Below are 57,671 nucleotides of genomic sequence, written 5' to 3'. Positions count from 1 at the left end.
TATGTTGCATATTATCGAGCCTTTAATGAGCTGTCTATTATTCGTGAACCAGAAGAGTGGATTTATCCAGAGGAAAAAGAATAAGGCAACTACTATCGAGGGCAGCGAATGGAACATGAGAGGATAATCAGAAAAAGCAGGCAAGGAGCACAAACTCCTTCCTGCTTTTTTCTATATAACGATTACGTCTTGAGCTGTTGTTCGGACTGTATCAAACGGCTTTCTTAAAAGCGAAAGGATAGATCAAAATAGCGCTAAAGAAAAGTCCTATCCCAAGTAAAAGGGTTTCTAAATCGGCAATCCCTGTTTTAATCACCCACATGGAATAGAGCGTTGCTAAAATTCCAATGCAACCATCCAATAACCTAGTCCGTGCTTCACCGGCACGATAGGTTTCCCCCGTATACACCAGCTTCAGCTGAAAGAGGGCAGATACGATATACGGAATCAGATAAGCAAGAGTTGCTACCGTGATGACAAAGGTAAATGCTCCTGCGATTGTATTGGAAATGGTAGAAAAAACAAAGAGCTGTGTGCAAAAATTAGTAATCAATAAGGCTTGAGCCGGGCTTCCATGCTGATTCGTTTTTTCAAAGATTTTAGGGAACATCCCTGCTTGTGCCGCTTGATAGGATACCTCCGAACCTACTAAAATCCAGCCAATCGTTGTTCCAACCAGGGAAAAAATCGCTAGAAGTGCTAAGGCAATGCCCCCGGAAGGTCCCATAATAGCAACCAGTGCATCTGCTAACGGTTTATCTGAATGACGGAGTGCTTCGACAGGGAGCACTCCCATGGTCAGTAATGTAATTAATACATATATACAGACAACAATTACTAATCCAAGAATCGTAGCTATTTTTACATCTCGCTGGGAGCGAGCTCGAGATGATAAAATGGAGGCAGACTCGATTCCTACAAATGCCCATAGCGTTGAAATAGCGGCTAGATTGACTTGCTCAAGCAATCCATGCTCTACTGCAGAACCAGCTTCAGACATTGGATAATAGAACGAACCCATCATGGACCATTGAAAAATAGAAAGAGCAGCAACCATGAAAAAGACAAATCCGACCACTTTTGTAGCTGTTGCCATGAAGTTAAGTCTACCGGCTACCAGAGTGTTGCGGCATAAAATGAAATGTGTCCCCCATAGATAAATCGTACAAACTAAAAAGGTGATGAGTTTCCCCGTCTCAACCGGAAAAGAGCCAATTTGAAATAAAACATTAGTTTGTTTCATGATAGGGAAAAAGGTGGAAAGATATCCGGCAAATGTTGTGATGATCGCTACATTTCCTGACCAATTCGCCACCCAGTAACCCCAAGCAATTGTAAAACCGAATACTTTCCCCCGTCTTGGATTTCGAAATAAGGCAGAGGCATAACTTTGTGGACCGGCAGTCAGATCAGGCCGACGAATTGCTAAATTACCAAAGACGAGCCCAATTAATAAGACTCCAAACCCGGTAAGCAACCATGCTAAGGTGACTGCCAAGGGGCTAGCTATTCTTGCTAAGGCACCCGGTAGCATAAAGATTCCTGAGCCTACCATGTTACCTACCACAATGGCGGTTAGCATCCAAGCTCCCCATTTTTTTGTTGTCATTGATGTTCCCTCCATGTTGCAAAAAACACGAACAAATCATAGCAGATGATTAATATTTATGCAATCAAACAGGATATTTACATATTTGTCTCAGAAAAAGGAATTTTCAGAAAATAAATAGAATTTCTTATTAAATAACAGTTACATCTAAGGGAGGGATTTATCATGTCAACAGATAAGCTGAGAGAACATGGAATGGTTGAGATTCCGCCACTGTATAACTTTGCATCTGAAGTAGAGAGATATGCTCTTCTTCATCCGCAAAAAGCTGCACTTGTGATTGTCTCAGAAGATGAAAAGGAAGAAATCCTTACCTATGAGCAATTACGCATTTATATGAATAAGCTTGTCAACGCTTTCCTAGGCTGTGGAATTGCTTGCTGTGATAAAGTGCTTGTGTTAGTCCCGCGTGGGATAGAAGCGTATGGTATTTATTTAGCTTTGATAAAAATGGGCGCTGTCGTGATACCCGGCTCTGAAATGCTAAGGGGGAAGGATATTGCGTACCGTGTTAACCATGCAAAGGCGAAAGCAATTATTGCTACAAAGGAGCTGCTATCTGAAATTGATGGTATTCGAGATGAATGTGAGTCACTAACTTGTTTTATTTCCGTCGGAGAGCATAGGAAGGGATGGCAGGAGTTAACGGATATCCTAGTCGGTGCAGCAGAAGAAGCTGAGAGCGTAGCGACAGGATCGGATGAGCTTGCCTTCCTATCTTACACATCAGGTACGACTGGTGGGCCTAAAGGTGTTATGCATGTTCACGGTTGGCCGTTCGCTCATTTAGCTGTCGCAGCTACATATTGGCTTGACGTTCAAGAAAATGATCTGGTATGGGCCACAGCAAGCCCTGGATGGGCAAAATGGATATGGAGTCCTTTTGTATCAACTTTAGGCAAGGGTGCAACCGCGTTTGTCTATAAAGGGAAATTTAGACCTGAGACCTATTTATCCCTGCTACAAAAATATCCCATTTCAGTTATGTGTGCCACTCCGACGGAATACAGGCTGATAGCGAAAATGCCCGATTTGGCGAATTATAAAATGAACGCTTTGCGCTCCGCTTGTTCAGCCGGTGAGCCTTTAAATCGTGAAGTGATTGATACGTTTCGCAGGACTTTCAACCTGACTGTACGAGACGGATACGGGCAAACGGAAAATACTTTGCTGGTAGGTACATTTATTGGTATGGAACCGCGTCCAGGCTCAATGGGACGACCTTCTCCAGCGGTGGGAATCGCGATTATTGACGAGGAAGGTAATGAATTGGAAACAGGAAAAGTGGGAGATATTGCAGTCGATCGCAAAATGATTGCTTTATTTAAAGGGTATTTGAATGATTCTATACGGACGCAGCGAGCGTTTCGGGGCGACTGGTATGTAACGGGGGATCAAGGACGTCAGGACGAGGATGGCTATATTTGGTTTGAGGGGCGTTCTGATGACATCATTATTTCGTCTGGCTATACGATTGGACCGTTTGAGGTTGAGGATGCGTTAGTAAAGCATGAAGCAGTTGCAGAATGCGCAGCCGTAGCTAGTCCAGATCCTGATCGCGGACAGGTTGTAAAAGCCTTTATTGTATTAAAACAAGGGGTAGAAGCGTCTGATGAATTAATCACAAAATTACAGGAGCATGTAAAAAGCTTGACCGCCCCATATAAATATCCGCGTAAAATTCAGTTTGTCAGCGAGTTGCCCAAAACTACTTCCGGTAAAATCAGAAGGATAGAGCTGCGTCAAAATGAAAGGTTGTAAGAGAACAAATTAATTCAGTAAATATGTAAAAAGACGCCTTTATTGTGGCGTCTTTTTACGTCGCTGTAAATCACATATTGAGATGGTGATCTAACTCACCTAGGAAATGGAAAGATTCATAACTGTTTAGAATTAGTGATGGATATTAGTCCGCCGTGATATGCTAGCTTCTATAAGAGGTAGACCATTTCCTGTTCGGGTGTCTCAGTGCTTAGCAGCGAGAATTGCAACCATCGAAGCAGCAACTGATAATCACCAAAAGAATAAACAACACTAGGATACAAGAGAAATCGCCACAACCATTACCACCAAAGATACTTGACATGTTATATCACCCTCCTTTGTCTCTGCCCTATATCAATATGTCAAAAATGGGTGGATGGTTATTGAAGAGATGAAGTTTTTGCGCCCAAAAAGATGGAAGCTTGGGCGAAAACAGGTTAAGGTAAGGATAGGAAAATAAAAAGGAGGTAATGAAAATGGGGGAATGCAAGCTGGATCACAGTCAGGCGGATGTCCTACAAAAATGGGCGGATCAACAGGCTTATTTACCCAAAGCATTGGCAGAGCAGATCCATGTATTTTTACAAAAAGAACTGCCTCAATCGACTTTGAACGAACTGTTTCATGCGCTTAAAAAATACGACTTCGCAGAAGAAAGCGAACGTAAAGCTCGTAACAAGAAGCTGTTGGACTTGATTTCTTTGCCGTAAACGGGAAAAACCACTCTAATTCTATAATATGTAGGACATGTGGTAGTACATGAGGCTATTACATGTAAAAACTTGTCTACCATTTTGTGCATGATAGTAAAAAGTACACCGCTTATTTATGGAGTGGTGTACTTTTTTATTTGAAAAACCTACCTGAAGAGGGAGTAGAGCAGATTTGTGACAACTTTGTAAGACAGATAATCAGGTTGTGACAACATTGTAAGGAAGAAGGCCGAATTATGAAAGGAAGATCGATCGAAAGAGAGTTCCTTAAATGAGATACTCTTAAATGGTACAAGTAAATAGTCAACAAATAGGAGTGGCACAGATGAAGAGTAGACGGAGAGTAGCTTCGATTTTTAAAAGTATCGTATGTCTAGTTATTTTACTGGGGATCATAATTGAATTGATCTTTTCACAGGGTGCGATTGCAACATCAGGGAATCCGGCTCATATGGCTAAGTCATCCAGTAAGAGTGTGGAGAATTTCAAGCAAAAGCTGGATGAACAAGTGCCGAAATGGCAGGAGAGATATGGTGTACCAGGGGTTGCGATCGGCATCGTTCATCAGGGGCGTATCGCATATAAGCTCAACTATGGTTATGCAGATAAAAAGAAAAAGATACCGCTAAGCGATAACACCTTATTTCAGGCTGGTTCTATATCCAAGAGCCTAACATCGTGGGGAATCCTGCACCTTGCAGACAAAGGATTGTTATCACTCGATGATCCTGTTGGAAAGTATTTGACACGCTGGCAATTACCCGCTTCAAAATTTAATCATGATGAAGTTACGATAAGGCGATTGTTAAGCCATACCGCAGGATTATCCCCTCATCAGGGATATCTCGGCGTATCGCCAGAGAGTCGTCTTTATCCTATAGAGGAGTCTTTGTCAAAAAAAAGCTTATTCAATGAACCAGTGAAAATTACTGGGAAGCCGGGTGCAGCAGTGGTGTACTCTGGAGGTGGATATTCCATATTACAGCTCGTTATCGAAGAAGTGACAGGTATGCCTTTTGACCGTTATATGAAGGAACAAGTTATGGAGCCACTTGGAATGAAAGCTAGTTCGTTTCGGCAGGTTCCCATAGATTCCAAGCTGTCCAAACCCTACGGATATTTTGGACAAGAGCTCCCGAATTATCAGTTCCCCGAACAGGCTGCTGCGGGTCTCAAAACCAATACAACCGATATGATGACATTAATCGTAGCGAGTATGGAGGCAAACAACAGTAAAAGCAAAGGACATGATGTCATCAAAAGCGAACGGGTAGAGGAGATGCAAAAGCCAGTACTGTCTGAGAATGGTTTGGGTGTATTTGTGAAGAAGTTGTCTAATCAACGCACATTGATTTATCACTCTGGTGATAATCGGGGCTGGCATTCTTTTTATGGTTTGATTCCCGAGACACAGGATGGGTTGGTCATCCTTACAAATAGCGAGAATGGCATAGATCTAAGACAGGATATTTATCATGCTTGGATTGAATTCGAAACTGGAACGTTGCCCGCAGGATATTTCTTTTTTACCGAAAAGAGAAAAAACAACTCAGTGATATCTGTTGTCATTGGAGTAGCACTGGGGGGATACTTGCTGTTGTTTGCCGTCAGGTTGAAAAGCGGAAGGAGAGTCTTCATCATCAAACATGAGAAGAAGCCTTACGGTAGGATAGGGATCAGAACGTTCTTGCTCTTGCTTACCGGCACGATCTTGTTTTGTGCTTCCTATGAATGGAGCGTTCTAAAGTTAGATTTAGGCAACAAAATAAATTTTCTTCTGATAATGGCCTGGCTTGTTGTGTTATTATTCACTGGCTTTTTTCCGAAAAATAAAAAACTGTCTGAAGACATATCGCCCTCTCTATCATGATATTCGGAGTGATCAGGGTGTGGAGAAGTCTTTTGGGTTTTCCTCACTCGATTTTTTACATATCGAGAAACAAGATGTAAAAGTCGGAGATTTTCCTTGAGGAAGAGGAGAAAATGAATACCTGTCAACTAACTGCCTTTTTTCAAGAATAGATTTTGAAAACTTTTGGTTTTTCTCTACAATATAAAAATGAGTGCAAATAAATGGTTAGTTTCTCTACATTCTTAGTTTAGACTAGAAAAATTTTTAGGAGGAACATATGTATCGCATTTTTATTGTGGAAGACGATGAAAAAATAGGGGCTGTTTTGAAAAGATGTATGGAGAAATATGGATTTGAAGCCTCGTGTGCATTGCAGTTTCGTGAAATAATGGCAGAGCTAGAGGCGTATGCCCCCCATTTGGTACTGCTTGATATTAACTTGCCGTACTTTGACGGCTATTATTGGTGCAGGCAAATTCGTACGCGATCGAGTATGCCGATCCTGTTCATATCGGCACGAGAGGGTGAGATGGATCAGGTGATGGCAATAGAGAACGGCGGCGATGATTATATTACAAAGCCCATTCATTTGGATCTTCTGATAGCCAAGGTGAAAGGAGTACTAAGAAGAGTTTACGGGGAATACGCCACTGGGACAAGTCTTACCATTCCTGAGGCGGAGCTGAATGTGCAAGGCTTACGTTTGAATCTTAGCCGGAATGAGCTGATGTGGCAGAATCGAAAGGTTGAGCTTACGAAAAACGAACATTTATTGGCAAAATGCTTCATACAGCAACTTGGGCAAGTCGTTTCACGCGATCAGCTATTAGAGGCATTGTGGGACGATGTACAGTTTGTTGATAACAATACGTTAACTGTCAATGTGACGAGGCTCCGAAAAAAACTGGAGGAGATTGGGATGCCGAAAGCGATTGAGACGGTTCGTGGCCAAGGTTATAAGCTGATCCTCAATGATGAGCGGGAGGAGTCAAATTAATGGAAGGACTATCAGTTGCTGTATTTTTTCGTGATCGATTAGTTTATATGTTTTTATGTGTGCTTATTGTCGGACTTGGTGTTGGATTCATGCTGTTGGAAAAGAAAAGCTACCCTGATCTAATTGATATGGGAACCATTTATTATTTTGTGATGCTTGCTTTATTCTTTATTTTATTGTGGATGATTGTTGACTATATTCGCCAAAAAGGTTATTACAAGCAAATTGGGATCGCGATTGAACGAGCTGATGAGTTACAGGCCGTAGCTATTGTGCAGTCTATGGCAACGAGGGAGCAGAGGCTTGTCGCTCGCTTATTGGAGAAGCAGCATAACGCCTATCTGAATGAATTAGGCAAATATCGTCGTCAACAGGAGCTTCACAATCACTTTGTATTGCAATGGGTACATCAAATGAAGACACCTGTATCGATTATCGATTTACTCGCACAAGAAGCTTTGCAGGAAATGCCTTCTACGAAAGAAGGGCAGAAAAAGCTTGTTGTCAGCATGCAGGAGGAAGCGGAGCGGATGACAAGGGGATTGGAAATGATGTTGTACACAGCACGTCTCGATAAATTCGAAATCGACCTCCACATCAAAAAAATACCGCTCCATGAACTGATTCGGACCGTTATCAATGCACACAAACGTTTGTGCATACGTTATTCCATATTTCCACAGATCGATGGCGAGTTATGGGTGGAAACGGATGAGAAGTGGATGATGGTTGTGTTGAATCAATTCGTCAGTAATGCGATCAAATATAGTAAAAGTAAGCTGGGTGAGAAGCGGCTGGTTTTCCACTTAGAATCGAATATGGACAAAGGCAGCAAATTAAGCATAACAGATGAAGGGGCGGGAATTGCGCCGCATGATATGCCGAGGATATTTGACCCCTTTTTCACTGGAGAAAATGGACGTATTGCAGGTGAGTCGACAGGAATGGGATTATATATAGCGAAACAGGTTTGCAATCGGCTTGGACATGGTCTGCTTGTAGAATCGGAGCTGAGTGTCGGAACGACGTTTACAGTCACTTTTGAACCGCGCGGTATTCATATCCTCAGTGAAAGGTAGCAGAAGACAGGCGCTTCGTGACAACATTGTAAGGTTCCATCAGGATATTGAAAGGAAAATCGATCGTATGAGAGCATATACAGACTTACAATCAGGAGGAGCCGATGAACGTTCTTAAAGCACAAGGGCTTGGTAAACTATACAGTTCTAAAGGAAATGTTATTCATCAGGCCTTAAAGGATATTGACTTATGTGTAGAGGCTGGGGAATTTGTGGGGATTATGGGACCATCGGGAAGTGGAAAGACGACGCTACTTAATCTGCTTGCGACAATTGACCGCCCTACGTTCGGCCAAATCGAAATTAATGGTGTTACCCCCAGTAAATTGAGTGATAAGGAGCTAGCACTGTTCAGAAGGCGCGAGCTTGGCTTTGTTTTTCAGGATTTCAACTTGCTTGACACGCTGTCGATCAAGGACAACATTATTTTACCCCTCGTCTTGGAAGGCATGGCTGCTCATCTGATTGAGCAGAGATTAAATCCTCTTGCTGAATGGCTACAAATTACTAAACTATTGGATAAACGCACATATGAGGTGTCGGGTGGACAGAAACAGCGTGCGGCTATTGCGCGTGCCCTGATTCATGAGCCGTCATTAGTGCTCGCCGATGAACTGACCGGTAACCTTGATTCAAAAGCGGCAAAGGCCGTGATGGAAGCGCTAAAGGAGATGAACGAACGGTTGAAGGCGACTGTACTCATGGTAACACACGATCCCTTCTCAGCGAGCTATTGCCAGCGTATTGTGTTCATTAAAGATGGAAAGCTTTTCACAGAAATACGACGAGGTTCGAATCGACAAGCGTTTTTCCAGCAAATATTGGACTCGCTAAGCGTGCTAGGAGGGGGTTGCTATGACGTTCCGTTCACTCGCATTTAGCAATGTCCAAGGCAACTGGCGGTCATACAGCGCGTTTTTTATGAGCTGTGTATTTTCCGTGATGATCTTCTACATATATGCTGCATTTCTAGCTCATCCTGATGTGGTGAACGGCCATATTATAGAAGCGGAAAAAGTCAAAAAGGGCATGGCGTTTTGTGAATATGTTATCGTAATTTTTTCATTTTTATTTGTGCTTTATGCCAATTTGGCGTTTCTTAAGACGAGAAAGCAGGAATTCGGTTTGTTTTCGCTTTTTGGGATGACCCGAATGCAACTTCGCAAGCTCATTATTTATGAAAATACAATTCTTGCGGTATTAGCAATCGGGATAGGCATCGGATTAGGTATTTTGTTTAGCAAGCTGTTCTTTATGGCGCTTGCCGCTCTGCTTAATTTAAAAAATCCGATTGTGTTTACCGTTCCGCTTGGTGCGGTGTGGCTAACGCTAGGGGTCTTTTTTGTATTATTCACAACCATTTCTCTTTGGATAGCGCTACGGATGGGACGTACAGAAATTCTTGATTTACTTACGGCTTCACAAAAAACGAAGGGGCAGCTTATCTATTCCCCATGGCTGACCTTACTTGGGATCGTATGTTTAGGAGCCGCTTATAGTATGGCGCTTGTGCTAAACGAAGCCCGCTTTGACCTTTTCGTGCCACTTATCCTGCTTACAGTCATAATCGGTACATATCTTTTTTTTACACAGGTATGTGTAATGCTGCTGGATTTTATTCAGAAGCGTGTTGACATTTACTATAATCGTACGAATATGATCATACTCGCTCAAATCGGCCACAAGATGCAAGATAATGCGCGGATGTTGTTTATTGTATCAATTTTGAGTGCGGTTATTTTAACGGTTACAAGTGCAATTTACATATTAACGCTAGCCGTGCAATATCACGATATAAAAACACAATACGATAATGCAAGGGAAGTAATCTCATTGACGATGTTTATCGGCATTTTCATCAACTTGCTGTTTTTCATTGCATCCAGCAGCATCATTTATTTTAAACTGTTTACAGAACTACAGGAGGACCAGACACAATTTCAGGCTTTGTCCCGTATCGGCTTAACCCAGGATGAAATTCGGAAAATTGTCTTCACGCAGGTTGCCGTTATTTTTTTCATGCCATGCATAGTTGGGATTCTCCACGCATTGGTTGCGATGAAGGCATTGGATAACCTTCTTATGTTATCTAGTTGGTTTTATTCATTCACTGTTATCGGCATCTATGTCACTATGCAGATGGTATCCTTCCTTGTTGCTTGCAGAAGCTATATGAAAAGAATTTTGTATGACGTTTCCACGTAATGGCATGGAGGTAGCTCTCTAGAGGTATAGAAATGAGGATTGCAGTACAAAAAAGGATAGATAAGCAATATGTATCGTAGTACCGTTATCTACTGCTTGATAATTTATGCCATATCTGGTTCAGCATGTAAGATGCCCCGTTAATAGTGGATCCAGAACCATCTTGAATCCAACTTTGAAACGAAATGACTTTATCTATGCTGAGGTATTTCTTCTTGGGTAAGAGATGTTATATGTTTGGACTAGGGTATACTTGGAGATCAAGCAGCAGAACTTCATCCTGCCAAGGAGGGTAAGAGAGGTTACATGGAAGAGATCATAGATGCCCAAAAAGTAATTCAGGTAGATTTATTACAGACAAAATACTCGATATTCTATCTGTATACGCCGCTGTGTGGAACCTGTCAAATTGCTAGTCAGATGGTGACGATGCTAGAACAGCTCTTTCCTGCAGTAGTGTTTTACCGAGCTAATATTAATATTCATAAAAAGCTGGCGCAAGACTGGAAAATTACCAGTGTTCCATGTCTCATTATTTACCAGCGTGATAGAGAAGCAGAGCGGAAGTATGCCTTTGAATCCGTACCAGATCTATATTCTTGGCTAAAATCACTTTCTATATTTCAATAGGAATCGGGTACATGCCCGATAAAATAATTTTCTAACTCTTCAAAATATAATTGATTAATGGTAACATAGTTACGTATATCGTTACTTGTAGAAGGTAAAGGGGGATTCTGTGTGAAAGGTAAATTAAGTAAGGCAAGGTTCGTTTTGACCGTATTTTCAGCCCTAATGCTTTTGATTGCAACTGCCTGTAGCCAGACGAACACAGCTCCAGCTAACAACCAAAATGGAGCAAATTCTGGAACTCAATCGTCTGCAAACGAATCTAAAGTCATTAAAGTCGGAATTATTCAAATAATCGAACATCCGGCTTTAGACGCTGCGAGGGATGGATTTATAGCCAAAATGAAGGCAAATGGTTTTGAAGAAAATAAAACGGTGGCTTATGATCTTCAATCTGCACAGGGAAATATGGATACGGCGATACAGATTGCCAAAAAATTCACCGGTGACAAGGTTGATCTCATTCTCGCTATTGGCACCCCTGCTGTACAAGCAGTAGCACAAACAACCACAGATATCCCGATCCTGTTTACCGCAGTGACCGATCCGGTAAGTGCCGGATTAGTTAAATCAACGGATAAACCAGGTGGCAATGTATCAGGCACTACAGACATGAATCCCGTAGAAGAACAATTATCATTGATTAAAAAAGTAAAAGCCGATGCAAAAAATGTAGGTGTAATCTATAACTCCGGGGAAGTCAATTCAAAGGTGCAGGTAGATAAAGCGAAAGAAGCAGCTGAAAAGCTAGGGCTAACAATCATAGAAGCTGCTATCACAAACCCAACAGAGGTAAAGCAAGCGGCAGAGTCTATGGTAGGCAAGGTGGATTCCTTTTATGTGCCAACAGATAATATGGTAGTAGCCTCTATCTCAGCAGTTGTGAGTGTTGCGGAAGCGCAAAAAATTCCTGTGGTTGCCGGAGAAGAAAATTCGGTAAAGAGTGGGGCAATTACTACCTTTGGTATTGATTACAGCCTGCTCGGTGCTCAAACAGGAGATATGGCTACTAGAATTCTTAAGGGAGAAAGTAAAGTGGGTGATATGCCAGTGGAATCCCAAAAGGAAATGAAGCTGGTCATTAATAAAAAGGCAGCAGAAAAAATGGGCATATCATTGCCGCAGGATCTTATAAACAAAGCTGTACAAATCTTTGATCAATAAGCAATTGACAGAGGAGTTAAAGAGGGGGAAGCAATGAACATTGCCATCGTTGGAGCGTTTGAACAAGGACTACTCTTCGCAGTTATGGTGCTGGGCGTTTTTTTAACCTTCCGAATTCTGAATTTTCCTGATTTGACGGTGGATGGCAGTTTTGCCATGGGAGGAGCTATTGCAGCTACCCTTATTGTGGACGGAATGAATCCATTTTTAGCAACCGCACTTGCCATGGCAGGTGGGGCGATTGCTGGAATATTTACTGGGATTCTGACGACAAAGGGAAAAATAAATGGCCTTCTGGCAGGTATTTTAACCATGATTGCATTATATTCAATCAATCTACGTATCATGGGGAAAAAATCAAATATACCACTTTTGCGGGAGGAAACACTCTATACGAAAGCCCAAGCAGTCTCGACATTTGACTTTCAAATCTATGGTGTCTCATTAGCGAGTTCTATTGTATTTCTCATCATGGTGTTAGTTGTAAAGCTAATCATGGACTGGTTTTTGCATACAGATCTGGGACTAGATATTCGAGCAACAGGTGATAATGATCGGATGATCCGCAGCTTCGGGGCTAATACAGATACGACTACGATTATAGGTCTGGCGTTATCAAATGCCCTGGTAGCTGCTTCAGGAGCTTTAGTGGCGCAATATCAGGGATTTGCTGATGTAGGGATGGGAATTGGAATGATCGTCATCGGACTTGCTTCCGTCATTATCGGGGAGGTGCTGTTTGGGTCAAAAAGTATAATGCGACTTACGCTTGCAGTCATTCTTGGTTCCATTGTGTATCGACTGGTGATTGCGTTTGCTCTGCGGCAGGGTTTCCTTGCATCCGATATGAAGCTGATCACGGCAATTATTGTTATCATTGCCCTAATTTTGCCGAACATCATGAAGGGTGTTTGGAAAATAGGCAGAACGGTGAAAGGAGGGTAATGATCGTGTTAGAGATAACCAATGTAACCAAGGTGTTTAATCAAAATACCGTAAATGAAAAGATTGCCCTTAACAACATACATGTTAAACTCGAACAGGGTGACTTTGTGACAGTGATTGGTAGCAATGGTGCAGGAAAGTCTACTTTGATGAATACGATATCTGGTGGAATCATCCCTGACAGAGGAACTATCTTTATTGATCAGCAGAATGTAACGAAACAGGGTGAACATAAGCGAGCAGCTTTGATTGGACGAGTATTTCAAGACCCAATGGCCGGTACAGCTCCACAGATGACAATTGAGGAAAACTTGGCAATCGCTTATTCTCGCGGTCGTCACCGTACGCTTTCATGGGGTGTCACCAATAAAAAAAGAGCGTTTTTTCAAGAGAAGCTGAAAATATTAGATCAAGGATTAGAAAATCGTTTGAAAACCAAGGTTGGCTTTCTGTCTGGTGGACAACGTCAAGCGTTGAGCTTGCTGATGGCTACGTTTATCAATCCTAAATTATTACTGCTGGACGAACACACGGCTGCTTTGGATCCAAAACGTGCTCAGTTAATTGTTGATTTGACCAAAAAGATTGTGGAAGAAAACAAATTGACTACGCTCATGGTCACTCATAACATGGAACAGGCCCTGCATATGGGAAATCGATTATTAATGCTGCATGAGGGGAGAATTATTTTGGACTTTCCCCAAGAGACGAAAGCACAAATGACAACAAAGGATTTGCTACAGGCTTTTGAGGAGGCAAGAGGCGGAGAGGCTTTCTCAGAAGATCGATACATTTTGGCATAAGCCGTCTCTTATATTTTTAAATATTCAGAACATTCAACCAAGTAAATAGCGAAAGAGGGACAAGACATGAAAATAAATCAAAAATCACTTGCAATCGTATCTTCAATTTTATTGGCTGGAGCAGCTTTGTCAGGGTGTGCAGGAGAAAATAATGCGACATCAGGCACTTCACAGCAGAAGGGGAGTGAGGGCGGAAGCAGCTCAGCAGGTGGAGACAAGATTGTGATTGCGTTAGTTGGTCCACTCTCAGGCTCTGCTTCCGATTATGGTGACTCCGCCAAAGCGGGTGCCGAATATGCACTAAAATTAAAGCAGAAGGAGCTGCAAGACTTAGGTCTTACCGTTGAATTAAAACCTTTAGACGACCAAGCAGAACCTAAGCAAGGTGTTGTTAACGCACAGATGGCGATTAACGACAATGACGTAGTAGCGGTTGTAGGTCACGTGACTACGGGTTCATCCTTGTCTGCTGTAACAGCTTATGAAAAAGCTGGTTTGGTCATGGTATCGCCTTCTACAACAGGGCCGGAATTTACTGAGGGTGGTAAAAAAGTAGCGCATCGTATTTGTGCGCGCGACGACGAACAAGGAAGAAAAGCTGCTATTTATGCAAAGAATACCTTGCATGTAAAAAATGCGATGGTTATACATGATAAACAAGCGTACGGTCAAGGCTTAGCAAATGAAGTAAAGAAGCAATTTGAGAAGGATGGTGTTAACGTTCTAGGGTTTGAAGGCTTGACTGCTGGTGAGAAGGACTATAGTGCAGTGGTGAACCAAGTATTAGCGAAAAAGCCGGAAATGGTCTACTTTGGCGGTTATTATGCTGAAGCGGGAATTTTAATTAAGCAGTTGCGGGAAAAAGGATTTACCGGTGTGTTTATGGGCGCTGATGGTCTTGATTCTGCTGAAATGTTTACGATTGCGGGACCTGCCGCAGAGGGTGTCGTGTTTACCTCCACTGTTGGTGACGTAAGAGCAACAGAAGAAGGGAAGAAATGGATTCGGGAATTTGAAGGCTCAACAGGCAAAAAGCTGGGGATATTTACATCGTTTGGCTATGATGCAATGGCTGTAGCTATCAATGGGATTGAGGAGGCGGCTAAAGCGAACGGCAATAAAAAGCCAACTCGTGCTCAAGTATTCGAAGCCATTCACAAAACACAAGATTTTAAAGGACAGTTTGTAAATGTTTCTTTCGATGATAAAGGTGACAATAAGAATGCCCAGGTGTTTATTTATAACTATGCAGGTGGTTCAAAGAAATTTGAAGGTGAAGCAAAATAATCTATTGACATGGATAAGGACCCAGGTGTAATATCTGTTGTAAGAAAAAACGTTACAAAATTTAAAATACTCTCTTATCAAGAGTTGGCTGAGGGACTGGCCCGATGACGCCCGGCAACCTAATGTCTGTTTGACAAGACATCAAGGTGCTACCTCCTGCAGGGAAACCTGAGAGATAAGAGGCATAGTGGTTTTCCATATACACAAGCCTCTTTTCTTAGGAAAAGGGGCTTTTTTATATCGAGTAGTACCCAGCTTTGAATGAACCAATATGCATTGTACATTTTTTCACAAAAAGAGATAAAGGAAAAAGGAGAGAGACATGATGAAAGGTCTAATTAACAAAGGATTTGTCTATCTATTCCCAATATTCTTGCTTATCGGGAGTATGCTAAGCGGTTGTGGTGTAGCCTCTACAACCTCTACATCAAAAGCCGATAACGTGTCAGCATCAAGTAGTGAAGCTCCTGGGGGTCAACTTGCGACAGATAAGAAAAAGCGGATTGCGCTGGTGGTGCAATTTAATATTGGATCGTTTTCATCTCAATATATCGCAGGTGTGAAGGAAGAGGTAGAGAAGCTGGGGGGAGAACTGACCGTTTTAAGCGGGGATAATGACCTTGCTAAAATGGCTTCACATTTGGACGCGGCTGTTACTCAACAATTTGATGGCATTTTGTTGGATCATGGACGTGCAGATAGCTTAGCACCAGGCGTTCAAAAGGCCTTGGCTCAAAAGACTCCAATGGTAGCTTTTGATACAGGATTAGACATTCCGGGAGTAACAGTAGTCGAGCAAGATGATATCCAATTGGCTGAACAAACACTGAACAAAATGGCACAAGACTCAGGCGGCAAAGGAAATATTGTGAAGATATGGGTAGCTGGTTTTACTCCAATGGAACGTCGTCAAATCGCTTATAAGGCATTTATGGACAAAAATCTAGGCTTTAAAGAAATTGCTGCATTCGGATCAGCTTCTGCCAACACAGCTCTGGATACGCAGGCGCAAATGGAAGCGATTCTGAAGCAGTACCCAAACAAAGGAGATATCACGGCAGTTTGGACTGCCTGGGATGAATTTGCTAAAGGTGCGACACGCGCGATACAGCAGGCTGGACGCAATGAAATTAAGGTATACGGCATAGATCTGAGCGATGAGGATTTGCAAATGCTTCAAGACCAGAATTCACCATGGGTTGCAACGGCAGCCGTAGACCCTTCTGATATTGGCCGGGTACAGGCACGATACTTATTTAAGAAGCTGAAAGGTGAGCAGGTGCCAGATAAGGTAAGCTTAAACCCTGTGCTGATCACACGCGAACAATTGCCTAAGGAGCCTGTAAAAATGGCAGATTTAAACAAGTTCGTGAAGGAATGGGGCACGAGCACACAGGGCCAATAGGAAAGGCAGCGATGAATGGGGTTTGGCCACAGAGGTTGCCAGACCCCTTGTAAAATCCGCTCATAGAAGGGGAGAGGCACGTTGACAGCATTAGAGATGAAGGGAATCAAAAAGGCATTTGGCTCTGTCCCAGCTTTACGCGGCGTTGATTTTACTGTGAGGGCTGGTGAAGTTCATGCTTTGCTCGGGGCAAATGGGGCGGGCAAGAGTACATTGATAAAAATCATGACAGGTGCTTATGCGTTAGATGCAGGCCAAATTTTCATAGATGGAAAAGAAGTTAGTCTGACCGAGCCGCAGGACGCCAAGGCGCATGGTATCCAATGTGTATATCAGGAAGTGGATACAGCACTCATTGAATATGGAAGCGTAGCGGAGAATATTCTGCTGGAGGGCTTTGTAGAGAGGGGACGTTCTCCTTTTATTAACTGGCGAAGCTTGGAAGAAACAGCAACACAAGCACTCAAGCGGCTAGGACTTGATATACCTGTGCATAAAAAGGTCGAGGAACTAACGCTATCCGAAAAGCAGTTGGTGCTGTTAGCCAAGTCGATTGCACAAAAGGCGAAATTTATTATTTTAGATGAACCAACTGCTCCTTTAAGTCAAGCAGAAACAGTGCAGCTATTCCAGATCATCAAACAATTGCGGGAACAGGGAATTGGAATCGTATTTATCTCTCACAGAATGCCAGAGGTCTTTAAGATTAGTGATCGAATTACGGTGTTACGAGACGGGGAGCTAGTCTTATGCAAGCATGCAAAAGAGACCAATCCGCATGAGATTATTACCAGTATGCTTGGAAAGGCACTGTCTCAAGAATATCCCAAAGAGCAGGTCAAAATAGGAGAGCGGTTGCTTGCGTGTAAAAATGTAGTGGCTGGATCACATGTACGCAACCTTTCCTTTACCGTTCATGAAGGTGAAATTGTAGGGATTGCAGGTCTTGTGGGTGCAGGAAAGTCGCAATTAGCTCGGGTTCTATTTGGAGCTGACCCACTGACCTCAGGAGAAGTATACAAAAGTGGGAAAAAGCTGAAATGTACATCGCCAAAAGTAGCTGTTAATGAGGGGATTGCCCTGATTCCCGAAGAGCGTAGGCGAGAAGGCATCATGACAGAAGAATCCGTAGCTGTTAATTTAACAATGGCCACCCTTCATAAATATAGCCGATTCGGTTTTTTGCGCTCTCTGTTAGTAAATGAAGCGGTAAAAGGGCTGATTCAAGCATTGCAGATCAAGGTAGCCAGCCCGCAGTTGCCTGTTGGCTCATTAAGTGGAGGAAATCAACAAAAAGTAGTGATTGGGAAATGGCTGGCGACTGAAGCCGATATCTTTATTCTGGATGAGCCGACGAAGGGTGTTGACGTAGGAGCTAAATCAGAAATCTATAGAATCATCGGGAATTTGGCTAAAAATGGAAAGGGGATTGTGTATCTTTCTTGTGAGTTTGAGGAGCTTGTAGGGATTGCTGATCGCATTTTGGTCATGTACGACGGGTCCTTCGTTACAGAACTAAGCCGATCGCAAGCAACAGTGGAAACCATCATGTATTACGCGAGCGGAGGACAATAGTATGGCACAAGGAACAGCTAAAGATAAGCTTTTACATCTTCTATTTCGATATGGAACATTAGGTTTTATTGCGTTTATCATCGTTTTGTTTAGCATTGTAAATGAGTATTTTTTCACGTTTAACAACATTGCTGGTATTTTACAGTCCATTTCTATCGTTACGCTCGTTGCTATTGGAGTTACATTTACTCTTATTGTCAATGGCTTTGACATGTCAGTAGGCTCTATCGTATCACTAGCTTCTGTCGTGTCAGCCTCCATCATGGTCTGGTTTGAACAAAACGTGTGGTTAGCCGTTGGGGTACCGATTGTTATAGGAGGTTTGATTGGATTATATAATGCTTTTCTGGTAGTAAAAGTGAGAATTCCTGATTTGCTGGCTACCTTAGCGGCTCTCTACATTGTGAAAGGAATTCATCTGGTATATACAAAAGGGTACTCAATTACTTCTAACATGGTCATGCCAGATCAGACAACAGCGCCAGGAGTAATATCTCCAAGTTTTTTGAAAATTGGCCAGGGGACGATAGCTAATATTCCCATCTCAGTTATTATCATGATAGTAGCTGTAGTCTTGGTGTATATCTTTCTGCATTATACGCGTTATGGCCGCTTACTCTATGCAGTTGGTGGCAATCAGGAAGCGGCTCGTCTATCAGGAATTCCAGTTGATCGGTATCGGGTGTTAGCTTATTTGTTATCAGGACTCTTTTGTGGCTTGGCAGGAGTTCTAATGACGGCACGTATCGGGACTGGGCAGGTAGATGGAGGTGCTCCTTTGTTAATGGATGCGGTTGCGGCAGCATTTGTTGGCTATTCTGTGTTGGGAGCTGGCAAACCAAATGTCGGAGGGACCTTTGTAGGTGCTGTACTGATCGGTGTACTCCTGAACGCTTTGACCATGCTGAATTTGCCTTACTATGCACATGATATTGTAAAGGGCACTGTCCTTATTTTGGCATTATCAGCTACGTACCATCAGATGAGACATCGTTTTAGGTAAGGTTTAAATGGGCGAACCCAGATAATTTTGGTATACTACGGTTATTATTTTAACGTCTAATTTACTGAAGTATTCCATAATTCCAATAACTGGAGGTTCCTCATGAATATTACTGACATAGAAATCAGACGTCAATCTGTGCCGCTGATAAAACCTTTTAAAACAGCCTTGAGAACGGTAATTACTTCAGAATCGATTATAGTAAAGGTGACGACCGATACTGGATGCCATGGATTTGGGGAAGCACCAGCAACTGTGGTGATCACTGGCGATAGTCTGGATAGCATTGAGGGGGCTGTCCTGAATGTCATTCGTCCACAATTAGTCGGAAAATCCTTGTCTAACTATGAAGATATTTTTCAAACGCTCCATAGCTGTATGGTAGGTAATTCTAGTGCAAAAGCAGCAGTTGATATGGCTATCTATGATTTAGTAGCACAAAAAGCCAACATGCCGTTATATCAGTTTTTAGGAGGCTTCCGAAATAGTATGGAGACGGATTATACGGTTAGTGTGAACTCTCCTCAAGAGATGGGAACGGACGCCGTTTCCTATTTGCAGGCCGGATTTCATACGCTAAAAATTAAGGTAGGCAAAGATGATATTGAACATGATATCCTTCGTATTCAGGAAATTCGCAACCGTGTAGGCAATCAGGTCAAAATTAGACTGGATGCTAATCAGGGCTGGGGTGTCAAGGAAGCGATCCGCTCGATACGCAAGATGGAAGAGATGGGATTGGCTATAGAATTGGTGGAACAGCCAGTTAAAGCTCATGATATTGAAGGTCTAAAGCTGGTAACAGATCATGTGGATACACCAATCATGGCTGATGAAAGTGTATTTAGCCCCAAGGACGCTTATGCTGTATTAACCACACGCGCTGCTGATCTTATCAACATTAAATTAATGAAAGCAGGCGGAATCTATAAAGCTCAACAAATTAATCAATTGGCAGAGTTATGTGGCGTAGAATGTATGGTGGGGAGCATGATTGAGACTCGTTTGGGTATTACTGCAGCCGCTCATTTTGCCGCAAGTAAGAAAAATATTACTCGCTTTGACTTCGATGCTCCATTAATGCTACGGCATGATACGGTGAAAGGTGGCGTCGTGTATGAGGGGCGTTGCATGAAGCTAACGGATGCTCCCGGTCTAGGAATAACTGATGTGCTGGAGGTAGATCGCACATGAGTACATATGAACAGCAGTATGTTGTTAGTGTAAATGTAGCAACCCTTTGGACGTCTCCTGAATCACCGCGCGAATTAGATCAGCCTGCCCTATTAAATCCAGCACAGCTCTCTGAGTGGTTAAGTGTTCTTGGCTATCACGAACGGCTGGAGCTTTGTGAGACAAACAAGACACAGACGCAGGTTTTGTTCGGAACCATTGTGCACGTAGAGGAAGAGGCTGGGGATTGGGTAAAAGTCCTTGTCAGTGACCAACCTACTCTAAAAAATAAGAAGGGTTATCCAGGCTGGATGCCTCGTGCTCAATTGGCTCTGGTGAATTGGCCCGTCCCGACACCAGATGAGCTAATTGCGATCGTACAAGTTAATAAGGCGTGCTTGCATGTTGAAAAGGATGGGCCCGTTACCGGGAAAGCTACGCTCCCGCTTAAAGCAATCGAGCTTGAGTTGAGCTACTTGACTGCATTGCCTGTCGTTGAACAAGAAGAGATGTGGGTTCGGGTACAGACCCCCATCGGGGAGCGTTGGTTACAAAAGGCAGATGTGTCTATCCGCACACGTGGCGAAAAGAACGATGTTTCAGGAGAGCTGATTGTGCAAGCGGGTAAGCAGTTTCTGGGGTTGCCCTATCTGTGGGCTGGAGCTTCTTCGTTTGGCTATGACTGTTCAGGATTTTCCTATTCCATGCATAAAGCATTTGGCAAAATAATTCCTCGTGATGCTTCAAATCAGGCTAAATTTGGGCAAGAGATACCGTTGGATAAGGTACAACCAGGAGACTTATTGTTTTTTGCCTATGAAGAAGGGAAGGGGGCTGTTCATCACGTGGCCATCTCTTTGGGGGACACCCGGATGCTTCACGCTCCTAAGACAGGACGCTGTGTAGAAGAGCTAGAAATTACCGGACATCCTGAATACGAGCCGGAACTATGCATTGCTCGGCGCTACTGGCATTTAACAAGCCCTGTTTTTATTCATGACGATAAATAAAAAGAAGAGACAGTCCGTTATGCCGCCAGATGGTGGTATTTACCGGGCTGTCTTTTTTGTGCGGACTGCATTCGAGAAGCTTACCGAATGTATCAGAGAATTATTAATTGCTTATTAAAAAGAACAGAGGAAAAAACTGCTCTTCAGGGAGCAGTATTATAGAATAATGGCTCGTGGGATGAAAAAATGATCCTATAATACATTCCTGACCAGTATCCATAATAGCTTCAAAAAGAAATCCTACTCTCCAAAAAGAATTTTGATAGTGAAGCGTAGGTGGTGTTTGCTTTACGAGCTTCTTTTTGGACCCAACAAAAAGAAACCGCCTCCAATGGCTGCAATAAAGATACAAATTAGGAGTGTAAACATGTAGAAACCTCCCCTTATAAGTAAAATGCCGAGAGAAAACAAGTGAATTTTTTGTGTCTTCTAAGAATAACACAATTTTAACACATTTTTGTAACAATGTGTTCATTAGTTTGCCCTAAAAAGTGAAAATCGCTCCTTTAAGTAAAATCTACATTTGTAAAAAAGATGCTTAGAGCAGCTTTGCCGACTAAAAGAAGCTCATTCTTCTCATAAAGAAAGAAAAACTTGGAACCAGAAGAGAAGACTCTCCGTGTTTTCCAAGTTTTTCACCTACACAAAGGTATTCATATCACTTATAAGCGGACCAATTGTTGCAAAAGTCAGTTTATTATTCGCTGGAATAGCGTTTTAACAAAGCAGTCGACAACTGGCTTGTAAATGACAATACTGTTATTCCATGACAAGTGCTTGTTCCCGTAAGCTTTGTTTTAGCACCTTTCCTAAGCTGTTCTTCGGTAGAACATCTATAAATCTAATTTGAGGGATCTTATAAACAGCGAGTCTTTGTTTACAATAGTCAATAACGTTTTCCTCGGACAGGCTACTTCCGGCTTCTTTCACGATATAGGCGCGCGGGATTTCACCTAACATCTCATCAGGAGCAGCAACTACTGCTGCTTCTAGAACCTGTGGTATTTGCATAATGACATCTTCTACCTGATCGGGATAAACATTTCTTCCGCCAGATACAATAACATCCTTATATCTACCCATAATATACAAAAAACCATCCTCATCAAATTTACCGCTATCACCAGTATGTAGCCAGCCTTCTCTCAGCACCTGATTAGTGGCTTCAGGATTATTCCAATAGCCTTTAAATACATAAGGGCTTTTCACTACAATTTCTCCCACTTCTCCCACAGGCAACTCCTCGCCTGTTTGAGGATGGATAATTTTACATACAACTTTTGGCAGAGGCTTTCCGGCAGATTCGGTTTTTTCCAGCCCCATATCAGGAGTATAGAAGCTAACTCCGATGGCTTCTGTGCATCCATAAGTGACTGACATCGAAATTCCTAATTCGTGATATTGCTTAATTAAGGTAGAAGGGACCTTTGTGCCTCCAGTGCTGACAGTTTTTAGTGAGGTTGTTTTTCTCTGGCTTTTTTTAAATTCTTGTAGCATATAGGTAAAAATATAAGGGAAAGCAATCATCATCGTAATGTTTTCTTGATCAATCATCTCCCAAATTTTTACGGGATCGTAATCATGCAAAAAGACCAGCGTATTCCCAGCGACGATACTGTATAGCATATTATTAATGGAACTTAGATGGTAGAGATGATGGACGGCAAGAAAACGTTCATCTTGATGAGCATGGGGATAAGAAAGCATTTCATTAAATGATTCAGAGAAAGTGCGATGGATGAGCTCGCAAGCTTTTGGATTGCCAGTGGTACCTGAAGTAAAGCAGTAAAATGCTGTATCGTTTTCACTTACGGTTACACTGGGATTTGAAGAAGGATAGTTGCCACTAAAGATTTCTTCAAAAGGGGTAGAGGTATCCATTCCTATGCCAACTAATACCGAAATGGGGAGTAGATCCTTTTTCGGAAGTGCGTTTGCAAATTCTTGGTCATAGAAAAGTATTTTCGGCTTAGATCTATTGAGGATACCTTCTAATTCATAAGAGGAATAGGTAAGATTTAAGGGGACAACAATTGCTCCGATGCTTAATGCTGCCATCATGATGGTAGGAAAAGGGTGATTGTTTTTGCACATGATGGCTACCCGATCACCTTTTTGTACACCTGTTTCCAATAAATAATGTGCCAATTGATTAACTCTTTCGTTATACATTTGAAATGAATAACGAGTGGACCCACCAACAAGAGCTTCCAAGTCAGGTGTTTTTTCAGCGCGAATTTTTAACATTGTGTGTAAGGAATACATCAGATAACCCCATTTCCAAGTTATTTTTTGCCGAAATGTAAGAGCTGTTTTTAAAAAGATTCAACTTGTTTATGTATCAAATGTATTTAAAATGTTTGGCGATTATGTATAATTTTACCTTATGCAAATAGATTTGTACAGAATGTGTAGCTACTTTTTTGGTTGTAAATGCTTTATAAATAAATAATTTTTGTGCAAAGTTTTCGTATTTCTGGTTAAACAAATTCCGATTTCTTTTGTTCTATTTCCATTGCGACGTTAGCAAAAGTATCATATTTATGTTGATGGGAAGTGACAATTTCTTTCCCGTTTCCCTTTTGATTGTATAGATGAGCTTGCTTTTGTTTTCATTGTGTGAACTTCCATTTTCTCTGATGGGTGTCATGGTGAGACTAGGGTTTATTGACCTTATGATTTATTTATAAAGTATCTATACATAGGAAAACCCGCAACAAAAGTTAACATAACTAAATTATTTGTAACTAAAAATTATCAGCGTTTGATTGCTGTGAGCTATTTTCATAGATTTGCTGTCCGAATATTTTGCTTCTTTTGCTCTTTTTACTCACTTCCCTCTATAATAGAGGCGGAGGTGTGAGTAGCATGTTAATTTCAGCGACAACCAAACTCTACTATCAAAATCCTTATTGGCGGGAATGTACAGCCACCGTCTTACACCAAGTCACCGATGAATTTCAGAAACACTGGGTTGCGTTTGATCAAACCATCTTTTATCCAACAGGTGGGGGTCAGCCACACGATACAGGATACATAGGGCAACATAAGGTACTAGATGTAGAAGAGAGAGAGGGCGTGGTCTGGCATCAAATAGAATGCCGACTCCCTTCAGACCAAAAACAGATTCAGATGAGCATTGATTGGGATCGGCGCTTCGATCATATGCAGCAGCATGCAGGACAACATATTTTATCTGCAGCCTTCGCTGAGGTGTATCGCGCCTCTACCATCGGCTTTCATTTAGGTCAAGAAACCTGTACCATCGACCTGGATATAAAAGAAGTAACTGAAGAGATGGCAAAAGAAGTGGAAGCCTGTGCGAATCAGATCGTGTTTGAGAATCGTGATATCATCGCACGTTTTGTACATGAAGAAGAGCTGGAGAAATATCCGTTACGTAAAAAACCTACTGTTGAGGAAGATATTCGTTTAGTGATTATTCCTGACTTTGACTACAATCCTTGTGGAGGGACGCATCCTAATCGCACTGGTGAAGCAGGTCCCATTCTTATTTTGCAGTGGGAAAAGCATAAGGGGCATATTCGCTTAGAGTTTACAGTAGGAAAGCGAACAGTAGAGCGATTGCATCATAAGCATTCCCTGTTAAGACAAGTCAGCCGTCTTCTACATACAAATGAAGCCGGGTTGCAGGAGGCTGTCTTACGATTACATGCGGAGCAAAAGGAACTAGCTGATGAACTGCTGCAGGTAAAGGAAGCATTGTTTTCCCATGAGAAGGACATGTTGATTCGTCAAGCAGAACAATTAGATGACAGAATGTTGATTACGCAACGGTATGAAGAGCGTCCCCTATCTGAGCTACAAAAAATAGCACAGCTTATTACGGGGCAGGAAGCGAATGCAATTGTTCTGTTGATCACAGGTGGAACGAAGAAGCAATTTGTTTGCGCATGTGGAAAAGAGGCAGATGTTGAAATGAACACGTGGGTAAAGCGCATTCTATCACGGGTCGAAGGAAAGGGTGGGGGGAACGCCTTGATTGCACAAGGCGGTGCAGCTTCTCCTTATAGCCCAGCCCAAATTCATACATATGCACGAGAAGAATTGCAGGCTTTGCTAGAAAAATAGGTTATTGAACGCTTTCATAAAAAGCTATACAATAGAAAGTAGTTTTCGATGAAGAAGGTGTAAATTTATGTCAGAGGAACAAGCTCCAAAAAAAATTAGCCTGGCTGAAGCGATGAAACAACGACTAGCTCAGAAAAAACAACAGTCAAATGACAAGGATTTTCAAAAAGGAAATCATTCAACTAAAGTGCTAAAGACGCAAAACAACAAGAAGCCTAACAATCAACGTAGAAGAACAGGCGGCTCATAGGAATTTAACAATTAAAGCTTGGCATGAGCGAATGAAGAAACGCGGAATGTTTCTTGTTCGCTCTTTTACTTTTAAAGGCTAAAGCGTATGGCAATCGTGGATTTCATTTGTATGCAGCAGCACCATGTTTTTCTTCGATAAGCAGGTATTGCCGAACCGTTTTGCCATTTAACTATTGTTGAATGTTGTCTAATAAGGTAATATTACAATAATGTAAATGGAATATGGATTATTTATTAATGACATAAAACAATAAAGACAGGGGTCTAGTGATTATGAGTCTTTTTCTCTCTGTTCTAGGAACAGTTTTTATGGATGTGAAAGGATTTCCGTTTCAAGCATACGAGGCCAAAAACCGGAATCTAGGGAATGTCCAATTTGTTCATGGCGGAGTAGGACGTAACATTGCTGAAAATCTTGGGAGAGCGGGCTGTCCAACCGCTTTTGTATCGGTACTGGAGACGACCGGTATGGGACCAGACGTTGAGAATCGTTTGAAAGCAGCAAATGTAAGTACGGATTATTCTCATTATACCAAGCATGGCGGAATGGGAATGTGGATGGTTATTTTGGATGAGACTGGAGAATTACAGGGCTCTATCTCTCAAATGCCAGATTTAAAACAGATGGAACAATTGATCAAGGATAGAGGAGAAGAGATTGTTCAAGCCTCCTCGCATATTATTACAGAGTTGGACTTAAATCACGAAATCATTTCTCATATCACAAGATTAGCCAAAAAGCATAACAAACCAATCTATGGTTTGCCGGCTAATATGGAAATCGTGCTTGAGCATCCAGAGCTACTGCATGAGTTTGATTGTTTTGTTTGTAATAATTATGAAGCGGACAAAATTTTTGACATTGATTTTACCAATATGGAAATTGCTGATCAAGTGGCAGTGCTTACTGACTACATGAATCATTCTGGATTACAGCAAATGGTTATTACATTGGGTGAGAAAGGCTCTGTATTCTATGACAAGAAGACGGGAGCGAAAGGACACCAGCCTGTATTCCCTGTGAATTTAGTTGATTGCAGCGGTGCTGGGGATGCTTACTTCTCTGGTATTGTCATGGGGCTATCTACTGGGTTAACTCTTCAAGAGGCGGTTATATGCGGTACTAGAGTAGCAGGATGGACAATTGAGTCAACAGAGAGCATCTGCCCTGATTTGATGGAGAAAATTGAACAAAATCAAGAGATGCGAGACTTGCTTTTTCGGCATAAATTAGTAGGACAGGCATAGAAAAAAAGGAACTAACCTTTATGGTTAGTTCTTTTTTGTAGAATCATTTTTTCATAACTCGTCACCAGTAAAGAACATGATTTGCGATATAATCCCGATTGTCGTATTTCCTTCCTAACCATTAGGCATACTGATTAGCAAAAAGGCGATGCCTTGGACAGCGTTAGGAGGCATATAAAAGCAATGATTGGTTATCAAGTAACCTGGGAGGATGGGGGTCAAATAAAAAAAATACTTGATGATTTCTCCATTCCTTATCGTGTAAAAAACCAGGTAGGTCAGCTTATTTTTTTATTTCCTCAGTTACCTTTTGGAAAAGATGTGTTTATTCGTGAAGTTTTTTCGTTATATGCCAGTACCCTCTCTTCCCAAAATAAGCGTGGCTAGCTTTACCTTTAGCAAGGTTGGGTTCCAGCATAGATTTTGCTGGTTCCACAACCCTTTTTATATGGGAGTAACATGATTTTAAAAAAGTAGTGAAGAAATTTAATATAGAAAAAATACCAAAAATAAAATTGAATTTAACTTTTAAAAGTTTAGTAATACTAAAAAAAATGAACTTACTTTTGATTATATATACGCATTACATATGGCTTTTAGCTTTTTTTTAATATTTTTTTTCAAATTAAGTGAAACTATTTGCCATGTTTTGAGTCTAAACATAGAAGGGAAAGTTATCCAAAAGAACACAAAGGGTAACAAAAGCTTGCCTGATAAAGACCTTTTAAGGGGACAGGCCTTGTATAGGAACTGAAAGGAGCTACAACATGAAAAAAACAAGTTCGATCCTGTCATTGGTGGTGCTCATGTCAACGGCCATCACACCGAGTGCTTTGGCAAGCCAGTTAAAAGCCCCTGTGCTTGTGGCTAGTAACAAAGATGCATACCGATCAATGGATCAAATGAATCAAGGAACGTATCTCGCCGAGAAAATTATGGTGAAGGATACGGCAAAGAAAACGATTGAATTGGAACGGTCGGGGTTGCTTACGTTAGCAAATGAGGTACAAGTTTATCAATTATCTGGCGATTCGCTTGTTCCAAAATCTTTGGCGGATGTACGGGTCGGTGCTGAAAATGTCAGAGTTTATGTAAATGGACAAAATCAAGTCAATATGTTGATCCTTGAGGGCGAAACACGTGCAGATCGGATGCGCATAGGCTTGTACAATACGGGCTTCGGTTCACTTGATCACACTACGTTCCAAGCAAAGTCAGCGGAGGGCTTGTACCTTATTGATAAAAGAACGAACCAGCAGTTTGAGGTTGCACCTAATCAAGTTGTAAACATTGCGAATCAAGGAAACAGTCTAACAGTTAGCGTTAATAACCAAACGCTCGTTTCTATGTCGGAGCGTCTTTATGTCGTACCTGCTGATAATAAAGATGGAATGACTGAGATAGTAAGCCTCAAGCGAGCGCAAGGAACACCTAAATACCGAGGTGTGCTGGAAATTAAACCATCTGCGTCCCATGGTAAGCTGTCTATCATCAATGAATTGTCTCTTGAGCAATACTTGCTTCAAGTCGTACCGAGTGAAATGCCAGCATCCTTCGGGGATGAAGCATTAAAAGCACAGGCAATCGCAGCGCGTACATATGCTCTAAGCGACTATTACAGCAACCGTTATGCTGCAAAAGGCTTTCATGTAGATGATAGCACGATGAGCCAGGTTTACAACAATACCCTGGAAAATGCGAAAGTGACGAGAGCAGTAGAGGCAACGGCAGGTCTTATCATGAAGTATCGGGATGAACTGGTTGATGCACGCTACTTTTCATCGTCTGCTGGAGTGGTGGCAGGTCGTCATGAAATTTGGCCAGATCCGATTACACAACAATTTCCAGGAAGCGGTGTACCTTATTTGATTCCACAGAGTTTTGTCATGGAATCTCAAAAAAAACAAGGATTTTTACCAGTAACTATTGCTAGCGAGGAAGATATGCTTTCGTTTGTCAAAGATTTATCAATCGTGAGCGTAGATTCCCAATCGCCATTTTTCCGTTGGAAGGTTGAGTTATCGAAAGGGGAGCTGCAAAATACGATTAATAAAAATCTAGCTGCTCGTGCTGCCGCTGATCCAAATGGAGTATTTATCAGTCATGGCGATGGGAATTTCGTGAAGGGAGCCATTCCTTCCAGCGGTGTAGGTGAACTATATAATCTTTATGTGAGCAAACGCGGTGAGAATGGAAACGTTCAGGAGCTTATTCTGGAAGGAAGTAATGGTACCTTTAAGGTAGTCAAGGATTACAATGTGCGTTATTTACTCCGTCCTTCTAAGACCTATACCGGTGGCGGAGATGTCATTCTTCATCGAACCGCGGGTGATTCCTCCCAATATGATCCTAAACTAGCAATGAAGAATTACAGCTTGTTACCATCCGGATTTGTTGCCTTTGAAGTAAGTCGTAACGAGCAAGGCAATCTTCAAAACGTCATCATTTATGGCGGCGGTAATGGTCATGGCGTGGGAATGAGTCAGTATGGTGCCTCGACACTTGATAAACTGGGGCTGCCTGTGGAGCAAATTCTCCAAACCTTCTATCCTAACCACGAATTGGTAAATTTGTATCAATCTTAGAATTTTAAACTTTGTTGAACTCTTATGTAAAATCATCTCACAATACAAAGATGGCCGTTTGGTCATCTTTTGCTATAGGCTTCATTGTTTAAAACAAAGATTAACCTTAGTAACTTTTGGAGCAGACAAACATATTTCTTTATGGGATAGGTGCTACTTTAACAGGTTTATGGTAAGATATTTTGGTCGGAAATTCCTCATACTAGGTAGACCGGCCGATAATAGATTAAAAGAGAGGCTTACAAAAAATGAATTGGAAACAATATTCTCTGATAACGTCTCTGTTACTCCTATCTAAATTTTTTTGGTTTAGAATTTTTATCTACGATGACCGCAACCCCTTTCACTTGCTATGGGCTGAAACAAGCTCTGTTTTGTTAATCGTCGTAATTTTTACCTTGCTTTTTTATAAGCGGAAAACACTGATGTATACGATTGCTAATTTTTTACTGTCTAGCTTTATGCTGGCGATCGTTGTGTATTATTCCTACTATGGAAAAATCATGACCTACCAGGCATTCATGCAAATCGGACAGGTAAAAGACGTTTCTTCTAGTGTATTTTCTTTAATTAAACCACAGTATTTTGTGCTTTATCTGGATCTGGTTATTTTCTTACTCTGGTATCGCTCCGTGAAAAAGAAAAAACAGGATGCGGTTCAGGCGCAGGTGGACATGACTTTGGTCAAGCGTTTAATTTTGAGCGCTTGTTGTGTGGTGGTTTTGTTTTCTTTTGAGGGTGTAAAAGCAGAGCGAACTGCCGGAATTCAAAACGAAACAAAAAAAGCCCAGCAACAAGGCTTAATTACCTTTCAAGTGAATAGCTTCTTGAAAGATCAGAAGGTTCCAGTGTGGAATGAGGAGTATATCGCACGTATTAAGGAACTAAAGGCTGAACGTGAAAAACAGCAGCCTAAGCAATTATTTGGAGCGGCAAAAGGCAAAAATGTTATGGTTATACAGATGGAGGCCTTCCAAAACTTTTTGCTTAATAAAAAAATAAACGGTGTTGAAATCACGCCAAATCTAAATGCCTTGATTAAGGAAAGCTATTATTTCCCGAACTTTTTCCAACAGGTGGGGCAAGGAAACACCTCGGATGCTGAATTTATCAGCAACACGTCCATTTATCCAGTAGGAACTTCACCGATGTCTGTTTCTTTTGGACAAAGAGAGATTCCGAGCCTGCCTCGTATGTTAAAGGAACAAGGCTATGCGAGTATGACCTTTCACGTGAATAAGGCAGATTTTTGGAACCGAGATGTAATGTATCCGGGACTGGGCTTTGATAAATACTATGATACCGAGTTCTTTGGATATGAGGATATTGTTGGACTTGGACCATCTGACGAAATTTTATTTAATAAAACCTTAGGGGTATTGGAGGAGTATCAAAAGCAAAACCGACCGTTCTATTCTCAAATCATTACCTTGTCGGGACATCACCCTTTTGTTATTCCACAAGAGAAGATTACACTTCCACTACCACCAGCTTGGGAAGGGACAAATGTAGGTAATTACATGCAGGCCCAGCATTACGTAGATAAGCAGCTAGGAGCTTTATTTGCGAAAATGAAGCAAAATGGACTCTGGGATAATACAGTTATTGTTCTGTATGGAGATCACTATGGCATTACACAAGACGATCAGGGGAAAGATGGGAAACCGATTATTGAGAGCCTGACAGGACATGCTTACGATAAAGTGGATGCGTTCACGGTTCCTCTGATCGTTAAGGTACCGGGCAATGAAGCTGGCAAGACGATGGAAAATATGGGCGGTCAAGTCGATATTATGCCTACTATCGCAAATTTAGTTGGGCTTGATCTTTCAAACACGACATATTTTGGTCAAGACTTGCTCAATACAACACATAATGTACTGGGCGAACGCTTCTATATGCCAAGTGGTTCCTTTATTAATGATGACATCTTGTTTATTCCTGGTCAGAGTCTGGAAGACGGCTCTGCTACGAATATCAAGACACATGAAGCTGTTGTGGATTTGGAACCGTACAGAAAAATGTATGAAGAAACTCTAGAGCTTCTGTCTATATCTGATGCTTATGTAAATCAATTACCAATGCGAGATTAATCAAGGATTAGATTCTGAAGAGCCGTTTTTAAGACGGCTCTTTTTGCTATATGAACGGAACAAAAAAGGACAGTTTCGGTTTTTTTCGTGTATAATAATGGATATTACACAGATGAAAAGAGGGTTATAATGCGCATTCAATTTCATGGACACTCTTGTGTACAATTAACTCATGATCAGCATTCCATCATTATTGATCCATTCTTGACAGGAAACCCTATTACAACAAGTAAGCCAGAAGATATAAAAGTAGACTACATTTTGTTAACGCATGGACATGGTGATCATATTGGCGATGCTGTGCAGATTGCGAAACAAAATGATGCTACGATTTATTGCATGGTAGAACTGGCCCATTACCTCAACTGGAAAGGTGCCAAAACGGTTGGATTTAACCTTGGGGGAAAAGTTCAGCTACCATTTGGTTCTGTAAAAATGACGCAAGCATTTCATAGTACAGGCATTGTTTTTAATGACGAACAACAGATTATTTATACAGGAATGCCTGCTGGACTGATTATCCAAATGGGAGGAAAAACCCTTTACCATGCAGGAGATACAGGGCTTTTTGCCGATATGAGACTAATTGGTGAGCTGCATCAACCAGATCTTGCCTTTTTGCCAATAGGAGACCATTATACAATGGGACCGGAAGATGCTTTACTGGCCGCGGAATGGACTAGAGCCAAAACAGTCGTACCCATTCACTTTGATACGTTCCCGCCAATTAAACAGGATGGACATGCTTTTGTTAAGGAGTTAGCCAAAAAGGGCATACAGGGCAAAGTAATGCAGCCGGGAGAAAGCTGGGAGATATAATGAATGATCAACAGATAGAAAGTGTTGTTAAACAACTATCCACCCGTCAGCGTGGCATTTTAGGCCAGGAAGAATCTCGCAGAACGGCTGTACTTGTGCCATTGATCCGTGATGAACATGGAGAATGGTCTGTTTTATTTGAAAAGCGTGCTTCCACGCTAAGAAGACAGGCGGGTGAAATTTGTTTTCCAGGCGGCCATATTGAGCCCAGCGATCATAATGAATGGGAAGCAGCCAGACGAGAAACGTCAGAAGAATTGGGGCTTGATCCTGATAAGATTAAGTATGCAGGAGATTTAGACATTTTAGTTTTGTCTTCAAGCTTGCTAATTTATCCTTATGTTGGATTTATACATAGGAAAATCTCTGAGCTAGCTCCTAACCCGGATGAAGTGGAAGAAGTTTTTGCTGTGTCGTTACGAACGCTTTTGGATACGACACCTGATCGCTTTGATATTGATCTACGCTTTGAGCCAGGGGAGGATTTCCCGTATCATCTAATTGCGAACGGGCGAGATTATAAGTGGAGACATGGAAAGCTCCCTGAATATTTTTATGAAGCAGATGGCCGAATTATCTGGGGATTAACTGCACGGATTCTACTGCATTTTTTACAATTTTTTCGCAGGTAATCACGCAATAAGGACAAATGAAACATAGCGGAAAACCGAGGAAGACATGGTATATAGGGACAGTGTCCTACAGTACCATGTCTTCTTTGGTTTGTAATGTCAGAAGAGTGGGAAAAATAATTATAAGATGATCAATAGCGTAAGAAATGGCTTGTATTTTATGAATTTATGGTTCTAGTTTTCCTTTTTTTTGCTTATTTAAGGGTAAGGGTACCTCTCTTTCGCGCGGTTGTCGGTTTTTTCTGCACATGCATGGCAACGCTTGGCTTTGTTTACTCTATATAGTAGAAGGAGGAAAGCAATGAGGGGAAAAAACAGTCTTACGCTACGCTGCGTGCTTACAGTGGTGCTTCTCATGCAGTTGGTCCTTACACCTGTCACCGCATTGGCAAGCAAAATGGAAGCAAGCATGGTTGGCCGTCAGATAGATTCGTTGCTTGAAAAGCTTTCGCACGAGGATGTAAGCAAAGGGATGTATGCAGGAATCTCTGTATACAATCTGAATAAGGAAGCCTTCCTATATCAGCATGAGGCAGATAAGAATTTTATCCCGGCATCTAATATGAAACTGTTTATTGCAGCTGCTGCTTTGGAGGAATTAGGTGCTGATTATCAATTTAAAACCGAAATATATACAGAAGGAAAAGTAGAACAAGATGGGGTACTTCAAGGAGATGTAATAATAAAAGGCTACGGTGATCCAACCTTACAAACAAAAGATTTTCAGCAAATAGCGTCTGAATTGAAACAAAAAGGGATCACACGCATTCAAGGTCAGGTGTATGTGGATGAAAGTTATTTCGATGATATACGCCTCGGGTCAGCTTGGATGTGGGATGATGAGGTTTATGCTTATAGCGCACAAATCAGCGGATTATCCTTACATAAAAATAGCATAGAGCTAGTAATTGCGCCTGCAAAAGAAGTCGGTAAACCAGCTACCGTCAGCATAACACCCATAAATGAGTACGTAAAGGTTATTTCGTCTGTCACGACGACCGATAGCAAGGAGACCGAGATCACGGTTGAACGGACGATTGGGCATAACCAACTCATAATAAAAGGCAGTATTGATAGAGATGCCATGCCCTATAAAGAAAACGTTACCATGGAAGACCCTGCACTGTACGCCGGTGAAATGTTTCAGTCTATTCTTCAGTCAGAAGGGATCTTATTGATTGACAAGAAATCGGTTCAAAAAACTAGCTTAGTCAAAGGAACACCTCTGGTGACTCATTACTCTCGTCCTTTATCAGAAATCATACTGGAATTAAATAAAGACAGTGATAATTTTTATGCAGAGATGCTAACCAAAACGCTGGGGGCTGTAAAAAAAGGAAAAGGTAGCTGGCCTACTGGTACAGAGGCGATTGCCGAGGTGCTGCGCGGGGCTAAATTTCCCGGAGCATATGTGCAGGTAGATGGATCAGGCTTGTCACGTCTTAATTTGATCACACCCAATCAAATGATTGCTCTTCTTCGCTATGTGCAAAAAAAGGAGTATCGAGAAGCATTTGAAGCCAGTTTACCTATTGCCGGCATCGATGGCACATTAAAAAGTCGTATGAGAGAGAATAAAGCAGCTCATAATCTAATAGCCAAAACAGGCTCAATGGGCGGTGTAAACTGCTTATCGGGGTACGTTACAGCTGCGAACGGCGATAAGCTAGCCTTCTCCATTATGATTAATGGAATTTATAAATCAAAGTTTGCAACTCAGCTACAAGATTCGATTGGGACTGTGTTAACCGAATATCCTATGCTGCCGGAACTCCCGGCTGAAGTATCAACCAATTCGACCTATGAGCTAAGCGCCTTGCTTGACCCGTTGTGGGAAGATCCAGCCCTATCCAATGTGCACGGCAGTATGATCGTTACCTCCTTAGACCGAACAGGGTCAAAAGCCACATTGTATGAGCATCAGGCGGATCGTTTGTTAACACCGGGTACAGTTAGTAAGGAGCTGACGAGTATTGGAGCCCTTTTGACCTTGGGAGAGAATTATTCTTTTAAAACAGAAGTATTCCTGTCAAAACCTGCTAATGCAAATGGTGTGCTAGAAGGAGATATCATTGTCAAAGGATACGGGGACCCAACCCTACGTGCAGATCATCAAAATGATGAGGGGCAAGGACCTACATTAGAACAATTAGTTCGTTTTCTACTAGATAAAGGAATTACACAGGTAGATGGAAATATTCTGGTTGATCAGAGCTATTTTGACCGTCAATTAGTAGGCGTGGGCTGGCCGTGGGATACGGAGAAGCAACTTGCAAAAATCAGCGCTCTTACAAGTGAAGCTGGAAAAGTAAAGCTTACCTATAAGCCTGGTTTAAAAATTGGCGGTCCAGTAATCTTTGATATGTGGCCAAAAACTAATTATGTTGTCATTTATCAAGAGGCGTCCACTGTCGGTAAGGGAGCAAAGCAAACATTTCAGTTGAAAAAAGAACGGTCTAAAAACATTTTTCATTTGCTTGGAGAATTGCCGATGGGCACCAAAGAGCAGAAGGAGCTTGTTTCGGTGGAGGAACCGGCTATTTATTCGGGAGTATTATTTCTACAGAAAATGAAGGATGCAGGTATCAAGATATCGCCTGCTAGTAAAGTACTCTTGGGACAAGTGACACGAGAGGCGATTAAGCTAGGAGAAGTGCGATCCATGGTACTGGAAGATATCTTGACCCTGCAGAATAAAAATGATGATCATCTGATTGCAGAGATGGTCAATAAAACAATAGGGGCAAGGAAAGCAGGCAAGGGAACGACTGAGGCAGGGGTAGCAGCTACACAGGAGATTCTAAAAGCCTGGGGCGTAAATACTAGCTACGATATTCTTGATGCTTCAGGAGTGACTCGCTATAATTTACTTTCAGCTCGGCAACTAAACGATGCATTACTTAAATTAGCTTGGCAAAAGGAATATCCGTTATATTATAACTCCCTGCCGATCGCTGGTGTGGATGGAACACTGAAAAACAGGTTAAAACGGACAGATGCTCAAGGTAATCTACGCGCATTGAGTAGCCAATTGCAGGGTGTATCTAGCATAAGCGGCTATATTACTACGAAAAAGAATGAACGTCTAGCTGTAACCATTATTCTCAATGGCCATATCCGTTCTCCAGAAAAAATGAGCAAATGGGAGGATAAAGTCTTTGAATTATTAGCTTCTTATCAAGAATAAAGAAAGGATCTTCTATACTATAGTGGTGAATTTTTTTCGAAGCTGAAAAATGTTTACAGAGAAAAGCCAAGCTCAGCAATAAAGCTTGGCTTTTCGGCACATGTAAAGCGTTTTTTTCCATTCATTCTTAACAAACGAAGCTACTTCTTTTGTATTCATTTTCTTATAAAGTCTTTTTCGCAGAAAACGCTCAAACATGTGGGGAAACGAAAGGTCAATGTACAGAAGCCCTAATTCATGAGACTGTAGTGGGTTTTGCTGTTGATACGCCTGTAAAAAAGACTCAAAGCGTGAGGGACTAAAGGCTTTATGCTTGCGCATGATCATAAAGTGCATACGAGAAATATCCTTGGAAACAAAATCGTGTCGGATATCTTCCCAGTCGATAAGATAAGGAGTGTCTTTCTGAAACATGGTGTTTCGAGGATGATAATCCCCGTGACATAGATAATGCTGTTCATCTGGGTACGATTTCCATTCGTGATAAAAAGGATAAGCAAGCAGCTTTTGATAGGCCCATTCGGCACGCGTGCTAAACCGTTTGCAATAACGTATAATCCACTTGATTTTAGGAGAATCAGAATGTAGATGCTTCTTATACCACTGGTCGATACGTTTTTTATCCGCTTGATACTCATTTTCCCAGTCTAAGGCACCCATGGCTCTACAGCCTGCCGGGGGAGAAAATCCTAAGGAGCGCTGATGAAACCGACCGATAAGTTTACCCAGCTTTACAATGTTTTTCAGGGAAGAAACAGTGGGACTTTTCCCTTTAATCCACTCCTGTAAAATGTATCGTTTGTTTTCGAATGTGAAATATGGCTGTCCGTTTACTGTTAGATATTCACGGGGGATTAAAACATTTTTTTCATGTAGATGCTGTTGGGCTGCACGGATGTAACACATACGGCTCTCCTGCTCTTCCTTTCCTTTCAGAAGATAGATGCCTTGGTCGGTTACGATTTTACTTACATGTACAGATGAAATTCTACTTAAATTTTTACTTGAACGTATTGTCAAGCCAAAATGTTTTTTAACTTGATTTGCAAGTAGCTTGTTCATGAGAATGCCCACATCCTCTAAGTCAGTATCTTTTTCAGTCTATGACGCAAATGAAGAGTTGTGTACCTGTACCCACTTGAATCCGCGTAACCAAGTGTCAAAAATTATAATGTAAAATACTGGGGCCGGGGATGTGATTTCGTGAAGGAAAACAGGCTATTTTCTTGGTTTGACAACGGTATGTCCTCATCATACAATGATGCATATGAATGCAAAGCGGCACACATTTACATGAAGAGCCGCCTTCGGGAAGGAGATGTGGCTATGAATCGTGCACTAGTTGTTATTGATTATACGGTTGACTTTGTAGCAGATAAGGGAGCGCTAACATGTGGAGCACCTGGACAAGCTATTGAGAATCGCATACGTTCGTTGATAGAAGAATTTCTGCAAAACGGGGACGAGATTATCATGGCTGTTGATCTTCATGAAGAGAATGATCCTGACCATCCGGAGACAAAATTATATCCTCCTCATAATATTCGTGGAACACATGGCCGCGATCTTTATGGAGAGATTCAAACGATTTACGAACAAAATAAAGAACGTATTATCTGGATGGATAAAACAAGATACAGTTCTTTTGCGGGAACCGACTTGGATATTCGCCTGCGAGCAAAAGGCATTACGGAAGTGCATTTAGCCGGTGTATGCACGGATATTTGTGTACTCCATACGGCAGTTGATGCCTATAACCGCGGATATCAAGTGGTCATTCATGAGGATGCCGTGCAAAGCTTTTCGGCTACAGGGCACGAGTGGGCCTTGCAACACTTCAAGAATGCGATGGGTGCTACCGTCGTGTCAAAATAAAGGAGCTGCCAGCTGTGAACTATGAGAATTTGACGTTACATACGGACAAATATCAGATCAACATGATGTATGCTCATTGGAAAAATGGTACACACAATCAAATTCGTGTTTTTGAGGCTTATTTCCGAAAGCTGCCTTTTGGAAATGGCTTTGCTGTGTTTGCCGGATTACAACGGGTTATTGAATATATTGACAATCTGCACTTTACGAAACAAGAGCTGGAGTATTTAGCTGAGCAGGAAGAAAATTATGAGCCTGCTTTCTTAGAAGAGCTAGCAAAATTGCGTTTTACAGGTCAGCTTCGTTGTATGGCTGAGGGAACCATCATTTTTCCAAATGAGCCATTGCTACAGGTAGAAGCTCGTGTCTTTGAAGCACAATTAATTGAAACTGCCATTCTAAACTTTATCAACTACCAGATTTTAATTGCGACAAAGGCGGCACGTATTCGTTTAATCGCTCCAAATGAAACTTTGCTGGAGTTTGGAACAAGACGAGCACAGGAAGCAGACGCCGCCGTATGGGGGGCACGCGCGGCCTATTTGGCGGGTTTTGATGCCACGTCAAACATGAGAGCTGGTATGTTGTTTAAAATTCCTACAAAGGGTACGCACGCCCATTCGTGGGTGCAGGACCATGCTACAGAGGAGGAAGCGTTTGAGAAATTTGCAAAGGCACTTCCTGAAAATGTGGTTTTGCTTGTGGATACATATGATACGTTAAAAAGCGGAGTGCCTAACGCCATAAAGGTGGGAGAAAAGCTACGTAAAGAAGGAAAGCAATTAAAAGGCATTCGGCTCGATAGTGGGGATATTGCTTATTTGTCGAGAAAAGCCCGCAAGATGCTAGATGATGCAGGTTTTCCGGAGGTAGCGATTATAGCATCCAATGATTTAGACGAGAATGTGATATTCAATCTAAAAATGCAAGGTGCTCAGATTGATACTTGGGGTGTGGGAACCAAGCTCATCACAGCGGAGGATAATCCGGCATTAGGTGGAGTATATAAGGTGGTAGCGAAGAAAGAAGGAGATCACTACATCCCGACGATTAAAATCTCAGGAAATCCAGAAAAAATTACGACTCCAGGGAACAAACGTGTATATCGAGTGATTAACAAGGATACGGGTAAGGCTGAAGGAGATTATATCGCAATGGCAGAAGAACAGGTTCATGGCCTGCCGCGTATTATGTTATTTGATCCAGTTCACGTTTATCTTCATAAATTCGTGGAGAACTACGAGGCAATCGAATTATTGCAAACGATCTATAAAGATGGAGTCTTAGTGTATCAATCTCCTACTCTTGAAGAGATTAAAGAATATCATAAACAACAGTATCAACTGTTTTGGGATGAATATCTGCGTAAATTAAATCCGGAGAGGTATCCAGTTGATTTAAGTCAATTAGTCTGGGACACCAAAATGAATCTCATTTCGGAGCATAAACAAAAATAAAGCAGATGAATAAGAGGGCGTTCGATTAACCGAGCGCCCTCTTCATTTGTTGAAGTGCAAGATGTTAACAGCTGGCAATGATTTTCTTACTGCTCATTATGATCTGGTTCGTCAGCCTTTTTAGGTTGGTGGGGAAGATCAATGGTAATCGTAGTACCTTTACCCAATTTACTTTCGATTTGCATTTCACCACCATGATTGCTCACAAGGCGCATTGTAATAGGCAGACCTAAGCCAGTCCCGCCTTCTTTCACAGAGAAGAAAGGGTCCATCACACGAGATAGATATTCTTCAGGGATACCATTCCCGGTATCAATAATGCGAATGCGTACGCCTGATGTTGTTTCTGTGCAGACAACTTTTAGTTGTCCTCCCTGTGGCATTGCCTCCATGCTATTTTTCATTAAATTTAACAAGACTTGCTTCATCTGCTCCTGATCAACATAAAGCGAAATGGTTGGAGGGCAAATAAATTTCATTTCAATTCCATGCAGAAGAGCTTCCCCCTTGGTTAAGGTAAAAATAGAGTTCAATAGCTCCAAGGCAGGAATTTCACGATTTATAGGCGTTGAGGGTTTTGACAACAGTAACATTTCCGTAACGATTTTGTTCACACGCTCTATCTCTTGCAGGACAAGTGATAGGTGATATTTTTTACGTTCTTCTTTTGTTAGCTTTTGTTGCAGCAATTGAATAAATCCATAGATTACTGTTAGAGGGTTACGAATTTCATGAGCGGCACCAGCAGCTAATTGTCCGACCAAGGCTAGTTTTTCGGATTGGTTAATATATTGTTGTACCTGCTCTTGTTCGGTAATGTCGGATAAAACAACCATCCATCCCATATTTCCTTGATCATTATCACGTAAAGGTACGTAGGATACTAAACCAAGAAAAGGAGAGTCATTTTTATGTAATAGCTCCATTTTTTTATTCTCAAACCAAACGGAATCACAATCCACGCTTGGATCATCTTTTGAGACCCAGACTTGCGGAGTCACTGTACGCGGATATGATTCTTCATCTAGCTGTACTAATTCCAAGGCCTTGCGGTTAATATAAACTTCACCAGTAACAAAATGGCGGGTAATGATCCCGACAGGCAAGGAATCAAGAATTTGCTCTCGAACATGCTTTTCTTGGGCCAAAATTTGATTTTGGCGTTCTCCTTGTTGAAAGAGAAGAGAGATATTGCGCGACATCTTGTTACATTCTTGTGCTAGTTCATAAAATTCATCGCGTACACTGTACGTAATTTGCTGACCAAAAGTTCCATTCGAAACCTCGCGCACCTGTCTTAGGAGCGAGCGAATCGGACGCATTAGTTCTTTTCGGAAGTAGAGGGTACAAAATAAGCCGAACAAAATAGAGGCCACCGAAATGGTATATGTAATAATGAGTGAAAATTTTAGTCGTTTGCTGCTGTTTAGCACTTCTTCTGATGTTTTTGTTTCAATTGTTCGTAAGGATAGACTGACGAACTTTTCTAAGTAAGCGATTTTAGGGTCTACCTCTGTTGTTAAGACGAAGGTAACAGCGTCTACGTTGTTGGCTTTCAGTAATGGATCAACTTTATTTAGAAAAATAAGATCTAATTCATGAATAAGGTCGATGATTTGGAAAAATTCCTTGTTTTCCTCATTTCGTTTCAACATGGTAAACGTATCTCGCATTTCAAAAACAGTATAGTATTTTTCCAAATAATTAGGTTCACGTGTTGATACATACATTTGTAAGGCAAACATTTTCGTATACAATTGATTTTTTAATTCTAATAAAGCATTGATTTGTGGAACAACCTTTTGCGTTAAATGAGATTCCTCAGAGGTTACCTTGGTGATCTGATAACTATTCAGAATTGCAACGGAGCCAATGAGAAGCATCATCACAAAGTAACTTAACATCATTTTCATCTGAAATCCCATGTTGCGAAAAGGGGACATTAATATCCCTCCTAAGCCATGATCAATGGGCATTGGCTCGTTTTAGATTTTCTATGGTACGATTCATTTCTAGTTGGACGGAAAGAGGAACCATCTTTCCATAAGGACCCAAGCAATTTACATTCTCATTCAGCCCATACAATACAGTACCACTTTCAAGTCTTTTTTGAAGATATTGTTCAATTAAGGTCGTATAAACCTGCTCTACGTCTTGCACGAGGCTGGAAATTACATGGTTCGGAGCTAAGAAACGCTGGTCACTAATATATCCGATAGCAAGGACATTTTGTTTTTGCACCTCATTTATTACTTGTAAATTAATACTATCACCTGCAGAGTAAATCACATCAGCTTTATGTTCAGTCATCAAATTCCGGGCGGCTTTGACTGCGGCCTTTGTATCATTGTAATCTGGAATAAACCTTATCAAAGCTTTTACGGAAGGGTCTGTCTCTTTCACTCCACGCTCTAATCCCTTCGCAAGAGGCCTATCATTAGGCATATCTGCAACGATAAAGCCAACAGTCTTCGTTTTGGACATCAGGGTAGCCAGCTTGCCGATAAGATAACCGGCTGGTTCCATATCAAATTGAATGACTGTTTGATTTGGATGACTGGCCGTTCCGTTAAGAGTGACAAACCTTGTATTGGGATACATGGCAGCCACTTCTGCAAAGGGTTCAGAGAAAACGATTCCGTGACCCATGATTAAATCATATCCTGACTCTGCCAGATTGGATGCGACTGCCTTAATTTTATGTCTATCCACTTCCTGAACGATCTCTAGATCAAAATGATACTTGTCTTGCAGCTTATACATAGTCTGCAGAGCTGCGCTATTCCAAGCTTGATCGAAAGTAGGACCTTCTAAAAGTAAAGCAATTTGATGCTCGGCTACATTTTTTCGTGTGAACCCTTGGATTTGTTTCATATTTAATAGAAACTGAAAGGTTAGGAGCAAAAGTAACCAGATTACCAAAGCTCCAATAATGTAGACGAAACCCTTGGATTGTTCGGTCACTTCATTTCCTCCCATAGGTGACATATACCATATTTGAACATTAGTTCTCATTTGCAAGATTCGACAAATAATAACAATTTCCTGCTTGGTTTAATCATACATATTAATAACATAAAAGATGTTTTTTTGAAATAAGTAAATTTTATCCTCTTAAAGTATAAATTGTAATAAAAAACGAGAGATAGGCTAAATGATACAAATATAGCAGGAAAATAGACATATTGAAATGATATTTTCTAATGATGGTGATTTTTAAGTGATCCCAGCAAAAAAGCAGGAGTTTTCCTTTATAAAACGAATCCAAATTAGATAAGGGGGAGATAACACAACATGTTACAATTTAAGGATTTTCCGTATGAACGAATTGATATGTCTCAATTGAAGGAAGAATTTACTGAACAATTGAATAAATTTACAGAAATAAGTACTTATGAACAAGAAGAAGCAGCCATAACGACTATACTCGCCTTACAACGAAAATTTCTAACAGCATGGAGCATCGCTAGCAATCGTTTTTGTATAAACACGGAAGATGACTTTTATAAGAAAGAACAAGAATTTTACGATGAGCAGGTTCCTTACTTTGATGAGTGGAAGAACGAATACTATCGTGCAATTTTACATTCTCGCCACAGAGAGAAGCATGAGCAAAAGTGGGGGAAGGTTTATTTTACATTGGCAGAAAAGCAAATGAGTACCTTCTCTCCAGATGTTCTTCATGATCTGCAGGAGGAGAATAAATATTGTAGCGAATATGTAAAATTGATAGCCAGTGCCAAGGCTGAATTTGATGGCAAGGAACTATCCTTACCCGAACTAGGCCCGTATCAGCAATCAACCGATCGGGATATTCGTAAAAAAGCCAGTGATGCAAAATATCAATATATGAAAGATCATGAAGCAGAACTAGACCACATATTTGACAAGCTTGTTAAAATCAGAACAGCTATCGCACATCAGCTGGGCTTTCCTTCCTTCGTGGAGCTAGGCTATGCCCGTATGCAACGAATTGACTATAACCAAGAGATGGTTGGAGTATTCCGTGAACAAGTGAAAAAGCAGATTGTACCAGCCCTGAACCGGCTAAAAGAACGTCAGCGACAACACATTGGAGTCTCGACTTTAACTTATTACGATGATCCTTTGTTGTTTCCTTCTGGAAATCCAGTCCCTAAGGGAGAGCCGGAGTGGATCTTAGAAAACGGGAAAAGAATGTATAAGGAGCTATCACCTGAGACGAATGAGTTTTTTCAAATGATGGTAGATAAAGGCTTGCTTGATGTGTATAGCAGAAAAGGAAAGGCAACAGGCGGCTACTGTGACTATTTTCAGGAGCAACAAGTTCCATTTATTTTTGCCAACTTTAATGGAACTTCCCATGATGTTGTTGTGCTAACACATGAGGTAGGTCATGCCTTCCAAGCTTATTCCAGTAGGCACATCCCCATGCCAGAATGTATCTTTCCAACTAGTGAATCAGCAGAGATTCATTCCATGAGCATGGAATTTTTAACCTGGCCATGGATGTCTCTCTTTTTTAAAGAGGACGCTGAGAAATTTAAATATGAGCATGTACATGATAGTCTTTCCTCCATTCTGTATATTTGCATGGTGGATGAATACCAGCATTATGTTTACGAAAATCACACAGCAAGCCCCGAGGATCGCAAACAAGCATGGAGGCAGCTAGAACGGGAGTACCGTCCTTACTACAACTTTGAAGAGAATGATTATTTAGAGCGCGGAAACTACTGGCATCAGCAGCGCCATATCTTCAAGTATCCATTTTATTATATTGATTATGGTCTCGCTCAAATCTGTGCCTTCCAGTTTTGGCAATTAGCAAATAAAGATCGAGAACAAGCGTGGAAAAACTACTTGCGTATTTGCGAAGTAGGAGGCAGCAAAAGCTTTACGGAGATTGTCGAGCTGGCAGGGCTGCGCTCTCCATTTACAGCAGGCTGTCTAGATTCAGTTGTTAAGGACATTGTAGATTGGTTAGAACAAGCTGATTATGAAAATATGTAAGAATGTAGCGGGGAATAAATAGAAAGATCGGGTGTACGCGACAAGCTAATACGTACGCCCGATCATCCGCCTTTCACACATTCAGATTTTTAACTTCGTAGCAGTAGGCTTTGCTTGTAAGTAATAAATCAGTTCTTAGCTTTTAGGTGCTGCTACTCTCTCTATCTCCTCACTCACCACGCAGGCAAGATCATCATTTTCATACATGGATAGCATAGCAAGCAGTGTAGCATTTTCAATCGTGCCGGCTTCTTCCCTGGGAACGGTCAGCTCCATGATTTGGTTAAGCAATGGATTTTGACCTTGCTTGGGATACGCTCTCTGATATAGCTCATGTGGATCAAGTCCATGATTGATGCACCATTGTGCAAAGACTAGAATCATCATATGTTCATCATGCTGATATTGTCGGATAATCTGTTCCTCAATTTCTTTGCGGCTCATTTTCCTTCTCCTTTACAATTACACTTCTACTTCTACAAGACGTCCATCAGGCAAACGAATGACATACTCTTTGCATAAGAGTGTCGCTTTACAGCAAGGGCTTTTATCTTTTTTACGCGCTTTTTTTAAAATATCTGCCTTTCTGCCGCACTCAGAACAGTATGTCTGATAACCTTCCAGCATTTTAACCGCAAATAAGGGAGCCCCTATGCGTTTACATTCGGTTACGAATTCTGGCGTACCATCCGCAAAGGGCTTATTTTGCAAGCACAGATGGTAATGAGCAAGCTCATGCTTAAGAGTGGCGATGACATGCTGGGCGCCAAATTGATTGTATTGCCACAGGCTTTGTACGATTTTAATAGGCTTTTGATAGGTTCGCTCAAAAATAAACCTTCCTGCGGCATCCTTTACTGATTTATCCCATTCGATAGGAATTTTACAAGGACGGCCAAAATAATGAAGGCTTAATTGATTGCCAATTTGATACAGTTCCGCGGAGGAAGAAGTATCAATTCTCCAAATAGCTCTCTCTTGAAAGCTACTAGAGAGTGATAACGTTTGTTGTTTTTCCTTTGTTAAACGTTTTATTTGCTGAATAAAATCATATACGTCCTGATAGGAGAGCTTCTCCAGCTCCAATTCACGTTTTAGGTCCACAACAAAAAGGTGGGCGTATAAATATTTTAACATGAGGGCTGTTGGTTTTTGTTTACTATTCATATCTCTATTGTAGCGAGAGTAAAACAAAGATGGCAAGAAAAAATAGCTACCTTTAGAGACCAGGTATTTACAGTTCTTTGGATTACATTAGAAGACGTTTTCATGTAAAATATTTAGAAGAAAAATGAATAATGCGATAAGTCTGGTGTTATTTATAAGTAAAATTATTACGTAGAAGGGAGAAAGTCTGTATGAGCAAGAAATACTTTAGTCTAGAAGAAGCGAATCAATATATCCCGTTTCTAGAAAAAGAGCTCCTTTTTTTACGAGATCAAAAGCGCGAAATTTCTGAGAAATATCACCGCTTGCAAATCGTCAAAAGTCATGTTGACCATATTGGGATTAATGACTTTGCGGATCATGAGGTTTTTGAATTAGAATGTCAGATAGAGTTTTTGCATATGGAATATACCATGCATGCTGAAGCGATCGAAAGACATGGTATGAAGGTTAAAGAGGTAGAGCTTGGGTTAGTGGATTTTCCGGCCATTCTAGATGGAGTAGAGGTATATCTCTGTTGGAAGCTGGGAGAGGGGAGTGTTAGCCACTATCATGGTGTGGAAGAAGGATTTCTTGGGAGAAGAAAAATCTCGTAGCTCCTACACAGCTTCTTCTTAGCCTATGGCCAAAAGTATTTTTATAATACGAACGAACGAGGGATGAGCGGAGGAAACATGCTTGTCCCTTTCTTTTATGTAGCTGTAGATCTAGATTGCTGTTCTATTATAGACAAGACTAGCAATCCGTTTTTGCAGTTTAGAGAAAGCTGATTGCAAGAAAATAGATATACAGGGGCGAATCTAAGAGGAGGATGTTTTTTAGTAGACAATAAAGGATCGTAAAGCTGGAGAGGGAAAACAATGCAAACTGAGTTGGCCACGTTTTCATTTCTGATGAATCAAGTAAAAGACATTATCTTCTTGATAGAAGTAACGGCAGATCAGCAATTCGTTGTGTTACAGGCAAATGAAGCATTTTTAGAAGCTACTGGATATGAATATGAGGACGTTGTTGGAAAACCTATACAAGCCTCTTTCAAAGAAGAATCAATGCTCTTTTCTGTGGATAAATGTTTAGAGGCCGTACAACAGCAATCCACAGTCGAATATGAAGAAAGTCTGAACGCTCCGCTTGGTACCTCTACGTACGAAATTGCCTTACATCCCATTCAGCAAGCAAATTCAACTCAATTTGTAGTTGGGATTGTACGCAATATTACCGAACGAAAGCTTGTGGAAGAGAAGCTGTGTAAATCTGAGAAGCTATGGGTAGTAGGTCAGCTCTCAGCTGCCATTGCTCATGAATTACGTAATCCCTTAACCTCTTTAAAGGGTTTTCTTAAATTAATGGAGAAGCAAATGGAAAACAGAGATGAGAGGATACAGAAGTATCTGCAAATCATGGGGGGAGAATTCGAACGAATCGAACAGATTGTTGATGGATTTATGCAGTTGTCTTTACCTGAACCAATACAACGTGACTATCTGTATCTTCCCAGTCTTGTAGAGGAAGCAATTGAGCTATTTTATGAAGAAAATCAATCCCTGATCCTAGATATCCACATTGATTTTCATTTCTATGGAGAAATCCCCATGATTAGCTGCGATCGGGACTTAATGAAGCGAGTTTTACTAAACTTGTTCATGAATGCAGCCGAGTCAATGCCTGATGGGGGAGATATTTTTCTGACAGTGTATGTAAACGAGCTAGAGGTATGCATAGCAATCGTGGATGAAGGTATCGGCATTGAAGAAGAACGCTTGCATCGGTTAGGAGAACCCTTTTATTCGACGAAGGAAAAAGGAACAGGACTGGGACTCACTATGTGTTATCAAGTCGTGAAACAGCATCAGGGGAGAATCATGATTCATAGTCAGGAAAATGAGGGGACGATTGTCACTGTTGCCCTCCCCATCAATCCTTTATAAAAATATTTGAAGACGATAGTTATTTTTCGAAAGGAACGGGGATAAAAGGCCTGATACAGCTCATACGTATAGAAAATGAGTTTGAACAATAACAATTTCATCAGACACCTAGGGGGAAACGGACATGAATAAAGGACGTACATTACGAGTTGGAGATTGCGTTGGATTAATAGCGCCCGCGAGTCCAGTAGAGGGGGATCGGGTAGAGAAGGCGGTATCCGAGGTAGAAGCTATGGGATTTCGTGTTAAGGTAGGGCCTAGCAGCTATCGATCCTTTGGAGGATATTTAAGTGATACACCAGAAAATAGGGCCTGTGAGTTGGAAACGATGTTTAGCGATCCTGAGGTGAGGGCGATTTGGTGTCTTCGAGGAGGCTATGGCACACCGCAGCTTTTAGACTTATTGGATTACTCCATTATAGCAGAGAATCCGAAGTTATTTATTGGCTACAGTGATATTACAGCGTTGCATACGGCATTTATGCAGGAAGCTTGCTTGGCTACTCTGCACGGACCCATGGCAGCAGTAGAACCGGTTAATGGTTTTGATCCCCTTTCTAAAGAGTACTTAGAACGGGCATTCTTTTGTGCAGAGCCGTTGGGTGAAATCGTAAATCCACCTGATATAGCTGCTCGTTGTCTTGTGCCAGGTACGGCATCTGGCACTATAGTTGGCGGGAATCTTAGCTTAATATGTACGACGCTGGGAACAGCATACGAGCTTGATACGACGGATAAAATATTATTTTTAGAAGATATAGATGAAGAGCCGTATCAAGTGGATCGCATGTTAACTCAATTAGCTTTAGCAGGTAAATTTTCTGATGCAAGTGCAATCGTCTTAGGCTCCTGGGAGGCTTGTGCCTCAAGAGAGGGGAAAGAAAGCTTTACGGTGGAGGAGGTTTTGGAAAGAATCATTGTTCCTTTTCAGAAACCTACACTGGCTAATATGCAAATCGGTCACGATCCTATTAACCTCCCTTTACCATTAGGTGTGAGAGGTACTGTAACCGCTCATGAAGGAATACTTTGTGTGGAAGAAAGTTTAACGATAGAATGAGGATTGTGATAAATTAGCTATGATATGTAAGAAGGATAGGGTATAATACGAAAGGCGTCTCTTTTGATGCCCGTCCAACTATCTCTTACATAACTGGAGGGACACGAACATGAGTGTACATATCGAAGCTAAAGAAGGCCAAATTGCAGAATCTATCTTATTACCAGGTGACCCGTTGCGTGCCAAATACATTGCTGAAACATTCTTGGAGAACCCAGAGTGCTTTAATAATGTTCGCGGTATGCTAGGATTTACAGGTACTTATAAAGGAAAACGCGTGTCTGTTATGGGAACTGGAATGGGTGTACCATCTATTTCTATCTATGTTCATGAATTAATTAACTCTTATGGCGTGAAAAATTTGGTTCGCGTAGGCACATGCGGTGCGATCCAAAAAGACGTAAAGGTTAGAGACATTATCATTGCGATGTCTTCCTCTTCTGACTCTGCCGTTAATAAAGTACGTTTTAACAATATCGATTATGCACCAACAGCTAACTTCGACTTGTTGAAAAAAGCGTATGACGTAGCTGCTGAACGTAACATGCCGACTAGGGTTGGTAACGTATTTACTAGTGATTCGTTCTACAATGATGATACAACTCGTTTGCCAAAATTGGCTGAATACGGCGTCCTAGCGGTTGAAATGGAAACAACTGCTCTGTACACAATCGCAGCTCAATTTGGTGCTCGCGCATTGTCTGTCCTCACAGTAAGTGATCACATTTTGACAGGTGAAGAAACAACAGCTATGGAGCGTCAAACCACCTTTAACCAAATGATTGAAGTTGCATTGGAAGCTATTATTGCAGAAGCGTAATCAATGCTTCTACTCGTCCTGCCTATGAATTGGGCGGGACAATTTTTTTATGTAAAAAGGTTTCAAACTGCATTAAAACGGTTACAAACAGATTGTGGAGTTTAATTCATAGGGAGATGGTCATTGTTGATAGCTCAATTATTAGAGCAAACCGAGCGTGCAGAGAAACAATTGGAACGTATTCGTCACAGGCTTTTGGGCATTCATCAACGATTGGATAGTACTGAAAACCGTTTGTCGAAGATTCGGAGTCAACTAGTAACCATCGACCGGCGTTTAACTAACATTCAAAAAGGCTGTAGTTAACTTTTTCAAATTCCACAAAATAAAGCCTTATCTTCCAAAAAGATAGGGCTTTCTACTTTTAGGAAACGAATCTAGGAAAATAGCCCTGATCCGTTTAAACTGCTTTGAAGGGCTGCGGATTTCATAGGTGCGACCCAGAAATGGTGGGTCTTTTTTTATGCAGGAAAAAGGCTCAAGGATTGTATGCTTGTACGGTTCCAAAGAAATGACTTTTAAATATATTACTAGTATATAGAAAACATTTATAAAATTTTTATTGTTAGTATGATTTTGTTACAGAGAGGAGTTATAAAATGGGACTTTGTCGATTATTTTGGCGATTGTTTGGAGGCAAACCTTATATTCCTCCTTTGAAAAATGCATGCAACAGGTTCCTTAATGTAGATACGAATATTACAACGGCAGCAGGTGAAATTGTTATTTTTGTAGTGGAAGTAGGAAGCGATTTTGTGAAAGGAATTGATTCAAGCAATAATATTGTGCTGGTACCCTATTCAGCGGTTTTAGCGGTTCGAGTAGCTGACTAACGAAAAATTAAAACTCTGAAAGAAAGGGGTACGGCAATGTTTAGAAAAGAACTAGAAGAATATATAGGCTATGAGGTACAGATTCATGTGCTACAGCGGATTATTTATGGCATCCTGCGAGAGGTAACGAATGCTACGGTAACGGTAAGGATGCTAAATGGTCCTGATTATAGTAAGTACGTGGATGTAGAAGTACCTATGTTAAATATCTCTTACGTAACCATTCCCTAGCTCTTGAAAACACATTCAACATCAACCGTGTTTCCCTTATCAGAGCGATGGTGCCATCGTATAGAAGCTGTTTTTATCTTGGCAGTATAAAAGATGCAGGGCAATATAAAGCTGGAAACACTCGCTTAGCTGGCGGGTGTTTTTTTGGTAGGAAAATTTTACCCAACGCAACCAATTCATTCAAGTGTGATTTCAAATCACCTTGGTCCAGCAATTCAAAACACAAAAGTGAGCTGTGAAACCAGAAGACACAACATAGATGAATGGAAAGGTATTGTTTTGGATGTTTTTAAACAAAGATATCTGAAAAGTATAATAAGTGTTGACTTTGCGAACATTTTTATTTACAATGTCTGTAAGTCAACAGATGGGATTTTTTCACAAAAAATATAAATTTACCAAATAGAAAGGGGGATCGCCTATAATCTGCTTTTCTTAGTAACAAATGAAAAAGGTAAACACTTGAAGGAGGGAATTGGAATAAAGAAGTGGGTCCAAGTAAGAATAGCAAGACCAACGGATAAATATGAAGAGGTTATCAGCTTTTATGAAACAGGTCTAGAACTAAAACGGATTGGGAGCTTTGAAAATCATGAAGGCTATAATGGAATCATGTTTGGCTTACCTGATGCAGAATATCATTTAGAATTTACCAGGCATGTGAACGGAAGTCCTTGCCCAGCTCCAACAAAAGACAATCTCTTGGTATTTTACATGCCCGATATAAATGAAATTCAGAAAATTACCGCTAGATTGCAGTCAATGGGCTATTACCCGGTTGAGCCGGAGAATCCTTATTGGAAAGAAAAAGGGATTACAATAGAAGATCCTGATGGCTGGAGAATTGTATTCATGAATGCGGCGGAGTAAGTTTTAGATAAAGACACCTTGATTTCAACTTCCCCCAACAGTAACAAAGAAGCATGTAACCACTAGCAAGGATATTCAACAAGATGTTGACTGTTTTCTATTTGGCATTCCCTTCTGAAAAGGAGCGGGTGCCTGCAAATTCCCAAGCTTTAAAGAAGTGGGAAAGCCTGTTAAAAATAGATGTTTTAACAGGCTTTTTTTATAAAAACATGCTCTAATGATGAATTTTCCAGCTACATATGAAGGAATTCTCGCCATAAATCTTTATATGTGACAAGAATAAGTGATAATGATTTTCAATAATGTATAGAGGAGGTGAATTACCCTTGAAAATTTTAATTTCGGGAAGTGGGATTGCTGGGTTAACATTGGCTAATTGTCTTTTAGCCTATGGCTATCAACCTGTTGTGATTGAAAAAGCCAGTTCGTTCCGATCAATAGGCTCAGTCATTAGTTTACGCGGTGATGCCCTTTTTGTTTTAAGGAAACTAGGCTTACTAGAACAGGTGAAAAAATGTGGGGTTGTAATGGAGACACGGCGTTTTGTTCAGGCAGATGGAAGTGAACTGCGAAATATTGACTTCAGAAAGTTTCATATACAACAAGGCGGCTCAATTGGGATTCATCGTTTTTCCCTTCATCAGATCCTCTATGACGCTATTAAAAACCAAATTGATGTTAGATTTAATACGACAATCCAGTCTCTCACACAATACGAAGAAAGCGTTCAGGTTTGTTTTCAGGATGGGAAGGAAGAATCCTTTGATTTCGTATTTGGGGCGGATGGCATCCATTCACAAACGAGGAATTTGGTGATGGGCAATCAACTTGAAGAACTGCTGGATGTCGGATTTTCCGTATTTACTATCCCTAAGCCTGCGCTTTTGATCAAAAACCTGGATACAAACCAAACACTAGAGTCATTAATGCCAGGATATTATGTCCAATGCGGTATGGATGCGGACTATGTATGGGGAATGTTTATCTACAAGCAAAAACATCGCGAACAACTGAAAGATATGAACAACAAGGAATTTTTGCTAGCGTTATGCAAAGACATTACATGGGGCGTTCGGGATATTATTGAACAAATTGATCATCCCTCTATCATCTTTCAGGACACAATGACTCTCATCAAGCTATCAAAATGGAGCCAGGGACGAATCGCGTTAGTTGGAGATGCCGCCCATGCTATGACATTTATGTCGGGAACCGGCGGTGGAAAATCAATGCTGGGCGCCTATCATTTAGTTGAGGAATTAATGAATTGCTCTACACATCATGAAGCATTTCAAAATTATGAATCCTATTTAAAACATGCCGTTCAGAAAACGCAGAAAAAATCAATCAAAGCAGCTCAGTTCTCTTCATCGGACAATCAGTTAATGGTCTACTTTAAGAAAGCACTTCTTAAATATTTCCCCACTTTTCTTATGAATGCTGTGTTAAAAAATCTCTTCGTCGTAAAGCCGCAGAATACCGCAAATACGTTGTAAATAGGGTTGAAATAGAACCGGGGTGCCGCCGATACCCGAAAACCTGTAACTTCCCAAGAATGGTAGCATTTTCAGCCGCTCCAGACGGGATGAATAGAGATCAGAGAAGCTGACCTACAGAAAGCATCATTTCTGTAGGATTTTTCTGCTTGCAAAAAGGAGAAAAAAGTTTTAGAGTCATGTAACATTTCTCCAATCTCTCCGTCAAAGCTTATGAAACAAGCAAAAATAAATGGCTACATACAAGCTGAAGGGCTAATAGGGTAGCAATCTAGCATTGTTTTGACTATAAATTAACAAAAATAACATTATGATTTTTGTTTTTATAACGTGGGAGGGTTTTTCAAATGAAAAAGAAAATGATCGCAGTTGTTTTAGCAGGAGCAACACTCGTAGCAACAGGAGCGTACGCGCAAGAAGGTGTATATGATAAATATGTGAAGACCAATGTTTACGATGCAACTGGTAAAGTGATTGGGCAGACGAGAGCAGGTAGCGAATCATTACCAGAGGTGAAAAATAGTAAAATGACAATGGATCAGGTTTATGAAGAGTTATTGAAAAAAATGGAGATGGTTCCACTTTATAAAGAAATAACCGTGAAACGTGAGCAGCAAGGGAAGATTGTTACCTCTACAGCAAGGGAATGGTATAATCCGTTAGACAGAGGATATCGGATTGAGGAGAAAGATCATACAGGGGTTATCACTTATAATGTGTTCAATGGCACGTCCTCACTCAGCTATCGTGAAGGGACGAAATCTGCTAGTGAAATTACGGCTGCACCTGATCAAAAAGTGGTAAATAACGATGTTTTTTATCTTCGCGAATTAAAAAACAACCACAAGCTGCAATTTCTAGGTGAAGAAACCATCAACAATCGTGCAACGTATCACATCATGGCCATCCCTACTCAGAAGGATGATCTTCAAGTAGAGTTGTGGATGGACAAAGATACAGGCGTTGCTATGAAGTCAATCACAACAGTTTTTGGCTTACAAGGGATCACTGAAGTAACCAAATTAGATTTTTATCCTGAGTTTACGAAGGAATTATTTACACTTACTTTACCATCTGACGTAAAGGTGCATAAGGATATGCAATTTGCCCCGCAAAAATAAACCATAGACTTCGAATCTAATCTAAAAAATGATCAAAAGAGAAGAAACCCTCGAGTATCTCCTAGTGTAAGGCGGTGCTTGGGGGTTTTTCCATTCCAGAAATACACTTGCAAAGCACATTCCTTTGTTTACATGACTTATAATAAAAGAAACACGAAAAAAGAGATGCTTGGATTTAACTGGAAGGAGAGTTCATCTATGGAGGAAATCGTTATTATTGGAGCTGGCCCATGCGGTTTGTCAGCGGCTGTAGCATTAAAAAAACGCGGAATCGATCCGCTTGTGCTGGATAAAGGAAGCTTGGTACATTCTATCTATCGGTATCCTACCTATATGATATTTCATAGCACCCCAGAGTTATTGGAAATTGGGCAGGTTCCCTTTACTACTCCGAATGAGAAACCAACCCGTTTAGAAGCCCTTCATTACTATCGGATGGTTGCAAAGAGGCATGATATTCGCGTGCAGACATTTGAAGAAGTGGGAAGGGTCGAAAAAGTTGACAAGCATTTTGTTGTGTCTAGCACAGATCGCTTTGGTTCGGCTAAGCAATATGAAACAAAGCGTGTTGCCATTGCTACGGGTTATTTTGATAATCCTAACCGTCTAGGCATTCCAGGAGAAGAACTGTCAAAAGTAAGCTCGTTTTATACGGAGGCTCATCCTTATGCAGGACTGGAAGTAGCTATTGTAGGTGGCAATAACTCTGCGGTGGATGCCGCGATGGATTTAGAGCGGGCGGGGGCTTACGTCACAGTGATCTGCCGTGGCGAGAAGCTTTCTTCTCGTGTGAAAGCATGGACTCGTCCTGTTTTTGAAAGCTTGTGTGAAAAAGGGCGAATCAAGGCGTACTATTCTTCTGAAATCCAAGAGATTACGGATAAAATGGTGATCTTAAAAAATCCTGAGGGGATTACGGAGATTCCTAATGACTTTGTTTTTAGCCTCATTGGTTATCGACCTGACCGTCAGCTACTGCAAAGCCTCGGCGTAGAGCTGGACCGTGAAACGGGAGCGCCGATATTTGATCCAATGACTATGGAGACGAATGTTCCGGGTGTATTTGTTGCAGGAGTGATTGTCTCTTCTGCGCACGCCAATGAAATTTTTATTGAAAACGGCAGGTTCCATGGCGAAGTGCTAGCTAAGAGCTTGACTACATAATGGATGAAGGAGCACCATTAACCTTCCTCTAGCTGTTGTATAGCAAATGAGCCGATATCCCGTGGCAGGATATCGGCTTTATTAGTCATGCTAGAATCGTTACTTTCGTTTGTAAGTCCATGTGTATATTACTGCTCCAAGCATAATTGCAACTAGTAAAACAAGCGATACATTGCTGTATAAATAAGCAGTAGGAACAGACACGGTGGGAAGTGCAGGAAAATCAAGCCCGTGTTTCGATAACAGACCGCCCACAATCGCTACCCCAATTCCTTCTGATAAAAAGCACGAAAGGTTAAGCATTCCCATTCCCGCACCGGCTTCCTCAGATGTTAGTGAGTCTGCAACGCTGGAGGAGACCACGGTTTTAACAAATGAGAGGCCTCCAAAAGTCATGATCAGCATAATGGATGTTATCCATGGTGATTTCTCTACGAACAATGAAATAACGAGGAAGCTTAGCACTATCAAAAAGGCTCCAAGGTACAGAACAAACGTGTTTCCTCTTTTGTCCACAAGACTTCCGCCCATAATACCGAAGAAAATGACGCTGATCGTACCGGGAAACAGGATGCCGCCGCCGATCATTCCTGTTGACAAATGATAGACATCCCTCATCATATAGGGAACCATTGAAATGAAGCCAGCAACCGTTCCTAATAAGATGCTTCCTGCCAAAACACCTGTTACAAACATTCGATTTTTAAACAAAGCAGGTTCAATAAAAGGTTGTTTTGCACGACGGATATACAGAGAAAATATCAACAGCACGACCAGGCTGAGTAGTAAATAGAACCAGTTATCTCCCGTTGAATATAAGGTAATCAATACAATCCCAACAGAGAGCAATGCTGTTCCCAATATGTCCACTTTTCCCCTACGAGCAGGCTCGTTTGGTAGCACTCGCATGAAGAACGGGAGAGAGATCAGTGTGATAATCGGTAGAACAAAAAGGAGGGACCAGTGGAAATGATGTGAAATGATTCCCCCGATGGCAGGCCCAATTCCCTCACCAAAGGCAACCATGGAACCGATCATACCAAAAGCCCTGCCTCGACTTTCTGCATTGATATACTTTGCCACAATCACCATGAAGATAGCTGGTACCGCAGATGCTCCAGCTCCTTGAATAGCACGAGCAACAATAACAGCAGGAAAATAAGCTTGTGCAAGTATACCGAAGAGTGAACCTCCACTGTAAATCAAAAGGCCAATCACAAGTAACTTCTTAACCCCATACGTATCAGATATTTTGCCATATACGGCAGATCCGATAGCAAAAGCAATCATGAAGCTTGTATTGATCCAGTTTACGTAAGCGGGCTGTAGACCATATTGCTTGGCTATATCAGGGAGCGATACATTAAACACTGTCTCATTAAAAACACTAAAAAAAGCAAGAAAGCTAAGCCACAGGAGTATTTTTTTTACGTGCTGAAAAGTGTGGCTTGGTCGATCAGCTTCTAAGTCAGCCATTGCGTTGCTTGTTATTTCTCTTCCATCTTTTTTCACAAATAGATGCCCCTTCCCTAAGTAAAGGGGAATCGCGCAGGTTACAGGGCAATTTATGCGTTTTCCCCTTGAATTTTTTGCGCCCGAATTATTCCTGTGTACTTCATACAAACGCCTCCTAAAAAAGATATGTAAGATTATATCACAACTAATTTTCGAATAGTCTTGCTTTATTAAATTATATCTAAAGAGCACCAAGGTCTTATTCGTTATATTTACTGCGAATGAAAACACCAAAAAGCTGTGCTTTTCATCTAATTTTTGTCATTTATTTCAGCCTTGAGGGCAGACTACAAGGCGAGGTGATGGAAGTGGGTAGTCAAAAGAGGCGAACCTTACGTCTTAAGGGCAGAAGCGCCTGTGTGCTCGCTTGCTTGCTTTTGTGGGTCAGCTTCTTTCATGGGAGCTCCTCTATCTTAGCGGATGAAACAAAGGAAAAGACTGTCCTTGCTGGTATTGATGTTCTTTTATTACATCCAGAGCTGTTACATGGTAAGAAGATTGGACTCATCACGAATCAGACTGGAGTCACTAAGGATTTGGTTACTGATTTGGACGCATTACAGCAAAAAGGTCTGAACGTAGTTGCCCTTTATGGTCCAGAGCATGGAATATGGGGGGTAAAGCAGGATGGAGAACCAACTGTTTTTCCTTCTGTATCGTCACAGGCAAAACAACATTCTATCCCTGCATTTGAGCTATATCAAAAGAAACCAGAACAGATTGCGATGCTATTTGCTTGCACGGATATTCTTTTGTTTGATCTGCAGGATGTGGGTGTCCGCTATTATACCTATGCTTCTACACTGGCTTATGTATTGGAGGCTGCTAAATTAGCAGATAAGCCAGTCATGGTGCTAGATCGTCCCAATCCCTTAGGCGGGGTCAGGATAGAGGGACCTATATTGGAGGAGGAGTGGAGCTCATTTATTGGAATGATGCCTATTCCTCTGCGTCATGCAATGACGATGGGGGAGCTTGCTCTTTTTTATAATGAAGAAATTATGCCTAACAAGCGTGGAG

The 57,671-nt window shown here is 41.3% G+C and carries 51 protein-coding genes and 1 riboswitch (2 of these 52 only partly in view); of the genes, 42 read left to right on the top strand and 9 right to left on the bottom strand.

From position 1 onward, the window contains the following. Window positions 1-84, top strand: the 3' portion of a protein-coding gene (locus tag QZ995_RS06395; protein ID WP_301804540.1) for a hypothetical protein. 252 nt of this gene lie to the left of the window's left edge; only the last 84 of its 336 coding nucleotides appear in the window; its start codon lies off the left edge, out of view; its stop codon occupies window positions 82-84. A 127-nt stretch (window positions 85-211) separates the two neighbouring features. Here QZ995_RS06395 and QZ995_RS06390 read toward each other — a convergent pair whose 3' ends face one another. Next, window positions 212-1,609 (bottom strand): amino acid permease, encoded by a 1,398-nt coding sequence (locus QZ995_RS06390; RefSeq protein ID WP_301804537.1) that lies wholly within the window; start codon window positions 1,607-1,609, stop codon window positions 212-214. A gap of 165 nt (window positions 1,610-1,774) precedes the next feature. On the opposite strand from QZ995_RS06390, the gene QZ995_RS06385 reads away from it, so the two are divergent. After that, entirely contained in the window at window positions 1,775-3,370 is a 1,596-nt protein-coding gene (locus QZ995_RS06385; protein ID WP_301804534.1) for an acyl-CoA synthetase, read from the top strand. Between the two features lie 211 nt (window positions 3,371-3,581). Here the strand turns inward: QZ995_RS06385 and QZ995_RS06380 are convergent, their stop codons facing one another. After that, window positions 3,582-3,695, bottom strand: coding sequence for a YjcZ family sporulation protein (locus QZ995_RS06380; RefSeq protein WP_212930944.1), 114 nt, complete (start codon window positions 3,693-3,695; stop codon window positions 3,582-3,584). A gap of 154 nt (window positions 3,696-3,849) precedes the next feature. On the opposite strand from QZ995_RS06380, the gene QZ995_RS06375 reads away from it, so the two are divergent. The 16 genes from QZ995_RS06375 (at window position 3,850) to QZ995_RS06300 (ending at window position 21,214) form a co-directional block, all read left to right on the top strand. Further along, window positions 3,850-4,083 carry a hypothetical protein gene (locus tag QZ995_RS06375; protein ID WP_301804528.1) on the top strand — a complete coding sequence of 78 codons (234 nt, stop codon included), beginning with the start codon at window positions 3,850-3,852 and terminating at the stop codon, window positions 4,081-4,083. 328 nt (window positions 4,084-4,411) lie between these two features. Beyond that, complete coding sequence (locus QZ995_RS06370) at window positions 4,412-5,956, top strand: serine hydrolase domain-containing protein (protein ID WP_301804525.1); 1,545 nt, start codon at window positions 4,412-4,414, stop codon at window positions 5,954-5,956. 259 nt (window positions 5,957-6,215) lie between these two features. Beyond that, window positions 6,216-6,935: a response regulator transcription factor gene (locus QZ995_RS06365; protein ID WP_301804523.1), complete on the top strand. Its 720-nt coding sequence runs from the start codon at window positions 6,216-6,218 to the stop codon at window positions 6,933-6,935. Beyond that, window positions 6,935-8,014 carry a sensor histidine kinase gene (locus tag QZ995_RS06360; RefSeq protein ID WP_301804520.1) on the top strand — a complete coding sequence of 360 codons (1,080 nt, stop codon included), beginning with the start codon at window positions 6,935-6,937 and terminating at the stop codon, window positions 8,012-8,014. The genes QZ995_RS06365 and QZ995_RS06360 overlap by 1 nt, the downstream gene beginning before the upstream one ends. Before the next feature lie 104 nt (window positions 8,015-8,118). Continuing rightward, entirely contained in the window at window positions 8,119-8,895 is a 777-nt protein-coding gene (locus tag QZ995_RS06355; protein ID WP_301804519.1) for an ABC transporter ATP-binding protein, read from the top strand. After that, on the top strand, window positions 8,870-10,219 hold the full coding sequence (locus tag QZ995_RS06350; protein WP_301804516.1) for an FtsX-like permease family protein: 1,350 nt from the start codon (window positions 8,870-8,872) through the stop codon (window positions 10,217-10,219). The genes QZ995_RS06355 and QZ995_RS06350 overlap by 26 nt, the downstream gene beginning before the upstream one ends. A gap of 306 nt (window positions 10,220-10,525) precedes the next feature. Then, window positions 10,526-10,849 carry a thioredoxin family protein gene (locus QZ995_RS06345; RefSeq protein WP_301804513.1) on the top strand — a complete coding sequence of 108 codons (324 nt, stop codon included), beginning with the start codon at window positions 10,526-10,528 and terminating at the stop codon, window positions 10,847-10,849. Between the two features lie 165 nt (window positions 10,850-11,014). After that, the gene (locus QZ995_RS06340; protein WP_437124722.1) at window positions 11,015-12,013 is read left to right on the top strand and encodes an ABC transporter substrate-binding protein; all 999 of its coding nucleotides are present in this window, start codon (window positions 11,015-11,017) and stop codon (window positions 12,011-12,013) included. A 33-nt stretch (window positions 12,014-12,046) separates the two neighbouring features. Then, complete coding sequence (locus tag QZ995_RS06335; RefSeq protein ID WP_301804508.1) at window positions 12,047-12,958, top strand: ABC transporter permease; 912 nt, start codon at window positions 12,047-12,049, stop codon at window positions 12,956-12,958. Between the two features lie 5 nt (window positions 12,959-12,963). Then, window positions 12,964-13,761 carry an ABC transporter ATP-binding protein gene (locus tag QZ995_RS06330; protein WP_301804506.1) on the top strand — a complete coding sequence of 266 codons (798 nt, stop codon included), beginning with the start codon at window positions 12,964-12,966 and terminating at the stop codon, window positions 13,759-13,761. 66 nt (window positions 13,762-13,827) lie between these two features. Further along, window positions 13,828-15,048 carry a branched-chain amino acid ABC transporter substrate-binding protein gene (locus tag QZ995_RS06325; protein WP_301804504.1) on the top strand — a complete coding sequence of 407 codons (1,221 nt, stop codon included), beginning with the start codon at window positions 13,828-13,830 and terminating at the stop codon, window positions 15,046-15,048. A gap of 71 nt (window positions 15,049-15,119) precedes the next feature. After that, window positions 15,120-15,230: riboswitch (SAM riboswitch) on the top strand. 140 nt (window positions 15,231-15,370) lie between these two features. Next, window positions 15,371-16,453, top strand: coding sequence for a sugar ABC transporter substrate-binding protein (locus QZ995_RS06320; RefSeq protein ID WP_301804501.1), 1,083 nt, complete (start codon window positions 15,371-15,373; stop codon window positions 16,451-16,453). Window positions 16,454-16,534: 81 nt separating this feature from the next. Then, window positions 16,535-18,028 (top strand): sugar ABC transporter ATP-binding protein, encoded by a 1,494-nt coding sequence (locus QZ995_RS06315; protein ID WP_301804498.1) that lies wholly within the window; start codon window positions 16,535-16,537, stop codon window positions 18,026-18,028. Between the two features lies 1 nt (window position 18,029). Then, window positions 18,030-19,031, top strand: a complete 1,002-nt coding sequence (locus QZ995_RS06310) for an ABC transporter permease (RefSeq protein WP_301804495.1) — start codon at window positions 18,030-18,032, stop codon at window positions 19,029-19,031. A gap of 102 nt (window positions 19,032-19,133) precedes the next feature. Further along, window positions 19,134-20,225, top strand: a complete 1,092-nt coding sequence (locus tag QZ995_RS06305) for a mandelate racemase/muconate lactonizing enzyme family protein (protein ID WP_301804491.1) — start codon at window positions 19,134-19,136, stop codon at window positions 20,223-20,225. Further along, entirely contained in the window at window positions 20,222-21,214 is a 993-nt protein-coding gene (locus tag QZ995_RS06300; RefSeq protein WP_301804488.1) for an NlpC/P60 family protein, read from the top strand. Before QZ995_RS06305 ends, QZ995_RS06300 begins: the two co-directional genes overlap by 4 nt. A gap of 759 nt (window positions 21,215-21,973) precedes the next feature. Here the strand turns inward: QZ995_RS06300 and QZ995_RS06295 are convergent. Further along, the gene (locus QZ995_RS06295) at window positions 21,974-23,479 is read right to left on the bottom strand and encodes a class I adenylate-forming enzyme family protein (RefSeq protein ID WP_301804485.1); all 1,506 of its coding nucleotides are present in this window, start codon (window positions 23,477-23,479) and stop codon (window positions 21,974-21,976) included. Window positions 23,480-24,082: 603 nt separating this feature from the next. On the opposite strand from QZ995_RS06295, the gene QZ995_RS06290 reads away from it, so the two are divergent. The 9 genes from QZ995_RS06290 to dacB all read left to right on the top strand — a co-directional run bounded on the left by QZ995_RS06290 (window position 24,083) and on the right by dacB (window position 36,122). After that, window positions 24,083-25,306, top strand: coding sequence for an alanyl-tRNA editing protein (locus tag QZ995_RS06290; protein WP_301804483.1), 1,224 nt, complete (start codon window positions 24,083-24,085; stop codon window positions 25,304-25,306). Between the two features lie 67 nt (window positions 25,307-25,373). Continuing rightward, entirely contained in the window at window positions 25,374-25,556 is a 183-nt protein-coding gene (locus tag QZ995_RS06285) for a hypothetical protein (protein ID WP_301804482.1), read from the top strand. 275 nt (window positions 25,557-25,831) lie between these two features. Further along, entirely contained in the window at window positions 25,832-26,806 is a 975-nt protein-coding gene (locus QZ995_RS06280; RefSeq protein ID WP_301804479.1) for a PfkB family carbohydrate kinase, read from the top strand. A 183-nt stretch (window positions 26,807-26,989) separates the two neighbouring features. Further along, on the top strand, window positions 26,990-27,193 hold the full coding sequence (locus tag QZ995_RS06275; protein ID WP_301804477.1) for a hypothetical protein: 204 nt from the start codon (window positions 26,990-26,992) through the stop codon (window positions 27,191-27,193). Window positions 27,194-27,573: 380 nt separating this feature from the next. Continuing rightward, complete coding sequence (locus tag QZ995_RS06270) at window positions 27,574-29,391, top strand: SpoIID/LytB domain-containing protein (RefSeq protein WP_301804473.1); 1,818 nt, start codon at window positions 27,574-27,576, stop codon at window positions 29,389-29,391. Between the two features lie 248 nt (window positions 29,392-29,639). Further along, a complete protein-coding gene (locus QZ995_RS06265) occupies window positions 29,640-31,484 on the top strand; it encodes an LTA synthase family protein (RefSeq protein WP_301804471.1) in 1,845 nt (614 codons plus the stop codon). Window positions 31,485-31,613: 129 nt separating this feature from the next. Then, window positions 31,614-32,303, top strand: a complete 690-nt coding sequence (locus tag QZ995_RS06260) for a metal-dependent hydrolase (protein ID WP_301804468.1) — start codon at window positions 31,614-31,616, stop codon at window positions 32,301-32,303. Beyond that, on the top strand, window positions 32,303-32,935 hold the full coding sequence (locus QZ995_RS06255; RefSeq protein ID WP_301804465.1) for an NUDIX hydrolase: 633 nt from the start codon (window positions 32,303-32,305) through the stop codon (window positions 32,933-32,935). The genes QZ995_RS06260 and QZ995_RS06255 overlap by 1 nt, the downstream gene beginning before the upstream one ends. 301 nt (window positions 32,936-33,236) lie before the next feature. Next, window positions 33,237-36,122: a D-alanyl-D-alanine carboxypeptidase/D-alanyl-D-alanine endopeptidase gene (dacB, locus tag QZ995_RS06250; RefSeq protein ID WP_301804462.1), complete on the top strand. Its 2,886-nt coding sequence runs from the start codon at window positions 33,237-33,239 to the stop codon at window positions 36,120-36,122. Between the two features lie 72 nt (window positions 36,123-36,194). Here the strand turns inward: dacB and QZ995_RS06245 are convergent, their stop codons facing one another. After that, on the bottom strand, window positions 36,195-37,184 hold the full coding sequence (locus QZ995_RS06245; protein WP_301804460.1) for a phosphotransferase: 990 nt from the start codon (window positions 37,182-37,184) through the stop codon (window positions 36,195-36,197). A gap of 264 nt (window positions 37,185-37,448) precedes the next feature. Here QZ995_RS06245 and QZ995_RS06240 point away from each other — a divergent pair, with 264 nt between their 5' ends. Together QZ995_RS06240 and QZ995_RS06235 are read left to right on the top strand one after the other, a co-directional pair. Further along, window positions 37,449-37,997, top strand: a complete 549-nt coding sequence (locus tag QZ995_RS06240; protein WP_301804456.1) for a cysteine hydrolase family protein — start codon at window positions 37,449-37,451, stop codon at window positions 37,995-37,997. A gap of 14 nt (window positions 37,998-38,011) precedes the next feature. Further along, complete coding sequence (locus tag QZ995_RS06235) at window positions 38,012-39,454, top strand: nicotinate phosphoribosyltransferase (RefSeq protein WP_301804453.1); 1,443 nt, start codon at window positions 38,012-38,014, stop codon at window positions 39,452-39,454. An 86-nt stretch (window positions 39,455-39,540) separates the two neighbouring features. On the opposite strand, the gene QZ995_RS06230 is transcribed toward QZ995_RS06235, so the two are convergent. Together QZ995_RS06230 and QZ995_RS06225 are read right to left on the bottom strand one after the other, a co-directional pair. Then, complete coding sequence (locus QZ995_RS06230) at window positions 39,541-41,397, bottom strand: ATP-binding protein (RefSeq protein WP_301804451.1); 1,857 nt, start codon at window positions 41,395-41,397, stop codon at window positions 39,541-39,543. Between the two features lie 22 nt (window positions 41,398-41,419). Continuing rightward, window positions 41,420-42,418 carry a BMP family ABC transporter substrate-binding protein gene (locus QZ995_RS06225; RefSeq protein WP_301804449.1) on the bottom strand — a complete coding sequence of 333 codons (999 nt, stop codon included), beginning with the start codon at window positions 42,416-42,418 and terminating at the stop codon, window positions 41,420-41,422. 330 nt (window positions 42,419-42,748) lie between these two features. Between QZ995_RS06225 and QZ995_RS06220 the strand changes: the two genes are divergently transcribed. Beyond that, window positions 42,749-44,446 (top strand): M3 family oligoendopeptidase, encoded by a 1,698-nt coding sequence (locus QZ995_RS06220; RefSeq protein ID WP_301804447.1) that lies wholly within the window; start codon window positions 42,749-42,751, stop codon window positions 44,444-44,446. A gap of 135 nt (window positions 44,447-44,581) precedes the next feature. On the opposite strand, the gene QZ995_RS06215 is transcribed toward QZ995_RS06220, so the two are convergent. After that, window positions 44,582-44,890 carry a hypothetical protein gene (locus QZ995_RS06215; RefSeq protein ID WP_301804444.1) on the bottom strand — a complete coding sequence of 103 codons (309 nt, stop codon included), beginning with the start codon at window positions 44,888-44,890 and terminating at the stop codon, window positions 44,582-44,584. Between the two features lie 18 nt (window positions 44,891-44,908). Beyond that, the gene (locus QZ995_RS06210; protein WP_301804442.1) at window positions 44,909-45,613 is read right to left on the bottom strand and encodes a SprT-like domain-containing protein; all 705 of its coding nucleotides are present in this window, start codon (window positions 45,611-45,613) and stop codon (window positions 44,909-44,911) included. Between the two features lie 191 nt (window positions 45,614-45,804). Between QZ995_RS06210 and QZ995_RS06205 the strand changes: the two genes are divergently transcribed. The 11 genes from QZ995_RS06205 to QZ995_RS06155 all read left to right on the top strand — a co-directional run bounded on the left by QZ995_RS06205 (window position 45,805) and on the right by QZ995_RS06155 (window position 55,136). Continuing rightward, window positions 45,805-46,209, top strand: coding sequence for a DUF2203 domain-containing protein (locus QZ995_RS06205; RefSeq protein WP_301804440.1), 405 nt, complete (start codon window positions 45,805-45,807; stop codon window positions 46,207-46,209). Between the two features lie 264 nt (window positions 46,210-46,473). Further along, a complete protein-coding gene (locus QZ995_RS06200; protein WP_301804438.1) occupies window positions 46,474-47,541 on the top strand; it encodes an ATP-binding protein in 1,068 nt (355 codons plus the stop codon). A gap of 124 nt (window positions 47,542-47,665) precedes the next feature. Further along, on the top strand, window positions 47,666-48,601 hold the full coding sequence (locus QZ995_RS06195) for a S66 peptidase family protein (protein ID WP_301804435.1): 936 nt from the start codon (window positions 47,666-47,668) through the stop codon (window positions 48,599-48,601). A gap of 109 nt (window positions 48,602-48,710) precedes the next feature. After that, entirely contained in the window at window positions 48,711-49,421 is a 711-nt protein-coding gene (gene deoD / locus QZ995_RS06190; RefSeq protein ID WP_301804433.1) for a purine-nucleoside phosphorylase, read from the top strand. 126 nt (window positions 49,422-49,547) lie between these two features. Continuing rightward, a complete protein-coding gene (locus QZ995_RS06185; protein ID WP_099421465.1) occupies window positions 49,548-49,727 on the top strand; it encodes a hypothetical protein in 180 nt (59 codons plus the stop codon). Window positions 49,728-50,020: 293 nt separating this feature from the next. Next, window positions 50,021-50,254, top strand: coding sequence for a hypothetical protein (locus QZ995_RS06180; protein WP_301804427.1), 234 nt, complete (start codon window positions 50,021-50,023; stop codon window positions 50,252-50,254). A gap of 36 nt (window positions 50,255-50,290) precedes the next feature. Further along, on the top strand, window positions 50,291-50,485 hold the full coding sequence (locus QZ995_RS06175; RefSeq protein ID WP_301804425.1) for a hypothetical protein: 195 nt from the start codon (window positions 50,291-50,293) through the stop codon (window positions 50,483-50,485). A 480-nt stretch (window positions 50,486-50,965) separates the two neighbouring features. Continuing rightward, window positions 50,966-51,355, top strand: a complete 390-nt coding sequence (locus QZ995_RS06170; protein ID WP_301804860.1) for a VOC family protein — start codon at window positions 50,966-50,968, stop codon at window positions 51,353-51,355. Between the two features lie 326 nt (window positions 51,356-51,681). Beyond that, window positions 51,682-52,851, top strand: coding sequence for an FAD-dependent monooxygenase (locus QZ995_RS06165; protein WP_301804423.1), 1,170 nt, complete (start codon window positions 51,682-51,684; stop codon window positions 52,849-52,851). 347 nt (window positions 52,852-53,198) lie between these two features. Continuing rightward, the gene (locus QZ995_RS06160) at window positions 53,199-53,972 is read left to right on the top strand and encodes a LolA family protein (RefSeq protein ID WP_301804422.1); all 774 of its coding nucleotides are present in this window, start codon (window positions 53,199-53,201) and stop codon (window positions 53,970-53,972) included. 198 nt (window positions 53,973-54,170) lie between these two features. Further along, entirely contained in the window at window positions 54,171-55,136 is a 966-nt protein-coding gene (locus QZ995_RS06155; RefSeq protein WP_301804419.1) for a YpdA family putative bacillithiol disulfide reductase, read from the top strand. Between the two features lie 99 nt (window positions 55,137-55,235). Here the strand turns inward: QZ995_RS06155 and QZ995_RS06150 are convergent, their stop codons facing one another. Then, window positions 55,236-56,612 (bottom strand): MFS transporter, encoded by a 1,377-nt coding sequence (locus QZ995_RS06150; protein WP_437124721.1) that lies wholly within the window; start codon window positions 56,610-56,612, stop codon window positions 55,236-55,238. 347 nt (window positions 56,613-56,959) lie between these two features. Here QZ995_RS06150 and QZ995_RS06145 point away from each other — a divergent pair, with 347 nt between their 5' ends. Then, window positions 56,960-57,671, top strand: partial view of an exo-beta-N-acetylmuramidase NamZ domain-containing protein gene (locus QZ995_RS06145; protein WP_301804415.1) — the beginning only. 1,700 nt of this gene lie beyond the right edge of the window; 712 of the gene's 2,412 nt are visible here — the first part of the coding sequence; it begins with the start codon at window positions 56,960-56,962; the stop codon falls past the right edge of the window.

Origin of the sequence: Brevibacillus laterosporus, from assembly GCF_030489605.1 — a bacterium.
Classification (GTDB): domain Bacteria; phylum Bacillota; class Bacilli; order Brevibacillales; family Brevibacillaceae; genus Brevibacillus_B; species Brevibacillus_B laterosporus_E.
The sequence above is the reverse complement of the archived record's forward strand: the minus strand, read 5'-3'. Positions and strand labels throughout refer to the sequence as shown.

Excerpts from the sequence above, each read along its gene's own strand:
- QZ995_RS06220 (WP_301804447.1), top strand. The coding sequence starts at position 42,749 with ATGTTACAATTTAAGGATTTTCCGTATGAACGAATTGATATGTCTCAA.
- QZ995_RS06335 (WP_301804508.1), top strand. The coding sequence starts at position 12,047 with ATGAACATTGCCATCGTTGGAGCGTTTGAACAAGGACTACTCTTCGCA.
- QZ995_RS06180 (WP_301804427.1), top strand. The coding sequence starts at position 50,021 with ATGGGACTTTGTCGATTATTTTGGCGATTGTTTGGAGGCAAACCTTAT.
- QZ995_RS06195 (WP_301804435.1), top strand. The coding sequence starts at position 47,666 with ATGAATAAAGGACGTACATTACGAGTTGGAGATTGCGTTGGATTAATA.
- QZ995_RS06360 (WP_301804520.1), top strand. The coding sequence starts at position 6,935 with ATGGAAGGACTATCAGTTGCTGTATTTTTTCGTGATCGATTAGTTTAT.
- QZ995_RS06385 (WP_301804534.1), top strand. The coding sequence starts at position 1,775 with ATGTCAACAGATAAGCTGAGAGAACATGGAATGGTTGAGATTCCGCCA.
- QZ995_RS06305 (WP_301804491.1), top strand. The coding sequence starts at position 19,134 with ATGAATATTACTGACATAGAAATCAGACGTCAATCTGTGCCGCTGATA.
- QZ995_RS06230 (WP_301804451.1), bottom strand. The coding sequence starts at position 41,397 with ATGTCCCCTTTTCGCAACATGGGATTTCAGATGAAAATGATGTTAAGT.
- QZ995_RS06275 (WP_301804477.1), top strand. The coding sequence starts at position 26,990 with ATGATTGGTTATCAAGTAACCTGGGAGGATGGGGGTCAAATAAAAAAA.
- QZ995_RS06205 (WP_301804440.1), top strand. The coding sequence starts at position 45,805 with ATGAGCAAGAAATACTTTAGTCTAGAAGAAGCGAATCAATATATCCCG.
- QZ995_RS06350 (WP_301804516.1), top strand. The coding sequence starts at position 8,870 with ATGACGTTCCGTTCACTCGCATTTAGCAATGTCCAAGGCAACTGGCGG.
- QZ995_RS06160 (WP_301804422.1), top strand. The coding sequence starts at position 53,199 with ATGAAAAAGAAAATGATCGCAGTTGTTTTAGCAGGAGCAACACTCGTA.
- QZ995_RS06310 (WP_301804495.1), top strand. The coding sequence starts at position 18,030 with ATGGCACAAGGAACAGCTAAAGATAAGCTTTTACATCTTCTATTTCGA.
- QZ995_RS06155 (WP_301804419.1), top strand. The coding sequence starts at position 54,171 with ATGGAGGAAATCGTTATTATTGGAGCTGGCCCATGCGGTTTGTCAGCG.
- QZ995_RS06245 (WP_301804460.1), bottom strand. The coding sequence starts at position 37,184 with ATGAACAAGCTACTTGCAAATCAAGTTAAAAAACATTTTGGCTTGACA.
- QZ995_RS06255 (WP_301804465.1), top strand. The coding sequence starts at position 32,303 with ATGAATGATCAACAGATAGAAAGTGTTGTTAAACAACTATCCACCCGT.
- QZ995_RS06210 (WP_301804442.1), bottom strand. The coding sequence starts at position 45,613 with ATGAATAGTAAACAAAAACCAACAGCCCTCATGTTAAAATATTTATAC.
- QZ995_RS06390 (WP_301804537.1), bottom strand. The coding sequence starts at position 1,609 with ATGACAACAAAAAAATGGGGAGCTTGGATGCTAACCGCCATTGTGGTA.
- QZ995_RS06285 (WP_301804482.1), top strand. The coding sequence starts at position 25,374 with ATGTCAGAGGAACAAGCTCCAAAAAAAATTAGCCTGGCTGAAGCGATG.
- QZ995_RS06325 (WP_301804504.1), top strand. The coding sequence starts at position 13,828 with ATGAAAATAAATCAAAAATCACTTGCAATCGTATCTTCAATTTTATTG.
- QZ995_RS06380 (WP_212930944.1), bottom strand. The coding sequence starts at position 3,695 with ATGTCAAGTATCTTTGGTGGTAATGGTTGTGGCGATTTCTCTTGTATC.
- QZ995_RS06290 (WP_301804483.1), top strand. The coding sequence starts at position 24,083 with ATGTTAATTTCAGCGACAACCAAACTCTACTATCAAAATCCTTATTGG.
- QZ995_RS06355 (WP_301804519.1), top strand. The coding sequence starts at position 8,119 with ATGAACGTTCTTAAAGCACAAGGGCTTGGTAAACTATACAGTTCTAAA.
- QZ995_RS06340 (WP_437124722.1), top strand. The coding sequence starts at position 11,015 with ATGCTTTTGATTGCAACTGCCTGTAGCCAGACGAACACAGCTCCAGCT.
- QZ995_RS06300 (WP_301804488.1), top strand. The coding sequence starts at position 20,222 with ATGAGTACATATGAACAGCAGTATGTTGTTAGTGTAAATGTAGCAACC.
- QZ995_RS06260 (WP_301804468.1), top strand. The coding sequence starts at position 31,614 with ATGCGCATTCAATTTCATGGACACTCTTGTGTACAATTAACTCATGAT.
- QZ995_RS06365 (WP_301804523.1), top strand. The coding sequence starts at position 6,216 with ATGTATCGCATTTTTATTGTGGAAGACGATGAAAAAATAGGGGCTGTT.
- QZ995_RS06270 (WP_301804473.1), top strand. The coding sequence starts at position 27,574 with ATGAAAAAAACAAGTTCGATCCTGTCATTGGTGGTGCTCATGTCAACG.
- QZ995_RS06200 (WP_301804438.1), top strand. The coding sequence starts at position 46,474 with ATGCAAACTGAGTTGGCCACGTTTTCATTTCTGATGAATCAAGTAAAA.
- QZ995_RS06280 (WP_301804479.1), top strand. The coding sequence starts at position 25,832 with ATGAGTCTTTTTCTCTCTGTTCTAGGAACAGTTTTTATGGATGTGAAA.
- QZ995_RS06320 (WP_301804501.1), top strand. The coding sequence starts at position 15,371 with ATGATGAAAGGTCTAATTAACAAAGGATTTGTCTATCTATTCCCAATA.
- QZ995_RS06240 (WP_301804456.1), top strand. The coding sequence starts at position 37,449 with ATGAATCGTGCACTAGTTGTTATTGATTATACGGTTGACTTTGTAGCA.
- QZ995_RS06175 (WP_301804425.1), top strand. The coding sequence starts at position 50,291 with ATGTTTAGAAAAGAACTAGAAGAATATATAGGCTATGAGGTACAGATT.
- QZ995_RS06370 (WP_301804525.1), top strand. The coding sequence starts at position 4,412 with ATGAAGAGTAGACGGAGAGTAGCTTCGATTTTTAAAAGTATCGTATGT.
- QZ995_RS06150 (WP_437124721.1), bottom strand. The coding sequence starts at position 56,612 with ATGGCTGACTTAGAAGCTGATCGACCAAGCCACACTTTTCAGCACGTA.
- QZ995_RS06375 (WP_301804528.1), top strand. The coding sequence starts at position 3,850 with ATGGGGGAATGCAAGCTGGATCACAGTCAGGCGGATGTCCTACAAAAA.
- QZ995_RS06345 (WP_301804513.1), top strand. The coding sequence starts at position 10,526 with ATGGAAGAGATCATAGATGCCCAAAAAGTAATTCAGGTAGATTTATTA.
- dacB (WP_301804462.1), top strand. The coding sequence starts at position 33,237 with ATGAGGGGAAAAAACAGTCTTACGCTACGCTGCGTGCTTACAGTGGTG.
- QZ995_RS06265 (WP_301804471.1), top strand. The coding sequence starts at position 29,640 with ATGAATTGGAAACAATATTCTCTGATAACGTCTCTGTTACTCCTATCT.
- QZ995_RS06215 (WP_301804444.1), bottom strand. The coding sequence starts at position 44,890 with ATGAGCCGCAAAGAAATTGAGGAACAGATTATCCGACAATATCAGCAT.
- QZ995_RS06295 (WP_301804485.1), bottom strand. The coding sequence starts at position 23,479 with ATGTATTCCTTACACACAATGTTAAAAATTCGCGCTGAAAAAACACCT.
- deoD (WP_301804433.1), top strand. The coding sequence starts at position 48,711 with ATGAGTGTACATATCGAAGCTAAAGAAGGCCAAATTGCAGAATCTATC.